The sequence below is a fragment of the Acinetobacter sp. YH12252 genome (assembly GCF_013417365.1).
GTDB classification, from domain to species: domain Bacteria; phylum Pseudomonadota; class Gammaproteobacteria; order Pseudomonadales; family Moraxellaceae; genus Acinetobacter; species Acinetobacter towneri.
Genome location: NZ_VPEA01000006.1, coordinates 115,344 through 173,014 on the forward strand (window position 1 = coordinate 115,344; position 57,671 = coordinate 173,014).

Annotated in this window: 43 protein-coding genes and 4 pseudogenes (2 of these 47 cut by a window edge); 12 read left to right on the forward strand and 35 right to left on the reverse strand. The window is 41.4% G+C overall.

The features are described from left to right. Positions 1 to 1,021, forward strand: the 3' portion of a protein-coding gene (gene secD / locus FTV28_RS07995) for a protein translocase subunit SecD (protein ID WP_104852524.1). 875 nt of this gene lie to the left of the window's left edge; only the last 1,021 of its 1,896 coding nucleotides appear in the window; the start codon falls outside the window, past its left edge; its stop codon occupies positions 1,019 to 1,021. A gap of 8 nt (positions 1,022 to 1,029) precedes the next feature. Further along, entirely contained in the window at positions 1,030 to 2,007 is a 978-nt protein-coding gene (gene secF, locus FTV28_RS08000; RefSeq protein ID WP_171062595.1) for a protein translocase subunit SecF, read from the forward strand. Positions 2,008 to 2,097: 90 nt separating this feature from the next. Here the strand turns inward: secF and FTV28_RS08010 are convergent, their stop codons facing one another. From FTV28_RS08010 to cysM, 5 genes are all read right to left on the reverse strand, one after another. Beyond that, positions 2,098 to 2,751, reverse strand: a complete 654-nt coding sequence (locus FTV28_RS08010; protein ID WP_096902676.1) for a 4'-phosphopantetheinyl transferase superfamily protein — start codon at positions 2,749 to 2,751, stop codon at positions 2,098 to 2,100. A 75-nt stretch (positions 2,752 to 2,826) separates the two neighbouring features. Continuing rightward, entirely contained in the window at positions 2,827 to 5,133 is a 2,307-nt protein-coding gene (locus tag FTV28_RS08015) for a bifunctional (p)ppGpp synthetase/guanosine-3',5'-bis(diphosphate) 3'-pyrophosphohydrolase (protein WP_179990028.1), read from the reverse strand. Between the two features lie 29 nt (positions 5,134 to 5,162). Beyond that, positions 5,163 to 6,554 carry a 23S rRNA (uracil(1939)-C(5))-methyltransferase RlmD gene (gene rlmD / locus FTV28_RS08020; RefSeq protein WP_179990030.1) on the reverse strand — a complete coding sequence of 464 codons (1,392 nt, stop codon included), beginning with the start codon at positions 6,552 to 6,554 and terminating at the stop codon, positions 5,163 to 5,165. 6 nt (positions 6,555 to 6,560) lie between these two features. Further along, positions 6,561 to 7,436 (reverse strand): 3'-5' exonuclease, encoded by an 876-nt coding sequence (locus tag FTV28_RS08025; RefSeq protein ID WP_004974933.1) that lies wholly within the window; start codon positions 7,434 to 7,436, stop codon positions 6,561 to 6,563. A gap of 35 nt (positions 7,437 to 7,471) precedes the next feature. Continuing rightward, positions 7,472 to 8,404, reverse strand: coding sequence for a cysteine synthase CysM (gene cysM, locus FTV28_RS08030; protein ID WP_179990032.1), 933 nt, complete (start codon positions 8,402 to 8,404; stop codon positions 7,472 to 7,474). Positions 8,405 to 8,706: 302 nt separating this feature from the next. Here cysM and FTV28_RS08035 point away from each other — a divergent pair, with 302 nt between their 5' ends. From FTV28_RS08035 to rsfS, 5 genes are all read left to right on the forward strand, one after another. Then, positions 8,707 to 11,523, forward strand: coding sequence for an ATP-binding protein (locus FTV28_RS08035; protein ID WP_179990034.1), 2,817 nt, complete (start codon positions 8,707 to 8,709; stop codon positions 11,521 to 11,523). A gap of 195 nt (positions 11,524 to 11,718) precedes the next feature. Next, on the forward strand, positions 11,719 to 12,504 hold the full coding sequence (locus tag FTV28_RS08040) for a crotonase/enoyl-CoA hydratase family protein (RefSeq protein ID WP_004974929.1): 786 nt from the start codon (positions 11,719 to 11,721) through the stop codon (positions 12,502 to 12,504). Positions 12,505 to 12,594: 90 nt separating this feature from the next. Continuing rightward, entirely contained in the window at positions 12,595 to 13,461 is an 867-nt protein-coding gene (locus FTV28_RS08045) for an NAD(P)-dependent oxidoreductase (protein WP_131260560.1), read from the forward strand. A 45-nt stretch (positions 13,462 to 13,506) separates the two neighbouring features. Further along, positions 13,507 to 14,301: a hydroxypyruvate isomerase family protein gene (locus FTV28_RS08050; protein ID WP_096901402.1), complete on the forward strand. Its 795-nt coding sequence runs from the start codon at positions 13,507 to 13,509 to the stop codon at positions 14,299 to 14,301. 75 nt (positions 14,302 to 14,376) lie between these two features. Continuing rightward, on the forward strand, positions 14,377 to 14,778 hold the full coding sequence (gene rsfS / locus FTV28_RS08055; RefSeq protein WP_004974926.1) for a ribosome silencing factor: 402 nt from the start codon (positions 14,377 to 14,379) through the stop codon (positions 14,776 to 14,778). Between the two features lie 281 nt (positions 14,779 to 15,059). Here rsfS and FTV28_RS08060 read toward each other — a convergent pair whose 3' ends face one another. The 4 genes from FTV28_RS08060 to FTV28_RS08075 all read right to left on the reverse strand — a co-directional run bounded on the left by FTV28_RS08060 (position 15,060) and on the right by FTV28_RS08075 (position 18,654). Then, positions 15,060 to 16,505, reverse strand: a complete 1,446-nt coding sequence (locus FTV28_RS08060) for an NAD(P)(+) transhydrogenase (Re/Si-specific) subunit beta (protein ID WP_004974925.1) — start codon at positions 16,503 to 16,505, stop codon at positions 15,060 to 15,062. Positions 16,506 to 16,508: 3 nt separating this feature from the next. Next, positions 16,509 to 16,832: a proton-translocating transhydrogenase family protein gene (locus FTV28_RS08065; RefSeq protein WP_168419150.1), complete on the reverse strand. Its 324-nt coding sequence runs from the start codon at positions 16,830 to 16,832 to the stop codon at positions 16,509 to 16,511. Positions 16,833 to 16,843: 11 nt separating this feature from the next. Beyond that, positions 16,844 to 17,971, reverse strand: coding sequence for a Re/Si-specific NAD(P)(+) transhydrogenase subunit alpha (locus tag FTV28_RS08070; protein WP_168419151.1), 1,128 nt, complete (start codon positions 17,969 to 17,971; stop codon positions 16,844 to 16,846). 455 nt (positions 17,972 to 18,426) lie between these two features. Continuing rightward, entirely contained in the window at positions 18,427 to 18,654 is a 228-nt protein-coding gene (locus FTV28_RS08075) for a hypothetical protein (protein WP_179990036.1), read from the reverse strand. A gap of 199 nt (positions 18,655 to 18,853) precedes the next feature. Here FTV28_RS08075 and FTV28_RS08080 point away from each other — a divergent pair, with 199 nt between their 5' ends. Then, a complete protein-coding gene (locus tag FTV28_RS08080; protein WP_104852536.1) occupies positions 18,854 to 19,777 on the forward strand; it encodes a DMT family transporter in 924 nt (307 codons plus the stop codon). A gap of 94 nt (positions 19,778 to 19,871) precedes the next feature. Then, positions 19,872 to 21,062, forward strand: coding sequence for an MFS transporter (locus tag FTV28_RS08085; protein WP_179990038.1), 1,191 nt, complete (start codon positions 19,872 to 19,874; stop codon positions 21,060 to 21,062). Between the two features lie 28 nt (positions 21,063 to 21,090). On the opposite strand, the gene FTV28_RS08090 is transcribed toward FTV28_RS08085, so the two are convergent. The 12 genes from FTV28_RS08090 to FTV28_RS08145 all read right to left on the reverse strand — a co-directional run bounded on the left by FTV28_RS08090 (position 21,091) and on the right by FTV28_RS08145 (position 38,698). Then, positions 21,091 to 21,735: a hypothetical protein gene (locus FTV28_RS08090; protein ID WP_179990041.1), complete on the reverse strand. Its 645-nt coding sequence runs from the start codon at positions 21,733 to 21,735 to the stop codon at positions 21,091 to 21,093. 488 nt (positions 21,736 to 22,223) lie between these two features. Next, positions 22,224 to 24,797, reverse strand: a complete 2,574-nt coding sequence (locus tag FTV28_RS08095) for an AAA family ATPase (protein ID WP_179990043.1) — start codon at positions 24,795 to 24,797, stop codon at positions 22,224 to 22,226. 294 nt (positions 24,798 to 25,091) lie between these two features. After that, positions 25,092 to 28,193 (reverse strand): type I restriction endonuclease subunit R, encoded by a 3,102-nt coding sequence (locus tag FTV28_RS08100; RefSeq protein ID WP_179990045.1) that lies wholly within the window; start codon positions 28,191 to 28,193, stop codon positions 25,092 to 25,094. 10 nt (positions 28,194 to 28,203) lie between these two features. Then, positions 28,204 to 29,277 (reverse strand): DUF4917 family protein, encoded by a 1,074-nt coding sequence (locus FTV28_RS08105; RefSeq protein ID WP_179990047.1) that lies wholly within the window; start codon positions 29,275 to 29,277, stop codon positions 28,204 to 28,206. Next, the gene (locus tag FTV28_RS08110; protein WP_368856240.1) at positions 29,264 to 30,643 is read right to left on the reverse strand and encodes a restriction endonuclease subunit S; all 1,380 of its coding nucleotides are present in this window, start codon (positions 30,641 to 30,643) and stop codon (positions 29,264 to 29,266) included. Before FTV28_RS08110 ends, FTV28_RS08105 begins: the two co-directional genes overlap by 14 nt. Continuing rightward, positions 30,640 to 32,043 carry a helix-turn-helix domain-containing protein gene (locus FTV28_RS08115; protein WP_179990049.1) on the reverse strand — a complete coding sequence of 468 codons (1,404 nt, stop codon included), beginning with the start codon at positions 32,041 to 32,043 and terminating at the stop codon, positions 30,640 to 30,642. The genes FTV28_RS08110 and FTV28_RS08115 overlap by 4 nt, the downstream gene beginning before the upstream one ends. Continuing rightward, a complete protein-coding gene (locus FTV28_RS08120) occupies positions 32,033 to 33,763 on the reverse strand; it encodes a class I SAM-dependent DNA methyltransferase (RefSeq protein WP_179990051.1) in 1,731 nt (576 codons plus the stop codon). The genes FTV28_RS08115 and FTV28_RS08120 overlap by 11 nt, the downstream gene beginning before the upstream one ends. Before the next feature lie 241 nt (positions 33,764 to 34,004). Then, entirely contained in the window at positions 34,005 to 34,904 is a 900-nt protein-coding gene (locus FTV28_RS08125) for a hydrolase or metal-binding protein (protein WP_179990053.1), read from the reverse strand. A 195-nt stretch (positions 34,905 to 35,099) separates the two neighbouring features. After that, positions 35,100 to 36,158: a YqaJ viral recombinase family protein gene (locus FTV28_RS08130; protein WP_179990055.1), complete on the reverse strand. Its 1,059-nt coding sequence runs from the start codon at positions 36,156 to 36,158 to the stop codon at positions 35,100 to 35,102. 195 nt (positions 36,159 to 36,353) lie between these two features. After that, positions 36,354 to 37,385, reverse strand: coding sequence for a DUF932 domain-containing protein (locus tag FTV28_RS08135; RefSeq protein WP_179990057.1), 1,032 nt, complete (start codon positions 37,383 to 37,385; stop codon positions 36,354 to 36,356). 20 nt (positions 37,386 to 37,405) lie between these two features. Beyond that, the gene (locus FTV28_RS08140) at positions 37,406 to 37,684 is read right to left on the reverse strand and encodes a hypothetical protein (RefSeq protein ID WP_045796794.1); all 279 of its coding nucleotides are present in this window, start codon (positions 37,682 to 37,684) and stop codon (positions 37,406 to 37,408) included. Positions 37,685 to 37,789: 105 nt separating this feature from the next. Then, a complete protein-coding gene (locus FTV28_RS08145) occupies positions 37,790 to 38,698 on the reverse strand; it encodes an inovirus-type Gp2 protein (protein WP_179990059.1) in 909 nt (302 codons plus the stop codon). Positions 38,699 to 39,161: 463 nt separating this feature from the next. On the opposite strand from FTV28_RS08145, the gene FTV28_RS08150 reads away from it, so the two are divergent. Further along, positions 39,162 to 40,058 carry a hypothetical protein gene (locus tag FTV28_RS08150; protein ID WP_179990061.1) on the forward strand — a complete coding sequence of 299 codons (897 nt, stop codon included), beginning with the start codon at positions 39,162 to 39,164 and terminating at the stop codon, positions 40,056 to 40,058. Between the two features lie 311 nt (positions 40,059 to 40,369). On the opposite strand, the pseudogene FTV28_RS13580 reads toward FTV28_RS08150, so the two are convergent. Then, positions 40,370 to 40,492, reverse strand: a pseudogene (locus FTV28_RS13580) (integrase); the annotation flags it as partial. Between the two features lie 50 nt (positions 40,493 to 40,542). Next, positions 40,543 to 41,712, reverse strand: a complete 1,170-nt coding sequence (locus tag FTV28_RS08155) for a hypothetical protein (protein WP_179990063.1) — start codon at positions 41,710 to 41,712, stop codon at positions 40,543 to 40,545. A gap of 149 nt (positions 41,713 to 41,861) precedes the next feature. Between FTV28_RS08155 and FTV28_RS08160 the strand changes: the two genes are divergently transcribed. Next, the gene (locus FTV28_RS08160; protein WP_029574588.1) at positions 41,862 to 42,158 is read left to right on the forward strand and encodes a pyocin activator PrtN family protein; all 297 of its coding nucleotides are present in this window, start codon (positions 41,862 to 41,864) and stop codon (positions 42,156 to 42,158) included. On the opposite strand, the gene xerC is transcribed toward FTV28_RS08160, so the two are convergent. Continuing rightward, entirely contained in the window at positions 42,124 to 43,260 is a 1,137-nt protein-coding gene (gene xerC, locus FTV28_RS08165; RefSeq protein WP_179990065.1) for a tyrosine recombinase XerC, read from the reverse strand. The genes FTV28_RS08160 and xerC overlap by 35 nt on opposite strands. 131 nt (positions 43,261 to 43,391) lie before the next feature. Here xerC and dusA point away from each other — a divergent pair, with 131 nt between their 5' ends. Continuing rightward, positions 43,392 to 44,423 (forward strand): tRNA dihydrouridine(20/20a) synthase DusA, encoded by a 1,032-nt coding sequence (dusA, locus tag FTV28_RS08170; RefSeq protein WP_179990067.1) that lies wholly within the window; start codon positions 43,392 to 43,394, stop codon positions 44,421 to 44,423. Positions 44,424 to 44,486: 63 nt separating this feature from the next. Here the strand turns inward: dusA and FTV28_RS08175 are convergent, their stop codons facing one another. The 11 genes and pseudogenes from FTV28_RS08175 to FTV28_RS08225 form a co-directional block, all read right to left on the reverse strand. Continuing rightward, complete coding sequence (locus FTV28_RS08175; protein ID WP_179990069.1) at positions 44,487 to 45,260, reverse strand: ThiF family adenylyltransferase; 774 nt, start codon at positions 45,258 to 45,260, stop codon at positions 44,487 to 44,489. A 68-nt stretch (positions 45,261 to 45,328) separates the two neighbouring features. After that, a complete protein-coding gene (locus tag FTV28_RS08180) occupies positions 45,329 to 46,153 on the reverse strand; it encodes a TatD family hydrolase (RefSeq protein ID WP_179990071.1) in 825 nt (274 codons plus the stop codon). Between the two features lies 1 nt (position 46,154). Continuing rightward, positions 46,155 to 47,159: an RsiV family protein gene (locus FTV28_RS08185; RefSeq protein WP_179990073.1), complete on the reverse strand. Its 1,005-nt coding sequence runs from the start codon at positions 47,157 to 47,159 to the stop codon at positions 46,155 to 46,157. A gap of 49 nt (positions 47,160 to 47,208) precedes the next feature. Continuing rightward, positions 47,209 to 48,024 (reverse strand): hypothetical protein, encoded by an 816-nt coding sequence (locus tag FTV28_RS08190; RefSeq protein ID WP_004974888.1) that lies wholly within the window; start codon positions 48,022 to 48,024, stop codon positions 47,209 to 47,211. Positions 48,025 to 48,191: 167 nt separating this feature from the next. Then, positions 48,192 to 49,781: a peptide chain release factor 3 gene (locus FTV28_RS08195; protein WP_167846306.1), complete on the reverse strand. Its 1,590-nt coding sequence runs from the start codon at positions 49,779 to 49,781 to the stop codon at positions 48,192 to 48,194. Positions 49,782 to 49,939: 158 nt separating this feature from the next. Then, positions 49,940 to 50,944: a Fic family protein gene (locus FTV28_RS08200; RefSeq protein WP_179990075.1), complete on the reverse strand. Its 1,005-nt coding sequence runs from the start codon at positions 50,942 to 50,944 to the stop codon at positions 49,940 to 49,942. Positions 50,945 to 50,951: 7 nt separating this feature from the next. Beyond that, positions 50,952 to 51,170, reverse strand: a pseudogene (locus FTV28_RS08205) (hypothetical protein); the annotation flags it as partial. Between the two features lie 54 nt (positions 51,171 to 51,224). After that, positions 51,225 to 52,157 (reverse strand): IS5 family transposase, encoded by a 933-nt coding sequence (locus FTV28_RS08210; RefSeq protein WP_179990077.1) that lies wholly within the window; start codon positions 52,155 to 52,157, stop codon positions 51,225 to 51,227. A gap of 53 nt (positions 52,158 to 52,210) precedes the next feature. Further along, positions 52,211 to 52,397 (reverse strand): annotated as a pseudogene (locus FTV28_RS08215) (transposase); the annotation flags it as partial. 33 nt (positions 52,398 to 52,430) lie between these two features. Beyond that, positions 52,431 to 53,426, reverse strand: a pseudogene (locus FTV28_RS13655) (OmpA family protein); the annotation flags it as partial. A 2-nt stretch (positions 53,427 to 53,428) separates the two neighbouring features. After that, positions 53,429 to 57,671, reverse strand: partial view of an SdrD B-like domain-containing protein gene (locus FTV28_RS08225; RefSeq protein WP_179990081.1) — the 3' portion only. It continues 1,853 nt past the right edge of the window; 4,243 of the gene's 6,096 nt are visible here — the last part of the coding sequence; its start codon lies off the right edge, out of view; its stop codon occupies positions 53,429 to 53,431.

Sequence of the window (57,671 nt, forward strand, 5' to 3'; positions counted from 1 at the left end):
TATTGATCCGTACACAGGTCAGACTACAGGTACAGTACCACCTGGCACAGAAGCGTTTGCCTTTGAATCTTTGGACAGTGGTCGTCAGTTATTATTGAACCGCAGCCGTATTTTAACGGGTGAACGCGTTCAAAATGCGTCAAGTGGCTTTAGCCAAGATACAGGCGGTGCAGAAGTTAACATTACCCTAGATGCTGCGGGTGGTAAGCTCATGGCAGATGCGACGCGTAATGCTGTGGGTAAACGTATGGCGGTATTGTTTATTGAAAACAAACAACGTATTAGCTATGTGACCGATGAAACTGGCACACAAACTGAAGTACGCACCCCATATACCGAATCGGTCGTCATTAATGCTGCAACCATTCAGGCGGTATTGGGTTCGCAGTTCCGTATTACAGGTCTAGATTCCCCACAAGAAGCCTCTGAATTGGCCTTAATGCTTCGTGCAGGTGCCTTGGCAGCGCCAATGTACTTTGTTGAAGAACGTGTGATTGGTCCAAGCTTGGGTCAAGAAAACATTGATAAAGGCGTATTGTCGACTCAGATTGGCTTCATTTTGGTTGCAATCTGGATGGTGGTGTTCTTCCGTCTGTTTGGTCTGATTGCCAACTTCGCTTTAGTGTTTAACTTAGCCATGATTTTAACCGTCATGTCTTGGATTGGTGCATCACTCACCTTGCCGGGTATTGCGGGTATTGTCATCACCATTGGTATGGCGGTAGATGCCAACGTCTTGATTTGTGAGCGAATACGAGAGGAAATTAAGTGGGGCGCCTCGCCCAAACAAGCCATTGTGGCGGGTTATGACCGAGCGTATAACACTATTTTCGACTCGAACTTAACCACATTCTTGGTGGCATTCATTCTGTTTGCGATTGGTACAGGTCCAATCAAAGGCTTTGCTGTGACGCTCATGATTGGTATTGTCTGCTCGATGTTTACTGCAATTACAGTGACCCGTGCAATTGTACAAATCATCTACGGCAAAAAACGTAACTTGAAAAAGTTGAGCATTTAAGGAGATCACTGATGACTGAGAATACTCAACTGCCTTCAAAAAAATATGGCCGCCCTGATGATGAGCGCGTGATTCCGTTTATGAAGATTGCTTTGCCTGCGGCATTGCTTTCTATTCTATTAACGGTTGCCAGTATCTTCTTCATTGCCACCAAAGGTTTAAACTTAGGTTTGGACTTTACTGGGGGTATTGCTGCAGAACTCAACTATAGCAATCCAGTAAAAGCCACCGATGTTTCTAACGCATTGGTCAAAGCAGGCTTTAACGACCCTGTGGTACAAACGCTTGGTTCAGACCGCGACCTAATGGTACGTATGCCTGTGCAAGAAGATGTTGAAGCAGAAGACTTAACCAAAGCAATTACTGCTGCGGTACAACTACCAAATAACACGGCAACTGTGCCAAAGGTAGATGTGGTTGGTGGTCAAGTCGGTAATGAGCTATATGTCCGTTCTGCGGGCGCTGTCGCTTTAGCGCTATTATTGATGCTGGTTTACGTCACCATTCGCTTTGAATTCAAACTGGCAATGGGTGCGGTACTGTCATTGTTCCACGATATTATTGTGACACTGGGTATTTTTGCCATGATGCAATGGCCATTTGACCTGACTGTATTGGCAGCGTTATTGGCGATTATTGGCTTCTCACTCAACGATAACATTGTTGTATCTGACCGTATTCGTGAAAACTTCCGTAAAATCCGTGGTGCAACACCACTTGAAGTGGTAAACATTGCGCTGACAGAAACTTTACGTCGTACCATTCACACCTCTATGACCCTATTATTGGTTGTAGTCGCGATGATGCTCATGGGTGGTGATGGTCTGAAATGGTTCTCGATTGCGATGTTTGTGGGTGTCTTTGTCGGAACATATTCATCTATTTACATTGGTACAGCCTTTGCCTTATGGCGCGGTTTGAACCGTCAGGACTTCATTGTTCAAGTCAAACCTGAATTTGAAGGTGAAGAGCAAGAAATTCCTTAATGCATTTCTGCTGACACCAACATTCAAGCCTATCTTCGGATAGGCTTTTTTGTGCCTTAGCATTGCGATATTTACGCTGACGTTGCGATGTTAATGCTGAATAATATGAATCTGTGGAAACTGAAAGCCTACGCAAGATGGCGCTGCTCGCCATGCTACGGTCAACATACAATCTGATAAACGAAAGTTTTGATAGGCAAAATGCCCAATCTGTGGATGATGACAAATGCCGCCCTGTGCATTGGGATGCATACGAGTATCCAACTCATTCAGGCTTAAACGAATCCCTAAACCTGATGCTTTCAGCACTGCTTCTTTAGTTGTCCAGACACGAAACCAATAATCAGCGTCGTGTTCCAAATCTTGCCAGTATTGGAGTTCATTGGGATGAAACGCATGTTGTGCCAAGGCATCGAAACGCACCTTACGGTCTAAGTCCTCGACATCTACGCCAACATCGAGCAATTCAAAACTGCTTACCAAAGCATAATGCTGACGGCTATGACTATGGTTAAACTGCAATTGAGGGAATGCTGTCAAAAATGGCTTGCCATGTGGGTTACGCTCAATATCGCTGTTTTGAATATCGTGTTCTAAGTATCCAGAAAGCAATTGATTCCGATGCCGATAAATCGCCTGTTTTTGCTGTTGAATCTGTTCACTGCGTACAGCACTTGGATCGGGACTAAAAATCTGCTGAATGCGGCTAACATTCACACAAATTTTTTTAGGTGTTTTATTCATCTGCCCTTCTCCATTTTGGCTGAAATACGATAGAAAAAAACCAGCAAACATGCTGGTTTTTTAAAGCGTGCTCGCTTAGCTGCCTTGCACCAAACGACGTGCGCTGATAATCCCTGGTTGCTGCTCTAAACGTGCCAACAAACGAGAAAGTTGCGCCAAGCCTTTAACCTCAATTAACAATTTCATATTGGCGATACCATCACTTTCAGAAATAGTATTCACCTGACGAATGTTAATTTGATCGGCAAAAATCACTTGGGTTAAGTCTTTGAGCAAACCACGGCGGTCATAGGCTTCCACCACAATTTGCACGCTTTGACCACGGGTTGGCTGCATTTCCCAATCGGCTTCTACCGCACGTTCAGGTTCGTTGCCAATCATACGCACATAGTCCGAACACGCCACTTTGTGAATACTCACACCACGGTTCAGGGTAATATACCCCGCAATCGCTTCACCATGCACAGGCTGACAGCATTGTGCGATATGCAGTTCAACGTTATCCAAACCATCAATCAAAATGCCATGTGCCGATAAGGTATGGCTGGCACGTGGGTTCAAGGTTGGCTTCAACACCAGTTCAGGTTCATCCTGATCTAAGTGCATGTGACGATTGACCTGATTAATTAAGGCATGCAGGCTAATATCACCATTCACCAAACCAATCAGAATGTCTTCACCTGTTTTGACGTTAAAGTGATTGCAATAATCATTTAAATCAATACTTTTTGGATGAATCGCCAAACGTGACAATTCTTTATTGAGCACTTCACGCCCAACTTCCAGATTTTTACTGCGGTCTTGCTGTCTAAACCAATGACGCAGCTTATCGCGCGCACGTGCTGTCTTAATATAACCTAAAGAATTCACCAACCAATCACGGTTCGGTTCACGGTCTTTTTTGGTCAAAATCTCGACCTGCTCGCCTGTTTTTAAAGTATAGGTGAGCGGCACATAGCGCTGATTGACCCGTGCGGCATAGCATTTATTGCCGACTTCGGTATGCACATGATAAGCAAAGTCCAGCACCGTTGAGCCACGTGGCAATTCTTTAATATCACCATCACGGCTGAACACATAAATTTTCTCAAAATCTTCAAACTCTTGGATTTGTTCAAAGTTTGCAGAATCATCATCTTCTTTATGTGCGCTGGCATCGTTACGTTCCTGATAATGCTCCAAAACAGAACGCAAAGAATGTAAACGATGATTAAACGAATGGTCTGTGGCTTTAGAACCTTCTTTATAATTAAAGTGTGAACATACCCCAAGCTCGGCTTCTTCGTGCATATCTAGGGTACGAATTTGCACTTCAAGCGACTTGTTTTCTGCAATTACGGCAGTATGCAATGAGCGATAACCATTGGCTTTTGGATTGGTAATGTAATCATCAAACTGGTGCGGAATATGCCGCCACAATTGATGTACGATGCCCAAAGAGTGGTAACACTCTGGAATGGTTTTCACCAAAACACGTACAGCACGAATGTCATAGAGCTGATCGAAGCTGAGGTTTTTACTCTTCATTTTTCGATAAATCGAATAAATGTGTTTCACCCGCCCGCTAATTTCGGCATGAATACCATTATTGCCCAGCTCTGTACGCAATTGCTCAATTACGTTTTGAATGTAGTTTTCACGCTCCAAACGCTTTTCATTCAGTAAAGTCGCAATTTCTTTATAACGGTCTGGCGCCAAATAACGGAAGGCTAAATCTTCGAGTTCCCATTTCAGTTGGGCAATCCCTAAACGGTGTGCCAATGGCGAGTAAATGGTTAAAATTTCTCGCGCCACACGCTCCTGACGTTCTTTGGAAGCGGTTGCCAACTCACGTAATGAATAGGTACGTTCTGCCAGTTTAATTAGCACCACGCGCACATCTTCCGTCATGGAAATCAGCATTTTATAAATGCCTGTTAAATGTTCACGCTGGTTATTATTAAAATGGTCTTCTAAACGCTTATTTTTCTCAATCAGTTCAGACAACTTACCCATCGACAAGGTGCCTTTGATCAAGCCATAAACTGCTTCACCAAATTCTTCACGCACTTCATCTAACTGCATGACATTTTCACGCACGCTACGATAGAGCATGGCTGCAGACAAAGTGTCTTCATCGACATGCAAGTGCGCTAAAATATTCGCCATCTCAATACCTGTATATAAGGTATGCGATGGATGACTGACGTCTGTTTCCAGCTCTTTTTTCAGGGTGTAATTGGCAACGCGTTCTAATTGTTCAAGTGCCGCCCCATCGTAAATCCCGCGTACTCGGTCTAGCCATTCTGCTAAATCCTGTCGGGCTTGCTCGGCATGTTCTACAGTCGTTTCCTCAGACAGTTCATTTAAACGTCCAGGAAGTTGTTCACGTACTGTGACCATACCCTTCTCCTACCTCTATGTACTTCATATTATAAATCGTTTATTTGCTTTTCTTTCTCAAACAAGGCAATGGATTCGACATGCCCCGTATGCGGAAACATATCCATCACGCCTGCTTTTTTCAATTGATAGCCCTGCTTGACCAATACACCTGCATCCCTTGCGAGTGTGGCTGGATTACAAGACACATAAACGATTCTATCTGCGCCAAATTTGGGCACATAATACATCACTTCCTCTGCGCCTGAACGCGGAGGGTCAATTAATAATGCCTCAAATCCTTGATTTGCCCAAGAATGATGCGAAAAATCTTTTGTTAAATCTTGTGAATAAAACTTAACATTGTCTAAATCATTACGTTGTGCATTCTCTGCACCACGCTGCACCATTTGCTCTGAACCCTCTACAGCAACCACCTTTCCTGTTGCACCTACACAACGTGCAAGCGGCAATGAAAAGTTGCCTAATCCACAAAACAGATCAAGCACCCGATCACCTGATTTTAAGTTAAGCAAATCACATGCCAGCTTAACCATTTGTGGATTAATTGTAGAATTGACTTGGGTAAAGTCTTGGGGATGAAAGCCAAAACTCACATCAAAATCATCTAAACGATAATGCAAACGCATTGCTGCATGCGGATCATCAACCCGATGCAAACTGTCTGGACCTTCAGGCTGCAAATACAATTGCCAGTGTTTCTGTAACGCAAACTGCTGTAACTGGTTGATATCGGCTGCAGATAGTTGTTCTGTATGCCGCACCACCAAAGCAATCTCTTGATCTCCCATCGCCAATTCTATATGACCAATATGGGCCTTGCCTGTTAGACTTTGGAGTAGCTGCTTGATTCGTGTTAACGAACCAAATGCCTGATCCAACACCATACAGCGGTCAATTGAGGTCAGTTTATTGCTATTGCGCTCACGAAAACCGACCACCAATTTGTCTTGACTGGCAATATAACGCACCCCAACACGGGCTTTGCGGCGATAATCTTCACGCTGTGAACGCAAAGGCGCTAACCATTCTTCAGGCTGAATTTGCGCAAAATGTTGCAGATGCGACTGCAACACCTGTTGTTTGAGATGAATCTGCTCATCCAACTGAATATGCTGCATGCTACAACCACCGCAACGCTGATAATGTGGACATTGTGGCGTAACCCGTAATGTCGAAGGCTCACCCAGCACTTCTAGACACTCGGCTTCTTCTAAGCGTTTGTTACTATGCGTAATTTTGGCGCGTACTGTTTCACCAGGCAATGCGCCCTCTATAAAAACTGTTTTCCCCTGCTTCTCGGCTGGATGACCCGACTGAGCTGTGTAGTGTGCAATCCCGCGCCCTTCATGTGACAACGATTCCACCTGAAAGCAATATTCAGCCTGCTGCGTGGTACGGTTTTTACTGCGATGTTTCATATCAGTCTAAATATCGGAAGATGGGGAAGATTGAAAAGGCATCACGGATTCATTTGAAGGCGTGGTGACACTTTGTTCAGGAAAATCTGTACGGGTAAATTCAGTTTGCTGCGAACTGTGCTGCCACACGCTTAAAAAGTCTGCATGCTGCGGCTGAGTATGCAAATATTGAATGGTATGCTGTACCCATAAAGTATGCTCTTCAAGCAGCAATTGCCCTTTGAGCAGCAGCCAACGCAAATAAATCAACCAAGTATTTAAGACATCGCCTTCACAATAACGCGTCAGCCTTGACCATTCGCCGCTTTGCATAAATGCAGGAACATGATAGCCCGCATCTACACGTTTACCCGGAAAACCTAGCAAATACGCAATGTCATCCAACTTTTGAAAATGACGACCATTAAACATTGCCATCACATCCATTAAATCGACATGACGCTGATGGTAACGGTTTTGATAATTGTTATAGCGCTTTTGCTGATCAATCTCGCCCTGATCAAATAAACTTGGTGCAGAGAGCCCGTGATACATGGCGCGGAATAAAATCACTGGCAAGTCAAACTGCGAACCGTTCCAACTGACCAAAGTCGGATGACGCTTATCAAAAATAGACAAAAACTTTTTCAGCATTGTCGCTTCGCTGTCGTGTTCACGGCTAAAGGAAAACAGCTTCATGCCGTGTTCATCAATCCACAAGCCTGAAATACACACAATTTCATGCAAAGGCAAACGCTGAAAATCGGTGCCCGCCTCTTGGCGACGCAACTTCATTAACGCTTGTTCAAGCTCTGCTTCGGGTAAATCAAGTTGATATAAATGCGCGCCTGACTTCAAATCGGTAACGGTTTCTATATCGAAAATCAGCACAGGTAAACGCATAAAATCTTACTCAATGGGTGATAGAAAAATGAATATCACGATTCAGCATCTTGAACAGAGAATAAACCTGTCGACAAATAACGATCACCACGGTCACAGATAATACAAACGACGACTGCTTCTGGGTTTTCTTCGGCAATTTTTAAAGCTGCCCATACCGCGCCGCCCGATGATGTGCCTGCGCTGATGCCTTCTTTTTGCGCCAATTTGCGCATGGTTTTTTCTGCTTCAATTTGCGGAATATCAATAATGCGGTCAACACGGCTGCGGTCAAAAATGGTTGGTAAATATGCTTCAGGCCAACGGCGAATCCCCGCAATGCTTGAACCATCTGATGGTTGTAAACCAATAATTTGAATCTCTGGGTTTTGTTCTTTTAAGTATTTAGACACACCCATAATGGTGCCTGTTGTGCCCATAGAGCTGACAAAGTGGGTAATTTTACCGCCCGTTTGCTGCCAAATTTCAGGCCCTGTTGTCAGGTAATGTGCTTCAACATTATCTGGATTCCCAAATTGGTTCAGCACCAAGCCTTTGCCTTCTCTCTGCATTTGCAAAGCCAAATCGCGTGCGCCTTCCATGCCTTGTGCTTTGGTCACTTCAATCAATTCTGCACCATAGGCACGCATGGCATCTTTACGTTCTTGGCTCATATTATCAGGCATGATCAGCTGCATTTTATAGCCACGCATAGCTGCAACCATCGCCAAAGCAATACCGGTATTGCCACTGGTTGCCTCAATTAAAGTATCGCCCGGTTGAATTTCACCGCGTTTTTCTGCCTGCATAATCATGTTGTAGGCAGGACGATCTTTAACAGAACCCGCAGGGTTATTGCCTTCCAGTTTTGCCAAAACCGTTGCCTGCGTATGACTTGCCAAACGCTGTAAACGCACCAATGGGGTTTTGCCCACATAATGATCTAACAAAAATTCATCACTTTGGAAATCTGATTGGGTATCAAGCATGGTCTGCACCAATATCAAGGTGGGCTTATTGTATGAAAATTTGCATCTTCCTGCACGTTTTTCACAGGCTTTTTATCAAAACAGCAATACTCTGCCGACAATTTATGCATCACTCACTGCCTACACAATTCTAGGCAAGATGAACACAATTTCAGATTGTCTTTTGCGGGATGGATGCAAAAAAATGCACACCGATTGATTGCGAGATGCAGCTGAACCACTCGCACCAAACAGATGAAAACACAGTCAGCAGAAATAAAGCATGCTAAACTGCCAAACATAGGGATTAAACTGCGTTAACCATGTCAAATATCAATAAAAAGTTATTTAAGCGCTTACATTTAAATCATGCTTATGGACAGCTGATTGCACTTATTTTTGTGCCAATTATGGTTTTGGCATGCGTCGGCACGATGCTAGTTTTATCTGAAACCTCGAATGCCGCAAAAGCACAGCAGCGACAAATGGCAATTGCGATTTTGACCCGTTTTGAGTTGCCATCTGAAGCAGCTTTGCATCAACTGGCTAGCTTTCCGTGGAAGTACGAAGAAGCACGTACTTTTATGCAAAACATGATGAACGAAAAGCACTTGATTCGTACTGCACTGATTGATGCTTCTGGTACACGCCGTTTAAGCATGGGCTTTCAAGACCAAGCCGAATGGCCCAAATTCCCTAAAAATGCCGATTTTTTTGGCCCAATTCTGTATAAAAATAATCATGTGTATGGCATGCAAATTCAGCAAGACATCAACCGTCCTGCATGGTTGCTGATTGAACTGGACAATCAGCCATTACAAATTGCCCGTTATCGGGTCATGATTGTATTAATTGCCACAGGCTTGCTGACCCTGTTGTTGTTATTGCTGTGTCTGAATTTCTATTCACGACGCTGGATTGCACCCATGTATGAAATTCGCATGCAGCTACAACGCCTGAATGCCGATACGCTCGATCAACACATGGTCATTAACAGTACTGGCGAATTACGCTTACTGCAGCGGGATATTGCCAATGTGGTAAAACGCCTGCATTTCAGCTTTTTAGAACTCAAAGAACATACCGAACAAACCGAAGATGACTTGCGCCGCACCCTCGATACTTTGGAAGTGCAAAACATCACTTATCGTCAGGCACGTGACCAAGCGATTTCTGCCAACCAGTCTAAATCGGTATTTTTAGCCAACATCAGTCACGAACTCAGAACACCATTGAACAGTATTGATGGCTTTATTCACCTGTTATTGCGTCAGGAAAATCTTAGCAATGAACAGAATTTATATTTACAGACCATTCGTAAATCATCGGCGCATCTTTTAGCACTCATTAATGACGTATTGGATTTTTCTAAAATTGATGCAGGCAAACTGGAACTGGATACCGCACCCTTTGATTTAGAAGAAGCCATTTTTGATGTAATGGATATGCTCTCGCCTTTGGCTGCGCAAAAACACATCAACATGGCCTTTTATTTTGCCGATAACGTGCCGCAATATGTGCTGGGCGATGCTTTACGTTTCAAGCAAATTTTAACCAATTTAATTTCCAATGCGATTAAATTCACCCCCGATGGTGAAATTATTGTACGGGCGCGGGTAGAACATGACGATATTGGACAATGCTTAATTCACTTTAGCGTCCAAGACAGTGGCATTGGTTTAAGCGGCACAGACCGTAAAAAATTGTTTGAGTCTTTCTCTCAAGGTGATACTTCGGTCACGCGTCAATTTGGTGGTACAGGTTTAGGTTTGGCCATTTCCAAACAGTTGGTGCATTTGATGCAAGGTCAAATTGGCTTTGAAGACAATCAGGAACGTGCCCCAACCGAAAAAGGCTCGACCTTCTGGTTTACTGCCATGTTTGCGGTAGATGAAGCGCATGCACAGCAGCATCCAAACTTTAAAGAGATTCAGGTGGTGTCGTATTTGGCGCACCCTGCCACAGCGAATGTCTTGCGTCATTATCTTGAAAATTATGCGGTGCGACATATTGAAGCCGCTTCAATTTTAGATTTATTTAGCCGCTTAAAAGATGTATCCGACCTGCAAGACAATACTTGGTTGATTGTTGATCATAGCGGCGACACCGAAGCTTTATTAAAAGAAATCCGTACCCGTTATCAAGGTAACTTGGCGGTGTATGGCTATCAAATGGCGCTAGACCCAAGTCTGTTAAATGAATATCGTGCGCGGGCTTTGTATCAACCACTCAGTCGTTCCGCCTTAATTGACTTACTTAACAATGAAAACAGTTTTGATGAACAGGATTCTGCATCATTTGATGGTAAAGGCCTGCACATTTTAGCGGTGGATGACCATCTACCAAACCTGATTGTACTCGAAGCCTTGTTAGGCGAACTGAATGTGACCACCACCAAAGCGCAAAGCGGTCAGGAAGCGCTGGGAATTTTGCAGCAACGTATCGAACAGGGACAGCAACCATTTGACCTGATCTTTATGGATATTCAAATGCCTGTGATGTCGGGGGTAGATACCACCCGTGCGATTCGTTCTTTAGAGTCAACTTTGGAAAATCACAAACGCTTGCCTATTATTGCCCTCACAGCGCATGCACTTGCCGATGAAAAGCAGAAATTGCTCAAAGTCGGTATGGATGACTATGTCACCAAACCAATTCAGATTGAACAAATCATCCAGATTTTAACCCATTGGACGACGCAAAGTTTTAATAAACTACCTGCTGTTGATAAAGCCATTGTGATAGAAGCGCTAGATCCACAGGTGTTGGATTGGCAACAAAGCCTGATGCTGGCAGCCAACAAAGAAGACCTTGCAGTGGATTTACTGAAAATGCTGGTGGATAGCTTTGCCACAGAATTACATGAAATTGAACAGCTGATTGAACTGGAAGATTTCCCGCAACTCGAGCATGTGTTGCATCGTCTGTATGGTGCAACCCGCTATGTTGGTACACCAAACCTACAAGAAGTAACAGGTTCATTTGAACAGTTTGTTTCGACCTTGCGTAAAGAACGTCGCAAAGCCGATGATCTATTTGTGCAAGAGGTCTTAAACCGTTATCAGGAATTACAAACCTGTATACAGCAAGTTGAACATGCGGCAGAACACATTTTTACCAAACACAATGCGGTAAGTTAGCCAACATCTAAGTGACATTCACCGCGAACGCCTCAACGAGAAGATACAGTTTGTAAGCACGACTCACCCAGCACTATTCACAAAAAAAGTCACGTAATCAAAGGCAAGGTCGCAAGGCTTTGCCGTGACTCTGCTGTCATTTATCGCACTGCTGCCCATGTTATGCTTTGCCCAGTAAAAACAAGAGCTCACATCATGACCTTACTTCGTATCGAAAAAAATAATGGCATCGCCACAGTTTCCCTGAACCGCCCAGACAAACGCAATGCCATGAGTTTTGCCCTACTCAAAGAATTGGTGCGGACTGCCGAAAAACTTAAAAAAGACCGCAGCTTACGTTGTGTAATTTTAACAGGCGAAGCAAAGGTATTTAGTGCAGGCATTGACTTGGCCGACCTCAACAATCCACAAAACCGTGCATTTGCGGCTTGGGAATTAATTAAGCCAGGGCAAAGCCTGTTTCAAAAAGCATTTCTCGTTTGGCAACAATTGCCTGTACCTGTAATTGCTGCAATTGAAGGGTATTGTTTTGGCGCAGGGATGCAATTGGCTTTGGCTGCAGATATTCGTATCGCGCATCCTGACACGCAAATGTCGATTATGGAAAGCCGTTGGGGCTTAGTGCCTGATATGGGGCTAAGCCGTTCATTAAAAGGTTTAATTGGTTTAGACCTTGCCAAAGAACTGACCTTAACTGCACGTATTTTTGATGCCAACTATGCCAAAGAAATTGGTTTGGTCACGCATTTAGATGCAACCCCCTTACAAAAAGCACAAGCCCTTGCTGAAGAAATTGCACAACGCTCCCCAGATGCATTGGCTGCAGCCAAACAAGTGCTGGATGCTATGGAACATGCGCCAAATAAATCTTTACGTTTAGAAAAAATTTGGCAATTAAAATTATTGCTGGGTAAAAATAGCCAACTGGCACGTAAAAAGGACAAGAACCCTGAAGTGACCTTTGCACCGCGTCAGTTTTGATTCAGTTCAAACACAACAGACTTTGACCAAAGGCTAAATTGACATTTCAAGCCAGACTTGTACTGTAGGCAAAAATGGAGAATCAGCGCTATGCATTTTGATCGTGACACAAAAATCGCTTTTTTAGGTATGGGACTTATGGGGACGCGCATGGCAACCCGCTTAGTTCAGGCAGGTTTTGAGGTCGCGGTGTGGAATCGTAGCCCTGCGGCTTGCGAATCTGTGCTCAGTCTGGGGGCAAAACCGCTGCAATTGAGCGAGATCGGACAATATCCAGTGATCTTGAGTTGCCTTGCCGATGATAATGCCGTCCAAGCTGTATTAGATCAAATTGAGCCTTTTTTGACTGCTCAACAAGTCATTGTCGATTTTTCCAGTTTGTCTGTAGATCAAACCCAAAAGCTAGCGCAGCAAGCCAACCTCAAACAGGTCACATGGATTGACTCACCTGTATCGGGAGGCACTGCGGGAGCCGAACAAGGTAGTTTGGTGATTTTTGCAGGGGGTGATGCAAACACCATCGAAAAATTAAGCCCGATTTATGATGTGCTGTCACAACGTGTGACCCGTATGGGCGAAACAGGCACAGGACAAGCCACTAAAATCTGCAACCAACTGATTGTTGCTGCCAACAGCACCCTAATTGCCGAAGCTGTTGCCTTAGCAGGACAGGCAGGCGTAGACACCCGTTTACTTGCACCTGCTTTGGCGGGTGGTTTTGCCGACTCGAAACCGTTTCAGATTTTAACTCCACGTATGGCAACTCACAGTTTTGAGCCTGTGCAATGGAAAGTCCAAACCCTGTCTAAAGATTTAAACAATGCCTTACAACTGGCAGCGCAATTTCAGTTACAGATTCCTGTGGCAGAAAAAGCCCTTTCACAACTGCAAGCCCATCAAGCCAAGGGTTTTGCAGAAGCAGATTTAGCCACCATTATTCATCAGGTCGAAGCTTAATCGGCTTGATTCCTGATCCAACCTTTGCCTGCAAGGAGCACCTGCATGTCTAAACTGGCGGTTAATCTGTCGATGATTTTTACCGAAGTGCCTTTAATTGAACGCTTTGCCCTTGCACGCGAACATGGTTTTCAGCATGTTGAAATTCAATTTCCCTATGAGCTGAGTATTGAGCAGATTCAAACCCAACTCACACTCCACCAACTCAGCCTGTGTTTAATCAATGTCCCTGCGGGTGACCTCATGCAAGGCGGCAATGGTTTGGCGGGCGTACCCGGAAAAGAGATTGAATTTCATCATGCCTTAGAGTTAGCCATCCGCTATGCCACGGCATTAAATGTCCCTAGCGTCAATATTTTGGCAGGCAAACAACCTGTCGATGCCGATTTACTGCCTTGCTTAAACACACTGGCAGAAAACCTAAAACTGGCCTGCTCGATGCTCACTCAACATCATATTCAGCCTGTCTTTGAAATGATTAATGGCACCGACATGCCACGCTTTTTAGTACAAAATATTGCGCAAGCTCAAGAGATGCTAGAAGCAGTCAAACATCCTGCTCTTAAAATGCAATACGACTGTTATCACATGGCGATGATGGGTGAAGATGTGCTGAGCGCATTGCAAGAAAACATTCAGGATATTGGTCATATCCAGTTTGCCGACAATCCAGGACGCCATGAACCCGATTCAGGCGAGCTAGACTATACTACTATTTTCAAATGGTTACAGCACAGTGCTTATTCAGGCTATATCGCTGCAGAATACCGCCCAAGTCTGGCGTCAAATCAATCATTTGCATGGAAAGACAAATACTTTCCCTCAAATCAAAGTGGTTAAAATTAAACCGATTTGAAATTTCAGGCTAAAACAGCTATATTAGACGATGAATAATTTTAGGAAATTATACACCCCATGAATTTAGAACCATCGCCCGGCGCTTCTAATTCTCACGATCTTGCAATGAATACCCAAAAGCATGACGTACAAACTTGTCTTAAAGTTGTACATGAAGCTCTCCTTGATGTAAAAGCCAAAGAAATTGTTGAACTTGATGTCAGCAGCATCAGCAATGTTTCAGATGCCATTGTGATTGCTAGCGGTACATCAACTCGCCACGTAAAATCTCTTGCCGACAATGTTGCCGAAGAAGCGCGCAAAGCAGGCTTCCGCCCAATTGGTATTGAAGGTGAACGTGATGCAGAATGGATCTTGGTCGATCTTGGTATGGTAGTGGTTCACATAATGCTACCAACAGCACGTAAATTCTACGACCTAGAAAGCTTATGGCGCACTACGCCTGAGTCTGTTGCTTAATACAACAGCTCACTTGAGCAGCCTTAAAGATACACAATAAGCGACTTTCAAATAAGTCGCTTTTTTAATGCAGATCTTTTGAAGCTCATATCCCTAATCATTTTTATATCGCATTAATCTACCCACCAAATATTGGTTTATATCATCCCCTACCCAATACATTGCTTCAAACCAATCCTATAAAACTCGCCCAAACTCAATCTGCCTGATCTCAATTAACCACTTTACATCAGCCATAAAAAAAACCGCCCGAAGGCGGTTTCATATCTGGAAACAGTGTCTTAGTGACCTGTACCGTTGATTGATTTAGTCATATCTTCCACAACTTTCTTGGCATCACCAAAGATCATCATGGTCTTGTCGTTATAGAACAAGTCGTTGTCTAGACCCGCATAACCTGTTGCCATTGAGCGCTTGATGACCATAATGGTACGTGCTTTATGCGCTTCAAGAATTGGCATGCCGTAAATTGGCGAGTTTGGATCGTCTTTTGCCGCAGGGTTAACTACGTCATTTGCACCAATCACCAACACCACATCTGTTGCAGGGAAATCTGAGTTGATTTCGTCCATTTCTAAGATGTCTTCATACGGTACGTCTGCTTCTGCAAGTAATACGTTCATGTGACCCGGCATACGACCTGCCACTGGGTGAATCGCAAAACGAACAGTTACACCTTGCTCTTTTAACAAGTTGGCCAATTCTTTGACCGCATTCTGTGCACGACCTTGCGCCATACCATAGCCCGGTACAATTACTACGCTGTCTGCATTTGACATCAAGAAGCCAGCATCATCAGCAGAACCTGAACGGTAGTTACGTTGCACTTGCGCACCCGCTGCTGCCGTTGGTGCTGCTGCACCGCCCATCGCACCACCAAACAATACGTTGATGATTGAACGGTTCATGGCTTTACACATGATGTAAGAGAGAATCGCACCTGAAGAACCGACCAATGAGCCTGCAACAATCAGCATGTTGTTTTCAAGTGTGAAACCAATACCTGCTGCCGCCCAACCTGAGAACGAGTTCAACAATGACACCACAACTGGCATGTCACCACCACCCACTGGTGCAATCCATACCCACCCGAATGCCAATGCTAAACCTGTCATTGCCCAGAATGAAGTCATGTTGCCGCTCAGGAAGAAGTGAATCCCAAAACCGAGCATGGCAAGGAAAATTAACGCCTGAACAGGTTTTACCCATGCACCCGAAATAGTTTTTGCCCATTTCTTCGCCGCCAATTTACCGTATGCAAAAACAGATGCAGTAAAGGTAATCGCCCCCACGAAACAGCCCACAAACAATTCAAATAAATGAACTTTGCTCATTTCATGGAAAGTAATGCCATTTGCAGCCAACAAGTCTGGACCAAGTTCGATTAACTTGTTGTTATGAATAATCGCAGCAATCGCAATTAAAACTGCAGCCAAACCGACTAAAGAGTGCATTAACGCTACAGTTTCAGGCATTTGAGTCATTGGCACCGTACGTGCGCGGGCAATACCCACCACCGCACCTGCTGCCATAGCTGCCAGAATCATCCACACAACTGGATTGTCTGCCACAAAGAATGTAGTCAAGACTGCAATCGCCATTGCGATCATGCCGTAACGGTTGCCCGCAATCGCAGTTTTAGGCCCAGACAAACCACGTAAAGTTAAGATAAAGAGCACAGCCCCGATTAAATAGAACCAGTCTGCATATTCACGAATAAATTCCATGCATTAGCCCTCTTTTTTCTTTGCTTTTGGTTTGAACATTTCCAGCATACGTGCCGTTACTGCGAAACCACCAAAAATATTGATACTTGCCAAGAACACAGCAATAGCACCCAGTACACTCACCACGTTAATGGTTTGAAAATCGACACTACCTTCTACACCCACCATTGGTAAGCCAACAGTTTGAATCATCGCACCCACGATAATGATCGAAGACAGCGCATTGGTTACCGCCATAAGTGGCGTATGCAATGCAGGCGTTACGCCCCAAACCACGTAGTAACCTACGAAAATGGCAAGGACAAAAATCGTTATTGTTTCAACCATGAGAGTTCTCCTTAACCACGCTTTAACAGTACTTGACCGTTATGGGTCACCAGCAATGCTTTCTGAATTTCTTCTTCAGGATTCAGTGCAAAGTTCTTGTCGTTATCAAATAATGTTTCAACAAAATTCAATACATTACGTGCATAAAGTGCAGAGGCTTCAGTCGACACTGTAGATGGAATGTTTGGGATACCCAAAATTTTCACACCATTGGCAGTCACAACCGTTTCACCACATTGTGAACCTTCAACGTTACCACCTGTTTCTACCGCCATATCTAAAATGACTGAACCCGGTTTCATCTTTGCAACAGTTTCAGCTTTGATTAAACGTGGTGCATCACGACCAGGCAATAATGCCGTGGTAATCACAATATCAGCATTAGAAACAGCTTTATCTACAATAACAGCCTGATCTTTAATGTATTGTTCACCTGGCATCCAGCCGTAGCCATTTTTGGCAGCATCTGCAGCTTTTTGCTGTTCTTCTTCAGACATTGGCACGTCTAGCCATTTACCGCCTAAAGACTCTACCTGATCTTTCGCAGTTGGACGCAAGTCAGTTGCTTCAACTACCGCACCCAGACGTTTTGCCGTTGCAATGGCTTGCAGACCCGCAACGCCCACACCCATGATCACAACACGTGCAGGTTTTACAGTACCCGCAGCCGTCATTAACATTGGGAACATGCGTTGGTATTCTGCTGCAGCCAACAGCACTGACTTATAGCCTGCCAAGTTGGCTTGTGATGACAACACATCCATATTTTGTGCACGTGACAAAGTACGCGGCAAAAGCTCTAACGCAAATGCAGACACCTGAGCCGCAGCAAACTGATCTAATTCAGTATTGCGGTAAGGATCAAACATCGCCACGACAGTGCTATTCGGTGCCAATTTCTGAATTTCATCACCCTTCGGGGCACGAACTTTCAAAATCATTTGACTGCCACGATAAGCATCATCTGTCAGGCTTGCACCCACTTGTTCATAAGCACTGTCGATATAAGCGGCTTTAACACCCGCACCACGTTCAATGACCACGCTATGACCCGCGCTAATCAACTTCTTTACTGTTTCTGGCGTCGCAGCGACACGATTTTCACCGACAACAGTTTCGGTTGGAATTCCGATCTGCATGAGCGTCCCTCAAGCTAGTTTTTCTTAAGTCAACATCGTGGATAACGATGCTTTCCCCTCAGGATAAGTTTTGTTGAATTTTTGGATTCTAATGCAACATTTTTAAATTACCACCCAATATTTATTTAATAAATACCCATATTTTGAACTGATGATTCATAAAAATATTGTTGCGAGATATAATTGATAGGTTTTGCTTCTTTAATATAAGTCTAATTATTCAGCAACAACCATATTTGGCAGGATCAAAACGACAGCACAGCAGTTTTGAGTTAGCAGTTCATCACATTTAAATGAATTTTGCATTGATCATTCTGACATGCATTTGGCTAAATTGGGAAAATCCGACTTAGACCCAAAAGATCATATATCTATACATTTGACCGCTAAAACTTAAAACTTCAATGCCAAATTGACTTTTCTGACAAATTTTATCGCTCGCTATACGTACTAATTTAGAGCCTATACCTCCCCATTAAAACCTTACAAATACCAACCTTTGCCTTATCAATAAAATCTAAAAGTGGCAGCAGCAAAACTTTTAAACCCTCTGTAAATTTATTCAGTGTATGTCTAAGTTGACCGCTATTATTATTTTGAATTTTTTTAAACATCATTTTGTCTGATGATGGATTTTGTGTGTTTTGTAATATTTTAAAAGTTTTTGCACTATTATCGTGCAAATCCCATTTACTCTACTTTTCACAAAATTTATGCCATCTCAAGCAGACCATCTGCATAAAATCGGCTATGCTTGCTCAAATACAGCACACACAGCTTGATCCATGCAGTCGCATCTGCCTTTATCTATCATGCAACTTGCATTTGTGTGCGCGGCATGTGTCACTTCTCTTGCATCCACCTTGCTCGACAGCATTTTTCATGATCAGACTTAACGCCACACAATGGGGCTCCATCTTTGCCTTATTTGCAGCCTTTTTGTTTAGTACCAAAGCCATTTTTATTAAACAGGCTTATGCGCTTTCACCGTTGGTCGACGCAACCGTACTCATGGCTTTGCGCATGGCAAGTGCCCTGCCTTTCTTCTTGCTGATTTGTTGGCTCAATCGCCATCACAGTCGCAACATCTCTACACGCAATTGGCTGTTGCTGATTTTTGCAGGTTTGATGGGCTATTATTTTTCCAGCTGGTTGGATTTTTTAGGGCTGATGTTCATTAGTGCCTCATTAGAACGCATTATTCTGTTTTTATACCCAACGCTCACCGTTCTGGCTTCGAGTGTGATGTATCGGCAGAAACTTAGCTGGTTGAGTCTGTTTGCAATTGCCCTGAGTTATGGCGGAACAGTGATTGTGATGTTACAGGAACAGAGCAATACTCCGCATGACACGTATTTTTGGTTAGGCAGTAGTTTAGTGTTCGCCAGTGCAGTGTGTTTTGCAGGCTATTTATTGCTGACCAAAAGCCTGATTCAGCATTTTGGCTCTTGGAATTTTACAGGTCTGGCTTTAAGTATTGCCTGCATCGGTACGCTTACGCATTACAGTTTGGTCACACCGAATCCACTGGGACTGGTGCAACAACTGCCTGTAGAAGTGCTAGGCTATGGTATTGCTTTAGGGATATTTGTCACAGTCTTGCCCACCTTACTCATGGCGCACAGTATCGCCCGTTTAGGTGCGGCACAATCGGCCATGATTGCTTCAATTGGCCCCATCTTGACGATTCTATTGGCCACAGCATTTTTAGGTGAACATCTAAATGGCATACAATGGTTCGGCTGCATGCTCAATATTGTAGGCGTGATGATGATCACCTTGTCCAAAAACAAGTTCTCTCATTAAGTTAAAGGCGACATCCTGCCACTAATGAAGTTGAATATTGGATTCAATCTTTGAGCTACTGCAACCCCGTTTTACCATTGACCTTAGGATAATTATGAACACTGCACCCGACATCAGCCAAGATAAAACCCTGCTCTGGTTGATGGCGATTGCCTGTGGCCTATGCGCGGGGGCCAATTATTATTGCCAACCGCTGATTTACTCGATTCATCAATCTTTCCAGATTCCGCAATCCCAAGTGGCATTGACGGTGACTTTTGCACAAGTATCTTATGCACTGGGTTTATTGTTTATTGTACCGATGGGCGATATTGTCAATAAAACCAAGTTCATCCCCTTGCTCATGTTCTTGGCATCGGTAGGTTTGTTTTTGTGTGCCTTTTCTAGCAATTTAAGCATGCTTTGGATTGGTACCATCATCACAGGGCTATTCTCTGTGGCGGCACAAGTATTAATTCCTTTTGCGACCATGACCGTAAAACCTGAAAAAATGGGAGAAGTTGTTGGTTTGCTGATGAGTGGTTTATTGGTCGGTATTTTACTTTCGACCAGTTTAGCAGGCTTGCTATCTAATTTATTTCACTGGAAAGTGATTTATCTGCTCAGCGGGATATTCATGTTGTGTATTGCTGCGGTACTTAAAGCACGTTTGCCTTTTATTTCTACCAGCAAACTCAGCTATTTGGCCGTGTTTCAGTCTATGGGCAAACTCATTTTAGAAGAACGTCGTTTGGTCTATCGTGCCTTGCTCGGTGCGTTTGCTTTTGCAGCGATGAGCGTGTTGTTTTCCACCATTGCAGTATTACTCAAATCCAGTTTTGGCTTAGCTGACTTTATGGTGGGCATTGTGGCAATGGTGGGTGTATTCGGTGCTCTTTCGACCAAACACGTGGGGAAAATTGCAGATCGTGGCTATGTTACAGCGCTGACGTGGGGTGGTTTGGCGCTATTGGCAATCAGTTGGGTCTTTCTATACAACGGACAATTTAGCTTATGGAGCTATATTCTTGGTTTTGGCTTAATTAACCTTGGGCTTGCCACCGTACACAGCAGCAACCAAAATGTAATTTTTCGCTTACGCCCCGATGCCAAATCGCGGATTAACTCAATTTATATGACCAGTTATTTTACTGGCGGTGCTTGTGGTTCTGCCTTGGGAATCTATGCATGGCAACACGGTGGATGGTTATGGAGTTGCCTAGTTGGTTTGTGTTTTGTTACCGCCGCAATGAGCTTTGCCCTACTCGACTGGCAGCATCAACGTCAACACACCGCCATGCCTTAAACGCTGCGATTACAATCAAGCAAGTCGCTTAAGACATTTGCATCACAGGGTAAAATGGCTGACTCAATTCCACATTTTCTAAATTTTCCAATAAGATTTGGATAAAACACGGCATCAACGCACACAGTAAAGTATTGGCATGGCTGAGTTGTTTGCGGTTGATTGCACTGTTATAAGTTGCACCACCTTGTAAAAGTTGCTGCTGTAACGTCAATAAGCGCTTAAACAAACATGCCAAAATTGTAGCTGAATCATGGATGTGCAATGCCTGCATAATCTGCTGTTTCTCTGCTTCATAATCTGCACGCCATTCAGCTTCAGTCATTTTTTGATTACGCCAATCCCAAAAACTTTGATACAAATAAGGGTTGCTCAGCAACACCTCTAAACTTTGTGGATATTTTTCCCAAATAATTCTCGCCATGCGCTGATCGACATCTTTTTGATACATACGCTGCACAAATTGCTGCAAGGTCTGTTGTGTATGCTCTGCCGTTTGACCTTGCGCATACAAGGCACTCAACGCCACCCATGCTGTCATAAATTGCATATCGACATCATCATGAAACTCAATGGCTTTTTTCCACCAACTTAAACTGCGCTGCATGCGTAAATTAAATGCCGTTGAAAATTCATTTTTCTTAGTTCGATAAATTTCTTCTAATACCAACATTTTATTTTCCCTCTTATGCTGCGTTATCCTATCTTTTCAACATACTAAAAAACGGCTACGCATACAAATACTGAGCAGTTCCGCTTTAGCATCTACGGTTGCGCTGCTTTGTTCATAGCGAACAAAGCAAAGTTAATGCCAATGGATGTGGGTTGGGGATACTGTCGATTTTCACTTAAACCCCGTATAATGCGCGGTCTTGTGCTTTTGTTTTTCAATTCAGGTGGGTTATGACACGTGCCATCCAAACTTTACAACCTCGCATTTCGGTTGCCCCTATGATGGATTGGACATACAAATAAAATTAAATATTTATTATCAATAATTTAGTTTAATGTAAAAATATTGTGGCGTAAAATTGGTGTAAATCATAAACCTTTCAAGAAAACATCAAATAACTTAGTGGGTCACAAAATACATATCCGTTATAATAAAAAATGGATAGTGAGTATCACCATCCATAATTTTTTTAAAAACAACAATTACTGCTAGCTAGCACTTTTTCGCTTATCTGAAAGCTCTTTTCTCCATCTTATTAGACTCTCAATATCTGAACGTAGCTCATTTTCTTCAGGAATACGTATTGGGATTTCTGTTGACTGACTATGTTCAAAGCATGAATACTTAGTCATCAATTGTTCTATAAATATACAATCATCTTTTTCAATCAATGCTAAAGAATGTATTTTATTATCTGTTGTGATAGATCGACGATGTCTTCTTACAATTGAATTCAATAAGTCATCTTCAACACTTTTCTCTAATAATTTCCTAAAATCGCTACAAATGGCTTGAGCTAATTGTCGATAAACTTCTACTCCAGATTGTTGGCCTATCTTAGAAGCATCCCTTAATCTATCTAGAAGAATATTATTAGCTGTTTTTGTATTAGAATTCCAAGTTTGCTGATGTGCAGGATGTCCCACACTCCCATTAAAACTCTCAATACATAATGCCGAGAAATGGACCTTATGCCATTGTTCACCATTTTTCTTAGATACATCTTCCATTGTGCCAAAAAGTGATAGACGATGTGTAAATATAATAACTTGGCGTTGTTTGGCTAAATCTGCTAAACGGGAGGCCACATGCCATTCATAATCATGATCTAAGGAGGAAATTGGGTCATCAAATATAAATGGAGCCAAATAAGGCTTATTGACTACATCTGCTAAGAAAGCTGCTAAAGAAATTATTCTACGCTCCCCTTCACTTAAAACTGATTCTGGTAGTAAGTTTTGATTAGTTGCCCCCTTTAATTGAATTTTATGAAAAACTTCCCCTCTCGCTGTTCTCGCTTTTATTAACTCAACCTTTAAATGATGTGCCCCCAATAATCGTAATTCGTCATTGAAACGCCGAATATATGCTTCAGTAATAGCTCTTTCAGAAATTGATGCGGCTTTAGTGGAAATATGTCTAGGATTTGTTAGTGACTTCCACAACTCGTACTGCTTATGATTTCTTAATCTAAGTACTTCTTGCTTTATTGATTCAACTTGCTGACTGGCCCACATCTTAGCTTCTAATTCTAACTTTTGCTTATTAGCCAGAACTCTATCAAACTCTGTAGCATCCTGATCAAATTGATTTGCCTCTCGATTTAATCGATCTGTATATTCATTAAGATCAACTATTACTTTTTGTACTTCGGAAATATCGCTAAGTACCCCCTGCTCTTCATGAGCATTAAGAACCAAACTATTATTCTTAATTTTTAACCAGATACCCCCCAAACAATTTAACCAATCGTCAGTACCGATTCCCGCAGCCTCACATTGAGTTCTTATTTGTTGATCCGTTAAAGCTAAAGGAAGTTGGGCAAGGCTAGCTTTATAGGTTTTTTCTGCATTTGCAGCATCTTGTTCAAGAGTACTACATACAAATTTTTCAAAATTTTGTAGTCGTTCTTTTGCCTCAAGATTAAGCTCTTGATGGCAAAGTAAACATTTTGCATCATCCGTAACTGGAAATTTTTGTTCTGAATATACCACTTGAGAATACTTTCTAGCAGCGCTCCACATTGCTCGCCAAGTATCACCACCTACCCCAGTTAATTCACCAGCTATATTCTTTGCTGCATCTAAGGCAACTTGGCGCTTTTGCACTACATCTTGTTTAAGAAATCTAAGCAATTCGATATTTGAAGAGCTTAGCGAGTGTTGTGCCCCTTCAAGTGCTTTAATAATTTCCTTCACTTGTAAGGCTGTTTTTCTTCTTTGCTTCGCAAGTTCAGTTGGATTATCTGTACTCAACCTTAAATTCAAATTATTGAGTTGCTGTTGATCATTTTCAGACCATAAAGTAAAGCTCTCTAGGAATTTATCATTCGTTTGGTCATTTAATGCATTCAACTTAGTAGCTATTTCTGTTGAATAGAATTGACTAGGAAGCTTTGGTAATTTACTGAAAAGAGTATCCTGCTCGGTTTGTAGTATATCCTTTACTTTTGAGCAAACTTTTGCCAATTCTGCAAACAAGGTAACTGCTGGAGGCGTATATGTAGCAGTACTCTCTTTGGTTAAATAATAATTTGCTTCTTCACTATCAAAAATATCAATTGAAACGAGGTCATCTAAACATGACTCATGAGCACCCCACTTAATTTCTTGCTCACTCCCATCTATATCAATTACAAATGTACAATGACTAAGATCCGGTGGCGGCAAAAAAACATTTGATTTTAAATTCTGTGCTCTTGGGACTCCTGATACTTTTTTTAATATACGTGTATAGCTCGACTTACCTGAACCATTATGTCCATAAATTACACTTAAATTCCCTTTTCCAAATGTTAAGGGGCTTTTAGGAGCTAAGTTTTCTATACCAACAACTTCATTGATAGCTTTTAGACGCAATTCATTTTTGATTTGGTTTCCAGTCAAGTCATCATAAGTTCGGTGAGTTGTTACCGCTTTGCCTTCGGGAGTTTTTATTAGTATGCATAAATCCTGATAGTCATTATCATCAAGCTGACCTTTCTGAAGTATTCGTATCGCCGCTTCTTGTAACCAATCGGCTTGTGTTAATAGCCATTTTTTAATCTCAAGTTCAATTATCATAATTCACCCCACTTAATATTTATGCTTTAAACTGTTTAAATATAGCTAAATTCTAAAAAAATCAGCACATAAAAATATCTGTAAAACACCATTTCCTATGGTTTTAGGTATGATGATAAATTAATTATTCAGCTATAAATTCTTTTAAATTTAGAAATATCAAACTAAATCTTAAATTCCAGATACTTAAATATATTCTTTTATCACATGTAAAACCAATTAACTTCCAGATTCTGATTTTCCAATGTTAAAATAAAGTTAGCGTACTAACACAGCAGAGTTAATACACTTCCTTTATTTTGTCCAAGCATTCGACAATTGCTCAGCCTGCTTCATCACCAACTCAATCGCTTCAGCTGCTTTATCAGGTGGATACTTCCAACGCTGTAAAGTACGACGTACTAATATTTTCAGCTGAGCACGGACACTGTCCCTAACCTGCCAATCGACGGTCGTTGACTTCCTGAGCTTTTCGGTAATCTCTCGTGCGATCTGTTTCAACGTATCGTCTCCAAGCTCTCTGACAGCACTTTCATTGTTTGCCAAAGCATCATAGAAAGCGATTTCATCAGGATTCAAACCAAGTGAAGCTTCACGCTGCATCTCTGCCTGAAATTCTTTTGCCATTTGAATGAGTTCTTCAATGACCTGAGAAGTTTCAATCGCTCGGTTATTGTATTTCCTCAAGGTTTCCTGCAAACGGTCAGAGAAGCGTTTTTCCTGTACCACATTGTTTCGTGTCTTTGCCTTAATGCCATCATTGAGTAACTTTTCCAACAGTTCAACTGCCAAGTTACGGTATGGCATCTGCCGTACATCTTCTAAGAACTCATCTGAAAGCAAGCCAATGTTGGGTTTATCCAAACCACACATTGCAAAGACATCTGTTACGCCATCAGCAATGACAGCATTATCCAGAATCTGTTTTAGCGTACTGTCCTTTTCAGCTTGCGACAGTTTACGATCTACAGAGGTATGCTTGCTAATGACCGCTTTAATGGCTGAGTAAAAGGCAATTTCTTTGTGCAGGTTCTTCGCTTCATCCAAGGTGCTGCATAAAGAGAAGGCTTTATTGATTGCCAGAACTAAATCAAGAAAACGCTTTTTACCATCCTTCAAGCTCAGCACATAGTTAGCTGCGGGGATAATCAGTCGGTGTGCCTGAGTTTCGTAAGCACTTAAATCCATGCCTACCTGTTCATTGGTTTTGGCAAACATTCCTCGTATGGCATCCATCTTTTCAGCAAGAACTGCATAGGCTTCTTCTGCACGTAAAGTCGGCTCACCTTTACCTTTGGCATCGGTATAGGTTTTTAAGGCTTGCTTCAATTCATTAGCAATGCCGATATAGTCAACAACTAGTCCACCCTGCTTATCTTTAAAGACACGGTTCACACGTGCAATAGCCTGCATGAGGTTGTGTCCCTTCATCGGTTTGTCGATATACATGGTATGCGTGCATGGTGCATCAAAACCTGTAAGCCACATATCGCGCACGATCACTAACTGCAAAGGATCATTCACATCTTTAAAGCGTTTCTCAAGACGTTTTTTGACTTGCTTGTTATAAATGTGTGGCTGTAACAATGGTTTATCTGAAGCTGAACCCGTCATCACAATTTTGATTTTGCCTTTTTCGGGATCAGGGTCATGCCAATCTGGACGTAGAGCAATAATTTCATTATACAAATGTACACAGATTTCGCGGCTCATGGTCACAATCATGCCTTTACCCGCCGTGGCTTCGGTACGGGCTTCAAAGTGTGCGACTAAATCCGCAGCAATCTGTTTCAGCCGTGGTGTGGCACCCACCAGCTTTTCTAGTCGGCTCCATTCGCTCTTAGTCTTTTCTCGGTTACCAACATCTTCTTCATCTTCTACAACCTCATCGACTTGATCAGATAACTCTTCAATCTCAGTCTGATTAATATCTAGCTTTGCCAAGCGTGACTCGTAGTAGATTGGGACGGTTGCACCATCATCGACGGCATCCTGAATATCATAAATGGAAACATAATCTCCAAAGACAGCTCGAGTGTCTTTATCTTCACTTGAGATCGGAGTTCCAGTAAAGCCAATAAAAGCAGCGTTTTTCAAGGCATCGCGCATGTGCTTGGCATAGCCAAACTTGTATGTGCCATCGTTACCTAGTTTTGCTTTCAGACCATATTGGCTACGATGTGCTTCATCTGACATCACAACAATATTGTGGCGTCCATTCAATAATGGATGTTCACTCTCACCATCTAGCAATGCGAACTTTTGTACTGTGGTAAAGATGATGCCACCAGACTCACGTTCAGCTAAAAGCTGTCTCAGCTCATCGCGGTTATTGGCTTGTACTGGGGTTTGTTTTAATAAATCTTGAGCATTGCTAAAGGTTTCAAAAAGCTGTCCATCTAAGTCATTACGGTCAGTGACGATTAACAAGGTTGGGTTGCGCATAGCAGGCTGCTGTAAAAGTTTACCTGCATAGCAACACATGGAGATACTTTTACCCGAGCCTTGGGTATGCCAAACAACGCCTGCTTTTTTGTCCCCTGTCGGATTGGCTGCCGCAATGGTCGCTTGTACGGCTTCTCTAACCGCATGGAATTGATGATAGCCTGCAATTTTCTTAATGGTCTTTTCGCCATCTGTTTCAAACAACACAAAGAATCGAATGTAATCGAGAAACAATTCTCGATCAAAGAAACCTCGAACAACTGTCTCTAACTCCCATTCTAAAGCGGGTTTATCATCTTCATTCTTGATTGTACGCCACGGTAAAAAGCGTTCCTGATTTGCTGTCAGTGAACCGACACGTGCTGTTACGCCATCACTTACAACTAAAGCTTCATTAAAGATAAATAGATCTGAAATTTCTTCTTTATAGGTTTGCAACTGGTTAAAGGCATCCCAAATATCCGCGTTTTCATCAGTTGGGCTTTTTAGTTCCAACACCGCAAAGGGAATACCATTGATAAAGCAGATGATGTCGGGACGTCGAGGTTGTTTAGTACCTAGAATAGTAAATTGATTAATCGCCACAAATCGGTTTTTATGCACATGGTTGAAATCCACCAAGAAGGCATGGTCATGTACCCAATCGTCCTGTTTCTTATAGGTGACAGGTACACCTTCCAATAACATACGGTGGAAAGCACGGTTATTAATGACTAAATCCAAACTTTCAGGCTTGCTCAGTTTTTGCCAAACCTGCTCAAAACAGCTCTTAGGCAAGTGTGGATTCAAGCGTTCAAAGGCAGCCTGTATATCACTTTCAAGTAAAACTTGTTTAAAGTCCTTGCGTAAAGGATTGCTACTATCAGGTGCAATATCTATACCATGAACGACTTCCCAGCCATTCTCTAAGAACCAATCGAGGCAGAGATTTTCTAATTGTGTTTCATTCATGATTTAACTCTTAATTATTCCAACAACCCACACTTTGGGCATTAAAAAACTTAATATTTTCTTCATCAATATGCTTAGCAGTAGACATTATTCTCTCTACAATTTCTTTTATTTCTCGATCTATTTGTTCATCCTCTTTATTGCCTTTATACACAGATACAGCGATCTGTTGATAAGTTCCTCTAGCAATCTGCTCTAGAATGTGTGTGTCTTGCTTACCTATACCCCAACCATAAATAACCAAAGAGTCCCCCCCATTAGGAAGTTCCTCATGGATAACATAAGAAAGGTAATTAGATGAGCTAATTACTTCTAACTTTTCCTGATAAGTACCTTCACTAACAAACAGTGGAATTGAATTATTTTCTTGCCAAAAATCTGCAATGTTTTCTAAAATCGAGTTATAAATTGCTTTGTGACCTTGGATTTTCCCCTCTTGACTTTTGGTTCTATGCAGAATTAAATTTCCGTGTGGATAAAAGACTAATGTAGCTGAATTATTACCATTGTAAGGTTTTTTCAATATTTCAATTCTGCTTTTCGCAAATACTTTAGAATTAGAAATTAATGAATCAGATGTAATAAATCCATCTTTTAAGACATTTTTATATTGATCATTATATTCCAACATTGACCAATAAATAATTAAATCATAATTAAGACTAAATACAGTCTTAAAATGAGAAAGATATTTACCTACCAAAAAAAGCTGACCCTTTAATTCTCTATGATTAGGATGAATATCTTTAACTGCTTTAAGTAAGGCTTTTTGTATTAAGTTATAACCATCTTTTATTTTTTGTTTTTCTTCATCAGAAACACTAAATAAATGATTAATATAATTAGCTTGCCACAATCGATATAAGACTCTCTCAAAGTCATGACTATCTTTATAAAATTTAGAGAAAACCTGTTGGGTCGCCTGATCTAAATTTTCTTTTTCTCTGGCTTTTTCATAAAGTGACTCGTAAACAAAATTATTGCTTAGAGCCATACTCCCACCGTTACCTACCAGCAAAGAGTCCGTAAATTCGTCTTTTATCTCAGACCATTCATATATTCTCGGCATATCAAAGGTTTTCAACTTCAACCTCACCCGACAATAATTTTGGTAAAAGAGTATCTCTACTTTGATTTAAAAAATTATTTATTGAGCCGTTTTTTAGCCAATATTGAAATATAGAATCTGTATTCTTAATAAATAAATTGATTAATTCAAAATTTGGAACAATTATGCTTGTTGACTCAATACCACTAGAGCTGATATTAGGTTGAGCACTTCCCTGGGCTGTACCAACTATCTGCTCAAAATATTCTTTTCTATTAAACAGACAGAATAAGAAGTAACTAATTTTACCTCCAAATTTTTCTGACTCAAACTTTGCGACCCGTTGATTTAAATAAATAGATTTACCGTGTGTATTTACTAACCCAATTTTTCCAACGGTTGCCCCCGTCATTGCCATAACTAAATCACAATCATGCAACATGAATTTTGCAGCATTCCGAGCAGTTTTTTCGTCAATGCATTGTGTACCTTGAATATCAACTTTACCATCACCTGTAATATTCTTAATTTTAATTACAGGATAACCTTTCTCCACAAACTGTGAACCTTTAAAAGCATACCCGCCTTTTGCAGTCGCAATATCTTCAACGCAACCAACCTCCCACCCCTTCGGCACTTCTCCTAACTCACTCTCTACCAACTCATCAGGAAACAACGCAGCAGTTGCTTGTAACTCAGCAAAATCATCTTCAGCCATTTGCTGAAGCTCTTCTTCACTTTTACCACTAATAGCACACATGGCAGCAAGTTCAGTGTCTTTGCCTTCCTGCTTAGCTGCAATTTTGGCGCGTACAGGCTCAAAGTCGATAAACCAACTTTTAAAAATGGCTTGAGCCATAGATTCTAAATTTTGGTTAATTTGGTTATTTAATTCAATTTTACAATCTAGTGAATCTAATACTTGAACAATATTATCTTGATCAACTTTATCAGGTAATTCAATTACAACTTTACTAAAGTGCCCCTTATTTAAGATAGGAGTTGCTGAGCCACCTGCAATACTCTTCAATTCCTCCTGTTTTAGACTTAAAACATAATAAATGTATTTAGGATTATGTTTACTAGCATCAACAATAATAGTATTTATTTGTTGATTAGTTACAGAATCCTTTTTTAAAAGTATAGCTTTTCCCATATCTGAACCAATACACGAAACAGCTACACTATCTTTAGGAACAAGATAGTTTTTTAATGATTGCCTTCCTGCTTCAGATAGATAACGCTCAGTGGTTTCTATCCACCTTCTACCATCCATGTCTTTAGGTGTTACAAATGGAATTCCAGATGAACTAAATGCTCCGATAACATTAGAAGATGGCGTTTTACCTGTCACTATTTGACCAATTTCTTCCAACATGATTTTTTGGAAAATTATACTCACACATCCCCCCCAAATTCTTTCTTAATCATCCAATAGCCACGAGTTCCACCCATACGCTCAAGCCAACCTGCATCTTTTAAATGATTCAGATGCTTTTTCACTGCTGACTCATTAATACTGAGCTGCTCCGCCATAGCACGATAGGAAATTTTCGGGTTCTGTTGAATTAAAACTAAAATCTCTTTTTGACGATCTGTCAATATACTTTCTTGGATTGAGCCACCTATTGAGCCACCTATTGAGCCACCTAATTCCTCAATCGAAGGACGATAAAAATCCCAATCGACAAAATCACCTTGTGCTTTCAGTTGAGGTTCTGCATTGCCTGCCTGTAAACAAAGATCTTTAATACGGGCAATACCACTGCCCCACTGCTCGATATAACCCAGCTCTTTAAACACACGCGCCAAAACACGGTTACGAATCTCTGAACGACCTTGTGCCAAATCTTCTTCAGTCAGTCCATTTGGCAAACCACCCGGCGATACAATATTCAGGATGTCATCATAAATGCCGACCTTAATATCACGCCCTGCATTGCTATAGTCACGATGCAACACTGCATTCACCAAGGCTTCACGAATGGCTGGGATTGGAATTTCAAAACTTTCTGTACGCTGCAAACCTAAAATTTCTGCCCGTAGATGCAGATGATTCTTGATGAATTGCTCTGTTTGCTTCAACTGACTAAATAAGTCTCCACGGTATTCTTTTTTATCCAAAAACACTGTCATGGTCGTGCCTTTAAAGCGGCTGCATTTGATTTCAACCTGCTCATAAAGCCCCAACAAAATGAGTAACCCATGACTAGGATAATCCTGTCCATTCTGCTGAATGATCAATTTAAGATTCCGCATCTTTTGCAAAGACAGCTCTTTACCCACCTCAGCAAAGGCTTGCTTTAAAGGTTGTAAATCTATGTCATCTAAACTGTATTGCGGATTCGGCTGTTCATCAAAGGTCTGGTTCAGACGTTGCAATTCAAGTTGCTGAATATATTCAGGCGATGCCACACGATTGCTTGCACCTAAACGGATATACGTCCCCTGTGCCTTGCCTTGCGGCTTGAGATAATAAGGCAATAATGAACCACGGCTGACTTCAATCACCAGCAACTCTATGCCTTGGATATTCTCGATATAAATATACGGCAGAATGTTTGGCATACACAATTCATTGATCATTGAGGTGATCTGATCTTGCAACTCAAAAATATCATCTTGAATACCTACGAGTTGGCGATCATCACTTACACCCACTACCAATTTACCACCACTGGTATTGGCAAAAGCAATCAGGGTCTTTGCGACCTGTTGCCCTTTCGGTAACTGCTCTTTAAATTCAAGGGTTTGACTTTCACCCTTCTGAATTTCCAGCAATAAAGAATGATCAGAACTCATAGCCCAAGCCCTTTAGGTTCTTTTTAATCTCACTTTCCAAGACCGCACTTTCAGCAAATTGTTCTTTGAGCTGAGCGGTCAAACGCAGCATTTTCTCAGCGAATGGCTCGCCATCATCTTCCTGCTCGACTGCACCCACATAACGTCCTGGAGTCAATACATAGTCGTGCTTTTGTATATCTTTTAACTCAGCAGAGAAGCAGAAACCTTTCTCATCTTGATAGGCTTCGCCTTCAAAATTTTCGCCTTGTTGCCAAGCATGTAAAGTATTGGTGATTTTAGCAATATCCGCATCGGTAAAGTCACGCAGTACGCGATCTTTCATATAGCCCAAATTACGGGCATCGATGAACAGAGTCTTGCCTTCACGGTTGGCTTTCTTTTTATCTAAAGACAAGCCATTCTTTTTGTCCTTGGTTAGAAACCAGATACAGGCTGGAATTTGCGTGTTGGTGAACAGTTGTCCTGGTAATGCAACAATACATTCCACTAGATCGGCTTCGATCAGGTTTTTACGGATTTCACCTTCATTGTTGGTATTGGAACTCATTGAACCATTGGCAAGTAACAATGCCATACTGCCTGTAGGTGACAGATGGTGCAGCATGTGCTGCATCCAAGCAAAGTTGGCATTGCCTTGTGGCGGTGTACCATACTTCCAACGCACATCATTTTCTAGAGAAGCATGCCACCAATCCTTGATATTAAAAGGCGGATTGGCCATAACAAAGTCAGCACGCAAGTCTGGATGCTGATCCTCTAAAAAGCTGTCTGCATTCTTTTTACCGAAATTAAAATCAATCCCACGAATCGCCATGTTCATAGCAGCCAATTTCCATGTAGTCGGATTGCTTTCCTGCCCATAAATAGAAATATGCTTTTTCTGTTCGGAGGCTTTGTAATGCTTTTCCTGAGCATGTTGTTCAATAAATTTTTCACTGGATACAAAGAATCCACCTGAACCCATTGCAGGGTCATACACACGACCTTTATAAGGCTGCAACATTTCAACGATTAAGGTGACGATACTTTTAGGCGTGTAGTACTGCCCACCTTGCTTCCCTTCAGCCAAGGCAAACTGTCCCAAAAAGTATTCGTAGACATGCCCGAGGATATCTTTGCTGTGCAGACTGAGTTGCTCACCGTTATATTCTGGATTAGTAAAACTGGTGTCAGAAAAAGTATTGATCAGATCAAGTAGCTTGTCATTGTCCAGCTGATACTGTCCAATACGATTCAGAATACCTTTTAGTTTTGGATTGGCTTTTTCAATTTCATCAAAAGCATTATCAATCAACCAAGATACAGAGCGTAACTTCACGTCCTGTCCTTGCTCATCCTGCCAAATGATTGCGCCAATTGGTAAAGCTGCTGCATTGCGGATACTTAACCAACGTGCTGCTTTGGGCACCCAAAATACGTTTTTTTCTTGGTAGTAATCCAGTATTTCTAGTTCGTCAGCAATAGCCTGTAGGTATTCTTCATCGCTATCATAGTGATCACGTGCCATGTAGTAGATATTGTTGTCATCTTGATGAGCGAATAAAGTCTTGAGCTCAGACTGTCGTTCATCAAAAGCATCTGAAACGTACTTTAAGAAAATCAGCCCGAGAACAATATGCTTATAGTTGGCGGCATCTAGACTGCTGCGTAATTTATCGGCGGCTTTCCAAAGCTTGTCATCTAAGTCATTTAGAAATTTTTGTTCCAATGAATGCATTTTATTTCCTCAATCCACGATCAACCGCTTTGGTTTTATACTTAATGTTAAACAATGTTGCTAAGTTAGCATATCTATGACTTATTAAAAGTCATGCACTTAACAAAAAAATTAGGAATTAATTCAGGCTTGTCATTTTAACGAGATAACCATAGCGAATATAGTCCTTTAACAACTGCTACGTCTTATAATGTCGTAAAAAAAGAGCAACCTAGAAAGTTGCTCTTTTCCAACCAATCGATTAATTGACGGGTCTGACTGATCGCTGCAACCCTTGCTGAATATCCTGCACAAACCCTTCAGGCGAAGCTTGTTGCTCCACCGAACGGTTTTGTTCTTGTTCAGGGTAGTATTCCTCCAGCACATCTAACCCTTCCTCTATATCCGTTTCAAACCGTGCATTGGCAAAACCCTTCCTTGCGGTAAAGTCTAAAGCCTCCTGATAAAACCCCGCCTGCTTACTCTGCTCATCAATTTGCTTCGCCTGAATAATCGCCTCATTCAAGCTAATCCCTTCTCTTAAAGTCAGATCCACGTAATACACAGGCTGACGATAACTTTGTGTCGTACTCTTGCCCCGCAATATCAACTGCAAGGGTAGACATGACAACAAGCCATTTGATGCTGCATGGTAATAACTCAGCCGTGCAGCCAAAGTCCGAATACTATTAAAGCCTGTAGTTCTAAAGATGAAGGTGCCAAACTCATCCGATTCATCTAAGTTCACATGTAAACGTCCATAAGGTTTGCAGTTGCCACCTTGAGCCAATGGACATAAATCAGGGGATGGGCAGGGATGTTGCTCGACCCCTTGATTGGTTAAACGCTGGCAGGTTTCTCCATTACCGACACAGATAGGTCTTCCAGTCTGTCGGTCAAACAGGCTGTATTCTGCACGCAGGTTTAAATCAGGATCATTAAAGATCATTCTGACAGGGATTGAACGTAGCTTCTGATTCGGAGCATTCGCTCGCAGCTGATCATCCAGTGGATGTTTAACCCAGCCTTCTTTGCTTTGAATCTGGGAAGTAATGGTGAACTGGTCATCCTTTTCCGGTAGGCGTTTGCCATTCTTTTCAACCATCCGACCAATACTGATCCGTCCGAGTATTGGAGGAGTAATTGCTAAACCTTTAATCATGTTGATATTCCTTAATGTATTACCTTACAAATTTGGGTCTATGTATGTAGGTCGGAACAAGGACCAAATAAGTTACCCAAAGAATGTAGAGCCAGATAAAGTGCTACAGAGATCGCGACCGATTTGCTCTCTACCGAAGGGTAGAGAGCGGGGAGCGATTTTTGTGAATTTTTGATTTGGTGCTGTAGATAGGGCTTAGTCGGTATAGATGTTAAATCGACGACTGCCTTGCTTTTGAAGTGGATAAAGCTCAATGAGTTCAGGTTGGTGCTGAAGCAATGCTTTGGTATTGAGGCTGATAGAATCCTTGGCTTTCTTCCAAACTACCGAGCCATTTGCAAAGACCGCCCTTTCCTTGTCTTGCATCATCATCTGGATTTCATGTTTAAGCTGGTCAAAGCGTTCCTGCTGATGCTGAATCTCTTCTTTCATTTTGATGAGCTGGTCGAACATCAAATTGGCATTTTCATTTTGCGAGAGATCCTCTACGGTTAAAGGCACATGCGCTGGATAGAGTTGTTGAATCGCTTTAGCTGCGGATTCACTGGCATCCACGGATGGCGGCATATCCTTTTCTACACACTCCCAGAAATATCGTTCTGCTTTGACAATATGGTCAATCACTGATTCAGACCGTGTCACTTTGAAGATCTTGGTTTCATGCCCACAGATCAAGACACAAACATGTGCTGCCTGCTTTCCTGTCACCGCCAGTTGATGTTGTACCTGACAAAGCACATATAAAGGCACACCATCACGCCACAATTTTGCTCCATGCTCACCTGCTGTTTTGCATTCCAAAATTTGGACTTCATCACTGCCGACCACGCTGTAATCCAGATTGGCTAACATAAAGTGTTTATCGGGATCAGGGTGCTGTAATACAGCATTGACTCGACGAACTTTGTTATTGGTGTGCATGCTGTAATACTCAGCCACTAAAGGTTCGAGCTGTTTGCCCCAGTACAGTGGGGCAACACCTGTACTTTCATCTTCAATGGACTGAGCTTGTCGACCTGTTTTGATTAGCCACAGTTCTAGCATCGACATGTATGGGTTTAAGCCACATGCTGTTGCTGCATCACTGCTGCCAATGCCTTGCTTACGAACTTCGAGCCAATCCTGATATTCCATCCCTTTGGTGTTGACCAGTCGCTTGGCTGCTGTTGAGCGTTTGGTGGTGATGGTTGGATTGACTACAATCTTTGATCCTACCGTCGTAGGCTGATGGGAAATAGATACAATTTGATTCATGGAATTATCCTTATAAATTCTGATCTCTGTAAAAGAAATGCATAAAAAAGCCATACCCGACACAAGGTCGGGTATGGCGATATGCATGCTGATTCAGATTGTTGATTGTGAGTAGTAAGTAGAGAGAGTTACGTGTGTGCTGTACTCAGCGATTGTTGAGACTTGCGGGCTTAAGGTTGGATGGATTACATGAGCTTAGGCTATCAAAGATAAAGCCTGTTCCAGTCCACGTTGCTTAAGACCTGCACCTGCACCAAACCAAGCTGAATCAAGACGGTGATCTGTACTCATGGCACGTCGTTCATGATCCACAAATTCTGTGATCGAACACAGTAAGCCATAAGCAGTGTCTTTGGCGGATGACAATTCAGCACCGCGTCCTTGCCCATTAAACATCTCTAAAGCTTTATTCATGGCGCGACCATTGGGTTCAGGCTTTTTCTCCTGAACTTGCTGCGCGACATTACGATAGAACTGAATGATGTTTTCTTCAGGATCGGAAATTGACATGGTGCTATTATTAAACACGGCATCAAAGTAAGCTTTGGCTTCCTGTTGACTCACCTTACGCTGCGTGAGCTGTTTCATTTCATACATGTGCTCATCCCATGCACGCACTGAAATACCTAATTGCTGTTTCACTTTCTCTGCATCAAACTTGGTGCTATGTGGAACCTTCACTACACCAGCACTACTGCTCTGCCCACGTAGCGCAATGGCTAACGTGTTGTTACAGACCACTCGGATACTGGTGAACTGTGCTGTCGTTGCCAAGGTGCCATCACACGCAGTAGCTAGCAGGATATAACCATTACTGACATCCTTAGACTTTAACGCGGTACTTTGACCTGTACGCGCCAATGCCCAGAACTTCTTCCCGCCTTTCAAAACCCCTGCGGTTTCTAACTCAAAGCCAGATTGCTCAGTCAGATCCCGGTAGAACTCCAGAATCTCTTTAGGTTGAACTTCCTGATAACGCTGACTGACTACAGATAAAGGTGCATGGGTATCTGAACGATACAACACTCGCTGCTCTTCAAATGGCATGATAATGCTCTGACCACGTTCATTCTGTGCCATATAGCTGACGTTCGAGGATTCTATCCGCCAGTCCATCCCAGCTTGCTGTGCCCAAACTTCGAGTGGTTGGTTCGGACTTAGCTGATTACCGAGACCATGCCAAGGGGTTTCGCCAACGTAGGCGATTTGTTCGATTTGATGTGCCATCGTTTTTATCTCCTAGGTTGTTAGCGGAAGTTCTGCTGACATTGATTACAGTGATAGTAGGTCATAGTGATTGGCTTTTTCGGCTCATCAAACATGCTGCTAAATAGACCACCAATGACCGCACCTGCAAGCCCGCCAAGCAGTGGTGATACAGGCAAAGGTAAACCCTTTGAAATGGATGCACCGATGGTTGCGAACGAAGCTGATGCTGCTAGACCTGTAGAATCAGAACCACTCACCTGCTGATTAACAACCTGAATGATCTGATCCGAAAAACAATAAGGACAATTTAAACTCATAATATATACCTCTAGAAATGACAAAGGCTCACCGATTGGCAAGCCTTGTAAAGTATTTAAAACCTTGTTTTCATCTAGATAATATATATCTGAGATTATTTTCATTTAGCGCCTATCATACTGCGCTCTTAACTGACCTTTACCAAATACTCTTCGCCCTCTTGGCTTAACGCGTAAGTATTGAGGAGTACGTTTATGATGATCAGCAATATATTCCATTGCTCTAATAAAATTTGCCACTTGAGTTGAATCGCGACGATGAATCACACCGATCCCTAGCTCATCTTTACTTCGAAGTTCCGCTACACGTTTACGGTTCCAACAATTATAGCCTTGACCAAAATCTCTAGTAATATCCTTCCATAACTCAATAATTTCATTCCCCCAATATTCCGCGCTTCCAGCACGGTAGGCATTATCATAGATGATTGCTAAGTGACAGTGAAAACCTTTACTTTTACCGCCTTGTTCCACTCCCCATATATACCCGACTACATGTTTAAATATGCCATCTTTATTTTGAATACGATTAAGCAGTATATCCAAATCATTATAAATATCTTCAACTCTGATGCGACTAGAATGTTCTTGTAAATAACCCAAGTCCACCCGAGCAACTAATATTCGGCTATATTTACCAATTATTGACTCACAATATTCCTGCACTTCAATTTTATTTTCATCTTTCTGTTTTTCAATAGTTTCATAATCTTTCTTGAAAAGCTCAAATAAATCTAAAAACCATTTTCTTATCTCTCTGTACCTAATTATCTTTAACTCATCCATAAGTTCCAAATAACCAGAGTCTATTCTCTGTAAGTCATATCTCAGAATTACAAAGAATTTAAGATAACCTGTGTATTCATCATCGGGATCATAAATATCATTAAAGCCTAATAACAGATTAGTAAGCTGCGAATAGAATCCATACCATTTTGTACGTTCTCTTTTTAAACGCTTTAAAAATTTCTCAATCTCAAGTGTAAGTTTTTCCTGATTAATTAAAACTCTCATGTTTAAACCTATGTGTGTGACAGTTACATAAGAGATAGGGAATTCAGTATATATATACGTTTACTTTACAATAAAGTGTTACATAATAAACGATTAGATTAATAACCAAAGCTTTAGGGAGTCCAAATTCCTCCTGTAGTACAGTACCTATTCTCCACATGAAAAACTTTTCCTCCCTGCTCTACGCTTAAATTCATGCAGGCTCTAGTCTCAAAAAAGCTAGAATTAAGGAATAAAATTAATTTTAGACTATATCGTTTTAGTACCTAATTTCAGTTATAAAAAAATTAAATTAAAAACTTATATTGCCTAAACATTTTTTATTTATAACACCCTTATTCCCTAGTAGAAAGCTTTTAAAAATATAGTGTAAAACAAGGGGAAATAGAGCGAAAAACTTAGTAGAAGGTATTGTTTTTATTGCCTAAAGTATGACGTAAGCTTTTTAGAAACAGGATACAAAATGCGCAATTCTGAACTAGACAATCTTAAATCATTCCTGACACAACTTCGAGATGAAGATCTTATCTGGGTACTGTATGTCTATCATCGCCCAAATATTGATAACAATCGCAGAATACGGGAGAGCAACGATGCTATAGAAAAAGACATCGCAAAACTGAACAGCCTAGATAAACTCAGGAACATAAGTAAATTTATAATTGATGAAATGAATAATAGTAGTGATGATGATATCTATTATTTTTTACGTGATTTAAAGGATTTTCAATCTAGAATCACAATACATTCTTTTGACTTTAATAAAATTAAAGATAATCAAAGATTCTTACAATTTGCATGCAAAGTCTTGAATGAAAAAGAAGGAGATCGCTTAATTTTAGATATAAAAAATCTATACTTCCAGCTCCTTTATCTGGCTTATACAATCCCTTTTTATTATGAAAATTCTAGATCAATTGAAAATATATATTATCGATTTGACAAAATATACACAAAATTCAACAGTCATTTTAAATCACCATGCTCTGATTTTTTTGTATGGGCTAAAAAGTATATTAATGAAAACTCAGAATTTAGGAGATACAGAAGAGATGCATCACATGTATCTGAATATGAGACTTTAATTAACTCAATATTTGATATTATCTATTATGAAGATGAAAATATTCACTATGCTTTAAGAAAAAAATTATCTAACGCGTGGTATCAAAAAAAGCACCGTGAGGAGAAAAAGGTGAAAAAACCTCACTATTACGCATTAACTAAAAGAGCTAGAGAAGCGTTGCTTACATTAGCTTTCAAGAATGGTCTGACCGAAGAGCAAATGATCGAAAGACTCATCAATGAAACCTATGCCAAAGAATGCTGTTCAGTCGATGGAGAAAACCTATATTTGTAAAAATAATCTTTCCACCAGTCACACCCAATCTAGTCCATTATATAACTAAGATTGGGTTTGTGCGTGCAGACCTAATGAAAATAGGTATCTTAATAAAATTTTATTGATTTAAGCTCATATTCACTTTGCTTAAAGCACTTTTAAACGGCTTTGTTGCACAAAGATTTCATAACTATATGATTTAAAAAGTTTTGATTATTTTTTGATCCAAAGTTAAATTTATTTAAATCAGATACTTACATATTTATACAACAAAGCCTCGGTAGTGTAAAAATGACCCCCTAACGGCATTTAAAAACTGACCCCCTTGGTTAATATTGCGCTCGGTTATATGCCGAGCGAATTCTGTTCTGTGACACATGAGCAAGCTGCCGTTCAATGGGATCGGGATTAAACAAATTTAATTCGTTTACAACTGTACTGAATAGCGCTCTCAAATAGTGTTTGTTTATTCAACCTGTATAAATAAGCATGCTCTAATATTTTAAAGTTTAGCCTTAGCTGCTTGTAACTGCTTCTTAAAGAATGCATTAGAATTTGGATTATAGTAAAAATCATGAATGAACACTCTTTCATTCATTCCATACATTTTTTCTTCAACCAAGCACTCTACAGTTATACGTATAAGCGTGTAAATGTCATAGACACGATCGTAGCAGTCAAATATAGTTTTTTCAGACACAGAGAAACCAAAGTCAGCTAATTTTTTTCTTGCGAGCTTGGCACATGAGATATCCGAGTCCACAATATATTGAGGGGACTCTTTGAACAATGGTTTATCGAGATTATTACCTTTCTTAAGTATCAAATGCCATGCACCGATTAAGGCAATCCAATTAGCCGAACTATCTGAGAAAATGGGATTATGTCCTAATCGCTCTTCAATATTTATTAGAAACTTCTTCAGATCATTCTTAGTCTTTAGCTTATAAAATCCATCATATTCAATCCCCTTTAATGACTTGGCCTTCCCCCTAGCCTTAATGGCAGCTGCTACTTTTTCATAATCTTCCAAATCATTTAAGTTAACAATCTGATCTTCGGAATAATACTCTGCAATTAAGTTATTTTTAAAAATGTCAAACTCTAGAAATAACATCGCCCTATAGAAAAGTTTATTTAAAAAACTCTCATTGATGACTTTATTCTTTTTTTGATATTTAGCTAATGTTAAAAAATTAAAATCTAGAAATTTACTAAGTACCCCTATAGTTATATTATCGTACTCAAAATATAGAACTTGACTTACAATTTTAAAAGCAGCAGCACTAGTAATTGACTGGATTGGAATTTGGATTAATACTTCATCTAAATCTTGCTTATAATATTCTATTTGAAAACCCAATAACTCTATTTGTTGAATTAGGTAGGCACGATATTTTTCTTGCATTTTAAAATAGATATCATCTTTAATTAATTCACCCTTTCCAAAAGTTAACTCAAAATCTACTCCTATTAATAACAAATGTTTGTAATGCTCCCCTATCAACATGCCCTCAGACCTACGATAAGCCAATGAATCAATAGTAGCTAATAACTTACTATATATACTTAACTTCTCTGTTGAGAAGCTCTGCATGGCTGCAACATCATGAAAATATAAATAATCTAATAGTCTGACTGTGCTGTTTTGAAAATCGTTAAGTTTTGGCATAAATGTGTATTCTTAAAAAAGTTCCCCTTATTTCAGAATTATTACCCATTTCATCTTATTTACAATTATTTCAGTTGATTTAGTTACCTAGACCTTAGTTCTATGTACTAAGAATTCGAAAAATTAACATTCTTTTAAAAGGTTCCCAAATGAGTACAGTAAAAATGAATTTATCAGACTATTTATTCATGCAATTTAAAACCATGACTCCCACTCTTGAACAAGTGGCAGCCATGTATTACCCCCATCTAAGTAAAGCAAAAATATTAGAAAAAGCGAGAAAAAAGGAATTTCCATTTATTTGCTACAAGATAGATGAAAGTCAAAAATCACCATACTTAGTTGATATTTTTGACTTAGCTTTTGTTTTAGACAAACGTTACAACGAACAAGCTAAAGAGTATGAAATTTTTACGAAGTCAGCTCTAACGAATTCTCAAAATTAAGGGTCTGTTTTCTTCGTTTAACCGATACATACCTTTCCAAACTCCCCCATGAATCGTGCAAACTAATTTGCTGTATCTGGGGGATAGTGAAACCTTGCTCAGCTAAACGGGTACACCCTTCATGTCTCAAATCATGGAATTTTAAATCATCTATTCCAAGCAACTTACAAGCTTTTCTAAATTCACCACCTATTGTTTTTGGACTCAGAGGTATCAGATATTCATCACCATAGCCTCTTTTCAACATTCTAGCTCTAACTTTCGTCTCTAATAAAAGCTCAATAATTTTTTTACAGTCAGGTAACACATTAAATTCTTTATGATTACCTTTAGAGCCCGTTGGGTTTTTCAAATCACGTATTTTCCATGAGTTGTTATGCTTGTCAAAATCTATTAATTTCATTCGAGTGATTTCCGCTTCACGTCTACATGAGTAGATCGCAAACCAGATAATTAAATGCATTGGATAGCTATAGTTCGGATTACACCATTTTTGTACAAAATATTTTGTAAGTGCCATCAGCTCATCATTGGTCGGGAGCCTATCTCTTTTCTGACTTGAAGAAATTTGGCGTGTTTTTCGTAATTGCGCTGTCGCTTTGTCAAAGGCATTTAGATCAATATCTATATCCCACATCACCGCTGCATGAGATAGCACCCCTCTAATATGTAACAACTCATGCTGGAGTGTACTAGATGCAACAGGAACGAGTCCTAGATCTTCAATGCCTTTTTTGCGTAGAGCTACATGTTCCGCAATATGAGTCGATTTAATTTTTGTGATAACATGCCGCGCGATTGGAAACTTCTGAATAAGTTTGAGTGAATATGTTTTAGTTCGTCCATACTCAGCTCCAACTTCCGCCAAATATTTCGAAATAGCGTTAGAAAGAGTTAGATCTATTACATCTTCTTGACCAAACAAAATTTCAGGATTTTCTTCTATTTCAGCTTCCCTTTTTGCTAACCAAATAGCTGCAACTTTCTTCGATCCAAATGTTTTACTTTCTTTATATATTGGTAAATCTTTTCGATTGATTCGAATTTCAGCACGATAGCGTATTGATCCATTGACTAACTTACGCTGCGTGATTGTACCCATTTTTACGCCTTATGATATTTTTACTTATTATGGCGTATTTATGGCGTAAATCAAATTTTAAAAAGAGCAAAAAAAGATGAAATAGATGCAAATAAATTCAACACAACACTGATTCAATAGGTTGATTTTCAATGAGTATTTTATCAAAACCAAGCAACACACAGAATCCTCGAATCAGTGTAGCCCCGATGATGGATTGGACTACCCGCGATTACCGTTTTTTTGCACGTTTATTTAACCCCAATATCATTCTGTATACTGAAATGGTAACCACTGGCGCAATTTTATTTGGTGATACCAAGCGCCATTTAGATTACAGCAAAGAAGAACATCCTATTGTCTTGCAGTTGGGCGGTTCAAATCCGAAAGACCTTGCGACCTGCAGTAAAATGGCACAAGACTGGGGTTATGATGAAATCAACCTGAATGTTGGCTGCCCAAGTGATCGAGTACAAAACAATAAAATTGGTGCGTGTTTAATGGCAGAACCAGACTTGGTTGCAGAGTGTATTGCCGCCATGCGTCAATCGGTTGATATTCCTGTGACCGTAAAACATCGCATCGGGATTGATGACATGCACTCTTATGCAGAGATGCTGCATTTTGTGGATACTGTGGCTCAAACAGGTTGCAATAACTTTATCGTGCATGCCCGAATTGCCTTATTACAAGGTTTATCGCCTAAAGAAAACCGCGAAGTTCCGCCTCTGCGTTATGAGGATGTGTATCGCCTAAAACAAGACCGCCCCGAATTGTTAATTGAAATTAATGGTGGAATTAAAACGTTTGCCGAAACCCAACAACACCTCAAGCATGTCGATGGGGTGATGATTGGTCGTGAAGCCTATCACAACCCTTATTTACTGGCAGAGCTTGGGCAATTATGGGGGCTAGAATTACCTGACCGTTTTGAAATTATGCAGCGCATGTTGCCGTATATTGAACAACGTCTACAACAAGGTGCACCACTTTCTGTCATTACCCGCCATATTTTAGGTTTATTCCAAAACCTGCCAGGTGCACGTAAATGGCGTCAGGCACTAAGTGGCGGCAATGCCAAAACATTTGCAGATGTAGAGCAAGCATTGGTCAATATTCAAGCAGCAATGCAGCGTACGGAAGACTATTTAAAAGAGCAGCAGCTACAACGACCTACTGAATAAAGTCATTGGCGATGTGCAAAATCAAAGAACTTTTTTATAAGCCATGCCTCGCATGGCTTTGATTTATGTATTTTTAGCCTGTAAGGCATCTAACTTTTTCAACACTTCTGCCACAGCTACCATCGCAAAACTGGACGTGACCACCACCGCCGAACCATAGCCGCCACAGCGCAAGCCTGCGCTTGGGCATACATCGGCACTAGAAAATGGATTGTCGATGGAATACACACAGGTAATCCCAAACTTTTCTTTTGGCTTTTTACAAATACCTTTGCTGCGTAATTGGGCGCGCAATTTGGCCAACATTGGGTCTTGTTCGGTTTTAGATAAATCTGCCACTCGAATTTTCAACGGATCAAGTTTGCCACCTGCACCACCCGAAACAATCAGTGGAATCTTGTTAAAACGACAATGCAGCATCAACGCTAGTTTAGCTTTTACGTCATCAATGCAATCTAAAATCAAATCAGGTACAGTCGCCAATAACGCTTTGACGTTATCTGGACTGAGGTAATCATCGACCAAATTAATTTTGATACGTGGATTAATGGCGCGACAACGCTCTGCCATGACATTAATTTTTTCATGCCCCAAGGTTGAGCTCATGGCAGGCAATTGACGGTTAATGTTAGATGCTGCGACCACATCCATATCCACCAATGTCAGCTCGCCGATACCCGTACGTGCCAACGCCTCAACCGCCCAAGAGCCGACACCGCCAATTCCTATCACCATGACATGACTTTGGGCATAATGCTGAAAAGCACTGTCGCCATAAATTTTGGCCACACCTGCAAAACGGCGTTCATATTCATCATCTTGAAGAAGATCTGTCATGCTGCAATCAAATTTAATTTCAAAGTGTGGGCATTTTACTGCGTTTCGCAGACTTCGTGTTGTTTCATCTAAAGTTTAGGCAGGTCTAATACTTGAACACTATTCTGCCAAAGCTGTGCGGCTAAAGTCTGCGGCGCAATTTCTAAACAATCTGCTAAACCTTCAAGCACATAAATCAGGTTCGCAGGGGTATTTCGGGTTCGTGATTGAGTATTTGCCTGACAACATAAAGGCGTCATATCGGGGCAGTCGGTTTCCAAAACCAAATGTTCAGCACCAATTTCCTGCACAACACGGCGCAGTTTTTTTGCATTGGGATTGGTAATCTGACCTGTCACGCCAATTTTAAAACCCAATTTGATCAGTGCTTTGGCTTCTTCTACCCCACCGCTAAAAGCATGTGCAATGCCACCAAACTGAAATTGTTGTTGTTTGAGTATTTTTAAGGTTTCGGCATGGGCCTTACGAATATGTAGCAGTACAGGTTTTTGTCGATGGCGTGCGATTTCCAATTGCGCGGCAAAAAAATCTTGCTGCTTTTGAAACGCTTCAGGCTGTTTATGTTCAGCTAAAAAAGTATCTAAGCCAATTTCGCCCACAGCGACACAATGCTGTTGTTGCAAAAACTGTTCTAAATCTTGTAGATGCTGGCTTTGATGCTGTTCAATATAAAAAGGATGCAAGCCTGGTGCAAGATGAGTTTGTGGCACCTGCTCAAGTTGATTTAAAAACTGTTGTGTGGCGATTAAATCTTGAAAACGTGATTGTACAAAGCCAATCAACACCAAATGTTCTACGCCCGCCGCCTTTGCCGCATACGCCAATTGATCCCGATCTGAGTCAAAATCAGGTACATCAAAATGGGTATGCGTATCAAACAGCGCAATGCTCATATTAAGATTTCGCTTTAGTTGATGTTGTGTTTGCTGCACTGGCTTCGGCAGGTTGTGGTGATGCTTCAGAGGCTGCTTCTGTTTCAGGCAAATATGCAGCTTTTAAAATTCCCTGTAGTTCTGCATAAGGAATGGTTAAACGCGGTAAACCAACGACATAAGGACCGATTTCATATTCCGCATATTGCAAAATTAATCCTTGTTGACCCAAATAGTAATTTTCCGATAGCTTAAATTTCCACGCTTGCTCATATTCTTCCACATTGGTGGAAAGTTCAGATGCAATGACCCATTGTTTAAACGCTTCGTAAGCTTTACGTTCCAATTGTGGACGCTGCTTATCTAATAAAATGTCATTTAACAACACTAATTTTTTCTTTTCTAAATCAAAATTATAGTATTGCTGTGCCGATGCACCATGTGCTCCGCCCAAATAACTGCTGCTATTCAATACCACGGTTGCCAAAGGCTGATCTGCATTTAAAATTTTAGGCTTAATCATCAAACTGATTTTATGATTTGAACTTAAAGCTTTCAGTTCCTGATCAAGCGCCAAAAAGGTTTGCACATAAGGCAAGGTTTGTTTTTCTAATTTTTGCGCCAAAGTTTCCACTTGAGCAATGGCTGCTGCAGTGGGGTTGCTGGCAGGTGCATCTGCAGCAGTGGCTGCATTCTCAATTGCAGCAGCTTCAGAAACCGCCTGCTGTGGCGCAATTTCTAAAATTTGTGCCAATTCTTGAATAATTTTCTGATCAATAAATTGGTCGATAAAGGCCTGATTGCTATTCAAACGCTCAATTGAGATTTCAGGGCAGTTTTTCCCTTCACATTTAGGCAACGACAAATTCAGTTTTTCAGTATCCCCGACCAGTTTTAAGCTTTGTTGTTCCGCCTGCGTCTGCTCTGGCTCGACTGTTTCTGGTTCGGTTTTCTTTGGCTGACATGCAGTAATCCCTAGCGTTGTAATTAAAATACTGATCGCCAAAATACTTTTATTTTTCAACATGGATCCAACCTTGATTTCATCTATTTTTGCTTGTCACCGTACTCACCTACTAAAACATAGATGGATAGATGTCTGCTTTTAAAACTTGTTGTGTTTGTGCTTTGCTTAGGTAAATATCTAACTGCGTGCCATCTTTGACAATTTCATGGGTGCGATAATGCAATCCTAAGCCCTGATCATCAAAAAACCAATCTGCCTGCCCCCAGTATAATTTGGCAGGTGCTGCTTTTTGCACGTCACTGCTTTGTGTTTTGAGCCAATCCTGATAGGCCTGCTGTACAAAAGTATTCATACGGGTTTGTTGTTTGGCATCAATCACATCTAAAACAGACAAGGCTTTTTGCTGCTTCCGATCTGCCACAAAGAAATAATAGCGTTCTTTGACCTGCGTGCCTTCCTGTTTGCTATCTACCCCGACTTGCAACAAAACATATTGATTGCGTTGATATGCCATACGGGTGTACATCGCCAATTCATAAGCTTTATTTTGATCTAATTGTGCCTGCCAAGCATCGGATTTTTTCACATAGGCATCTACGGCTTGCTGCAAATTCATGTTTTGTTTTAAGCCAATTTGGTCTTGAATCACCATGGCCTGATTTTTTGCAATCCAACTGTTGAGCCATGTATCTTGGGTATTTAAAGTTTGTACTTCTAATTCAATGCAGTTTTTATTTTCACAAAATGGCAAGGCAATTTCTGCCGCCTGTTGCTTGATATTCAAATACGGTAAAACATCCGCTTGATCTTTCTGAAAAATAGACGTTTGCTCATCTGAGTTTTGATCTTGTTTAGATGAGTCACAGGCGCTAAGCAAAACCATCCCGCTCAAAATTGCACCCAGATAAACCGATTTTTGCTGCATGATTTCCCCAATTCATTTATCAAAAATAATCTTTAATCTTTTACCGCCCCCATAATAAAACAGCTTCCTAAAGAAGCTGTTTTAATTTTGAAACTTTTAGGCATGCCGAACATTCATCTGCGCTACGCTGATTGCATCTGCCAGATTAAGCATCATCAACCTGAGGCTTAGTGCTCGCGTGTATTTCTAAACTCAATGTCAGGGTAACGCTCTTGCATTAACTGTAAATTCACACGGCTTGGCGCGAGATAAGTTAAGTGACCACCACCATCGACAGACAACTGATCGTGGGCTTTTTTCTTAAATTCGTTAAACTTTTTCTCATCGGCACAAGACACCCAGCGTACCGTGTTGATGCTGACAGGCTCGTAAATACAATCGACTTTGTATTCTTCTTTCAGGCGATAGGCGACGACTTCAAACTGTAGCACACCAACAGCACCTACGATTAAATCATTGCTGTTTTGTGGCATAAAGACTTGCGTTGCACCTTCTTCTGAAAGCTCTTTAAGGCCTTTTTGCAGCTGTTTGGACTTCAATGGGTCTTTCAAGCGTACACGACGGAACATTTCAGGTGCGAAGTGCGGAATCCCTGTAAATTGCAACTTTTCACCCGAAGTGAAGGTATCGCCAATTTGAATCGTCCCGTGGTTATGTAGACCAATAATGTCGCCCGGCCACGCTTCTTCGAGGTGCTGACGATCACCTGCCAAGAAGGTTAAGGCATCGCTGATACGTACATCTTTATCAATACGCACATGCTTCATTTTCAAGCCTTTCTCATACTTGCCTGAACAGATTCGCATGAAAGCAATACGGTCACGGTGCTTCGGATCCATATTGGCCTGAATTTTAAAAACAAAACCACTAAAGCCTTCTTCATTGGCTTCTACAATACGGTCTTGCGTTGGATGTGCTTTTGGCGGCGGCGCATATTCACTGAATGCATTCAATACATGATCTACACCGAAGTTACCCAAAGCAGTACCAAATAGCACTGGTGTTTGACGACCCGCTAAAAACTCTTCACGGTCTAAAGGCTCATTCGCCATTTGTACCAACTCAAGTGATTCTTCAAATGCCGCCCATGCCAATTCACCTACTTTTTCACGTAGGTCTGCATGGTTATAGCCATCACGTACTTCAATTTCAGGAATGGTTGAACCAAAACCTGATTTGTACACATAAAACTTTTCTTCGATGAGGTTAAACACCCCTGCGAAATCACGCCCTGTACCCATTGGCCAAGTGATTGGCACACACTTAATTTTGAGGACATTTTCAATTTCATCCAACAACTCTAATGGTTCACGAATTTCGCGGTCCATTTTGTTGACGAATGAAATGATGGGTGTGTCACGCATACGACACACATCCATTAATTTAATGGTACGGTCTTCGACACCTTTCGCACCATCAATCACCATCAGTGCAGAGTCCACCGCAGTTAGAGTGCGGTAAGTATCTTCAGAGAAATCTTCGTGCCCTGGGGTATCGAGCAGGTTAATCATTTTGTCTTTATACGGGAATTGCATCACCGAAGTTGTAATGGAAATACCACGTTCTTTTTCCATTTCCATCCAGTCAGATGTTGCGCCACGATCTGACTTACGGCTTTTTACCATCCCTGCAACTTGAATGGCTTGTCCCCATAACAGCAGTTTTTCTGTCATGGTGGTTTTACCAGCATCGGGGTGGGAAATAATAGCAAAGGTTCTACGAGCCTTTACCTCTCTAGCTAATTGATCTTTAAACATGAGAAAAATCTACAATATGTACACAGTTATGTACACATTTCTAAATATGTACTAAAACTGAAAAAGTGGGAATTCAAAATTGGCGTAATTGTAGCAGATTTGAATAGGATTTTACTGATTGCGGATATGTCTTGATTTATCCACAATTGAAAGTATTGTTATCTTTTTAATCTATATCTTTGCTTCGGACTTTTCGGCTTATCAGGAATGGTGCGTTTAATCAGACCAGCTTCTATTGCAGGATTTAAGTAATTCCTTTGGAATGTTGCTCGATGAGTTAATCCAACCAATTGCATCAATTCAGCTAAAGTATAATCTTCTTGCTTCATTGCAGAAAGTAAACGCTGAACTTGGTCGCTCACTTGTACGTTAACTTGAGCGGTAACATGATCGCTATCTTGAGCGGTATCAGTTGAACTAAGAATGGCATCTAAAATCATGTGTAAGATGAATTCTATAAACGGGGCTGAATCAGTACGATCTGTACTTGCTTGCAACGCTTCGTAATAAGCTTTTTGATTTTGGTAAATCAAGCTTTCAACAGGAATATTGGCAAAGATTGGATTCCATCTACTTAAAATCAATGTCTGCCACAACCTCCCCATTCGACCATTACCATCTGCGAATGGATGAATAAACTCAAACTCATAATGGAATACTGAACTTTGAATCAGTGGATGTATATCGCTGTCATTCAACCAATTAAGTAAATCAGCCATCAAACGGTTAATCTGATTCGCAGGTGGAGCCATATGCACTACTCGATCACCTGACATTACACCGACACCACCATGACGATACTGACCGACTTCATCAATTAAGCCTGTCATTAAAATTTGGTGCGCTTGTAATAGGTCTTTTCCTTGGCTTGGTTGCCACTGCTGAAATGCTTCATAGGCTTTAATGGCATTACGTACTTCCTGAACTTCTTTCGGAGGTGCAATCACAGTCTTACCATTTAGAATCGCCGTGATTTGTTCTGTACTTAACGTATTCCCTTCTATTGCAAGAGAACCTTGAATAGTACGGATACGATTGGCTTTTCTGAGTTTTAAGCTGTCCTGAATTTCCTCTAAAACAGTCAAACGCCCTATATTTTCACTGATCTGAGCAATCAGATGAATGATTTTTGAGGTGATGGTATAAGGCGGTTGGTATTTCATAATAGACCTACTTTGGTAAATTTATTTTTGAATGAAGTTCACAGCTTTCACCCCAAGCAATTAAGCGTCCTTCAAACTCAGGAACTAAAAATTCAATAAATTGATTTAAATCATGTTTATAAATTTTAAACTCTTCTGGCTGTTGAACATATTTTTTATAACGCTCTTTCCATTTACCCGAACTATCTCTCTCGTTTAATAAATCGGGTTTGCCTGTTACTTTTAAAGGGCTTTGTTGCACAAAGATTTGAAATGCAAAGCGCCCCTAATTGAGCTAAATTTAAGGCGTAACTCGGGTAAGTGGTCGACCTAATTCCGTAAATCTGTTAAGGACTGCTACACGTGCATGGATTTCATTCACTTGGCTATCAAAACTCCTTGCACTGAGTTTATCTCCTAATAATTTGATGCAATGCATCTTAGTTTCAACCAAACTGCGGCGATGATAGCCTGACCATTTTTTCCATATTGTCCTGCCTAAACATTTAATTGTTCGAAGTAAGTCATTTCGCTCTAGCGAGCTACTCTTTGTATCTTTCCATGGTTTCGCATTTTTTCTAGGTGGAATCACTGCATGCCCTTGCCGATCTGCAATGACCTGACGGCATTGCTTGGTGTCATAAGCTCCATCGGTATAAACAGAGTCAATCTGCTCATCTTGTGGAATCTGATTAAGTAAATCAGTAAGCACCTGTGAATCACTGACATTATTGGTTGTAAGCTGAACTGCTCGTATTTGTAGGGTTTTAGCATCTATACCAATATGAAGTTTACGCCATTGGCGACGATATTCAGGTCCATGTTTCTTGCGTTTCCATTCGCCCTCACCTAGAAACTTCATGCCTGTAGAGTCCATGAGTAGATGCAGCCCATCGCTACTTTTTTGGTAGCTGATTACAATATCAATATGCTTTTGTCTTCTACAAAGCGTGGTGTAATCTGGAGCTATCCAATTTAATCCGCAAAGTTTAATCAGACTTTGCACAAAGCCAGTAACCATACGTAAAGACAGACGAAATAAGGATTTAATCATTAAGCAGCATTGGATGGCTGCGTCGGAGTAGGTTTGATTTCGCCCTTGTTTGCCTTTTGATGGCGCATACCATTGCGTAGCAGGATCAAACCAAATGGCAATATTTCCGCGACTCATGAGTGCTCGGTTATATGCGGGCCAATTGGTTGTGCGGTAGATTTTGTGTGTAGGCTTCTTCATTTGAAAATTATATCGCTGAAAAAGCCTTTACAGATAGGTTTGTGCAACAAAGCCCATTCTATTACTTGTTCTTTAACTGCATCCGTCACTTTGGAAATAAGCGTTGGGGAGACGTCCGCATCGTACATTTCCTTGAATGTGGCAACAATATCTCGTGTCGTCATGCCTTTAGCGTATAGGGATAGGATTTGGCTATCCATTTGTGTGATACGGGTTTTCATTTTTAATCAGCTGGGTCTTACCTTTTGCCTCTGTCGCAATACGATTTAGGGCAACACCTTGCTGAGTTAGATATTGAGATACTGCCTGCGCACGACGCAAGGACAATTTTAAATTATATTGTTCATTTGCCTGCTGATTGGTAAATCCATACAGTGTCAAGGTGTAAGCTGGATGTGCTGTTAGGAAGTTCACGATCTGATTGAGCACATTGATGGAATCTTGCGATAAAACTGCCTGATCCAAAGCAAAATGTACAACATTCGGCACAGGTTGATCAGCAACCTGGCTATTTTCAGAGATGACTGTTTTTTGTTGTGGCGACCAAATCGGCCATGTTCCGACCACACCATGACATCCCTGCTCACTGCCATTCAGTTCCTGTAAAGATGGATAACTAATTTTCGGAAGCTGTTGAGGAACATCTGCACTGCAACTAAACGCCCGACTATTTGCCTGATCAATTAAGCGCTGTGCTGATAAAAACAGCTCCCGTGAATGTCGCCAGCCCAACTCACAATGTTCAGCGGCTGCCCAGGCCAGCATCACCTCTGCCTGTGCAATCTGAGACTGGGCACAGGAAAAACCTGCATGCTGTTTCAATAATTCAGTATTTGCCCATAAATCCCGACGCATTACACTTGAGGTAGACAGAATCGGTGTGGTTAAACTTAACTGCTTAGCCTGACCTTGCTCTAATGCCACTATAATCATTTCCGCCTGGGCAAGGGCCTCCTTTCGCGCAACCGTTGCACTTTTTTCACTTCCCTCATGGGCTGCATAAGTCAACCATGCGGCTGCTTTGACAGCATGATAACGTTCAATTCCCTGTTCATTCAAAAAAGGAACGAGACGTGTTTGCAAGGCAGCAACCTGTTGATCTTTTGGATTATAAATACCTGACTGGGCTGTAGTATCTGGAGAATCTTGCGCCATAACAGGTGCAGCCAAATGATCAGGATTTTTTGCCCAAACCATCACGCTCCAGCAAACCACAACAGTTGCAGCACCACGATAAAATTGACGCAAGGCAGGTGTGACATATTTCATCTTTATGGTTCTCTTGAAGCGTTCACGGTAGAATTGTTGCGAGAAAACAGGTTCTCATCAAACTTGAATCTAAAGCGTACATATGCGCCCTGAAGAGTTGTGTCACTATCCACCAGATCATCATCTTTATAGCCAGAGAAGTTATAACCACCTGATAACCAGAGGTTTGCAGCCAGCAAATAGCCCACTTCCCCCCCAACCAAAACACGGCGGCCCGAACTCATGTTCGACCATAACACGCCTGTATGAATACCCGCATCCCAACGTTCATTGATGTCATACATTGCCCGACCACTGAGCATATGTGTCATACCACTTGACTCCAAACCAGAGAACGTTGTGTCCACATTTTTAACTGCATATTGGCCTGAAAGGGTAATATCGCGACTTGGATGATAATTCAAGTGATTTGAAAAAATATAGACATGCTTTAAGTATGGATTATTTAAATCTGACTTGTTACTGTCATAGCGGTATTCCACCTTGGTCAGCGCATCAAAACGATTGTGCTCAGTGTCACGGTAGGCAGCCCCCACCTGGAAACGATCAACCAGGCGATCACCACTGTTTTCATTCTTACTATCAGTCAGGCTAACTACATTTTTCGCCAATAAAGTCACGTCATCCGAATATTTGTAGGCAATCCCCAGATTATTCAGGATGGTGTCAGACTGGTCAGCCCAACGTGCTTCAATTCTCGCAACAGCTTTCCAGTTTGGATTGGCCAGATATTCCACACCTAAAGATGCAGCAGTGTTATCGGAATTTTGGTTATCGGTATCTGCTTTTGACAATGACTTTACCTGTTCAAAACTGGTGGTTGCATAGAAGCCTTTTTCCAGTTCCCAACGGTTACGTAAACCGATTGCAGCTTCAGCTTCGCGCGCACTGATGCCATCGCGAACACGATATTCACTAAATGCCGTACCGTTATTGTTATATTTACTGTCCAGACCAAACACTGTGACATTACGACGCTGATTGTTATTTAGGTCATACAGTCCCTGAATACTGGACACCAACTCATGGCGACCATAGGCACGTAGTTTTGAATTAATCTGGTAATTCGCACCCAAGGCAAAATTACGACGCTCAGCTTCGGAAACATCCTGCTCATATTCAGCAAAAACATTTGAACCCTGCCAAGGAAGCTGTGTGGTGATTTTTGTACGTGCGGTTAAACCATGATACGGCGCTGTTTGTGAAGCCCCCAACAATGCTGGATTCTTAGACTCATCGTAATACTTGAGACCCAGCTCAACCGCGACAATACGGCTGATCGCACGTTCGATACTGGCAGAAACACCCTGATTGACACCACTTTGCAAATCTTCAGTACGGATGGCCTCCAGTTTTGCCAAACCGATCTTACCCAGTTGCGTACGCCCTTTTATACCACTTTCCTTACGTCCAGCGGTGATTGGTGCCGCAGTGTTATAGAACCCTGTATCTGCCTGATTATGGTAGGTTTTCAGCTCCATATTCTTATAGGCATAGTTCAGTTCAACGCGAGCCGCATTCCCCGACAATTTACCTGTTGCATCTGGTGTGGTGTTAATCTGTGTTAAAGAGTTTAAACCGTCATTGATATTTTCAGAACGGGCAAACTCAGCAATGAATTTACCTTTATCATTGGCAAATTTAACGACAGTATTCACACTTGCTAACTGATCTTGAGTTAGTGGATTATTACTCTTCACATAAGAACCACCTACTTTGGCTTTATCTGTGACTTTTACAGAACCAGACACACCACCAACCGTGTATTCATCCCCACCCTGCTCAGATTCCACTGTAATACGCAGATAGACTGGATTCAGGTCAGCATCGACACTTGGTACAGGATCTTTTAAGTAAATGCTGTTGCTAAAGGTATCCACTTCATAATCGGTAAAACGTGCCAAAGTGCTACGCGAAATGATCAGGCCTGGATTATCGCGGTCACGGGTCACCACCTCAACTTTTTCACTATTGGCAAGCACATCATCGGTATTGACATTGCCCATGCTATACGGACCTGAAATCCCCATAGCACGTTGTTCATTGGTCACCTGTTGCGTATTGGTCTGCGCAGCAAAGGCCGTGACTTTATAGCGGTCTGTTTCGACAGCCCCACGAACACCTGTTAATGAACGGCTATATTGACCTAAAGCCAGGCCCTCATCATTTTCAGTACGTGTTACGTAGTCACCATACATGGCATAAGAACGGCCTTTATCCACACGCACGTAGAGCTTACTGGTTGTTTGTGCATCAAAACCTTTCGCTGCCGAGTCACCATAAACTGGATAATATTCATCTGGACGAATATCACGGAACAAGCGCTGGTTTTTATCCTTGTCAGAATCATAGGCAAGGGTCAGTAAATATTCACCCTTGACTTTCCCTTTCAGGAACATGGCTGCACGCCCTGTCACATTGCTTTTGCCATTGTCCGATGATGAAATCTCTTGCAGTTCTTCCTCAAATCCATCTTGCGAACGGATATTGCTTAACTGTTTCGGGTCAAATTTCTTAAAGTTAATTGATCCTTCTACCAAACCAACGGCGATGATCGGACGTAGATCAGGTAAGAAACGTACTGGGGTACTGCTATGAAAAATACCACTTTCAACCGACAGCGTTCCTTCCCCAGCCTCGATTGGCGCCTTTATTGGCACAACAAGTGTACCGCCCTCAACAAACACCTGAATACCAGGTTGTTTCGGGTCCAGGTCAGTCAACTCAATTTTACCAATCGAGCTGTCGAGCGTAACTGGAGTTCTGGTAGAAACCAATGTGCCATTACGGTCAACAATTTTCATGGTCACGTTAAAATAATCACGGCCGTTGGCTTGCGGCTGTACTTTGGCTGACTCAAGTAACAGCTTATCCATTTGGTCAGGGACAATCACATTGACCTGTTTGCTATCCCGAACATTACCCATCATGTCGACTTGACGAACTTCAATACTGTTTTTACCCACAGCGAGATCGACACCGATAAAATCCAGACCTGCAACCTGTAAGTCAGGCAATATTGCACGTTTACCAATGCGTTTCTCAGAAACCTGTGTGCCATTTACCCACAGTTGTAGTTGTGTGCCAGCAGCACCCTTAACCTGAACCGCTGTTTGGGCATAACCAAGAAGCTGCCCATCTTTTAAGTTGATAATTTCTAGCTGATTATTGGCAGCATTTTCCAGCACTGTTTCCAGACTAAGCATTTTCGCAGCTTGAGTGGATTCGGCTGGCACACTCTCAGTTGCTGCCAATGTTTCAGTCAGTGGCAAGGCAACTGAAGAAGCAACGCCAGATTTTTCTGGTTCAAAAGTAACCTCTTTCAGTTCCTTAGCCTGTTCCTTGGAAAAATCAAGGTTACAATTGGCCCTGATTCCCTGTGCCGAGATACAACCACTTGCTGGCTGACCTTTAACATCGGTAATCTTGGAAAAAACTGGATCAATGGTAAGGTCTGAACGTAACACCTGTTCTAAATTGGTGTTGTCCTGTTCAATGCGTTTTTTACGTTCTGCGATTTGTTGCAATAAGGCTTGCGAACATTGTCCTGTACCATTGGCAATTGCAAAATCGGCACGATGTAGTTCACCACGTTTTAAATCCACAAAACGGCTATTTGGATCACCTGCCTGACGATTGCCAATTAACACCAACTCAGAATCAACTGGCAAACTGGTACGGTCAACCTTTAGAACGTGGGTTTTGGCACTGATCCCATAAAAATCATATTTACCTTCACTGTCAGTCACCACATAGCTACCATCTTCAAGGTAAATACGCACACCTGGCACACCGACTTCACCTGCATCCTGTACCCCATTACGGTTACAGTCAGTAAAAATCTTACCAACAATAAAGCCATCAGAGATCATTGCGCCAGGAGTTACTTCTACTTTTGCAGATGCTTCGTTTGATTCGATTCCCTGACCATCTTTTGCCCGAACACGGTTAATGCCATCACCATTCAAGGCATTTGGACCAATATAGACGCGATACTGAACCTTAACTTCCTTACTTGGAGTCAGTGTACCTAAACCAAGTTTCAAATAAGGACCTTTTCCACCTAATGGGTCAGCAACCTTGGTGCCATCGATACGCATAGAACCCTGAACATAGATAAAGCCTCTAGGCAAGGTATCAGTAATCGAAACATCTTTGGAATCCACCGTGCCACGATTGGCAACCGTCACGGTATATTCTTCAAACTCACCGATTTCCGAGTTTTTATTGGTCGCAACCTTTTGT

Excerpts from the sequence above, each read along its gene's own strand:
- FTV28_RS08085 (WP_179990038.1), top strand. The coding sequence starts at position 19,872 with ATGAACACTGCACCCGACATCAGCCAAGATAAAACCCTGCTCTGGTTG.
- FTV28_RS08190 (WP_004974888.1), bottom strand. The coding sequence starts at position 48,024 with ATGCAGCAAAAATCGGTTTATCTGGGTGCAATTTTGAGCGGGATGGTT.
- FTV28_RS08045 (WP_131260560.1), top strand. The coding sequence starts at position 12,595 with ATGCATTTTGATCGTGACACAAAAATCGCTTTTTTAGGTATGGGACTT.
- FTV28_RS08060 (WP_004974925.1), bottom strand. The coding sequence starts at position 16,505 with ATGGAATTTATTCGTGAATATGCAGACTGGTTCTATTTAATCGGGGCT.
- FTV28_RS08040 (WP_004974929.1), top strand. The coding sequence starts at position 11,719 with ATGACCTTACTTCGTATCGAAAAAAATAATGGCATCGCCACAGTTTCC.
- FTV28_RS08080 (WP_104852536.1), top strand. The coding sequence starts at position 18,854 with ATGATCAGACTTAACGCCACACAATGGGGCTCCATCTTTGCCTTATTT.
- FTV28_RS08015 (WP_179990028.1), bottom strand. The coding sequence starts at position 5,133 with ATGGTCACAGTACGTGAACAACTTCCTGGACGTTTAAATGAACTGTCT.
- FTV28_RS08095 (WP_179990043.1), bottom strand. The coding sequence starts at position 24,797 with ATGATAATTGAACTTGAGATTAAAAAATGGCTATTAACACAAGCCGAT.
- FTV28_RS08160 (WP_029574588.1), top strand. The coding sequence starts at position 41,862 with ATGAGTACAGTAAAAATGAATTTATCAGACTATTTATTCATGCAATTT.
- FTV28_RS08035 (WP_179990034.1), top strand. The coding sequence starts at position 8,707 with ATGTCAAATATCAATAAAAAGTTATTTAAGCGCTTACATTTAAATCAT.
- FTV28_RS08130 (WP_179990055.1), bottom strand. The coding sequence starts at position 36,158 with ATGAATCAAATTGTATCTATTTCCCATCAGCCTACGACGGTAGGATCA.
- xerC (WP_179990065.1), bottom strand. The coding sequence starts at position 43,260 with ATGGGTACAATCACGCAGCGTAAGTTAGTCAATGGATCAATACGCTAT.
- rlmD (WP_179990030.1), bottom strand. The coding sequence starts at position 6,554 with ATGAAACATCGCAGTAAAAACCGTACCACGCAGCAGGCTGAATATTGC.
- FTV28_RS08050 (WP_096901402.1), top strand. The coding sequence starts at position 13,507 with ATGTCTAAACTGGCGGTTAATCTGTCGATGATTTTTACCGAAGTGCCT.
- cysM (WP_179990032.1), bottom strand. The coding sequence starts at position 8,404 with ATGCTTGATACCCAATCAGATTTCCAAAGTGATGAATTTTTGTTAGAT.
- FTV28_RS08195 (WP_167846306.1), bottom strand. The coding sequence starts at position 49,781 with ATGTTTAAAGATCAATTAGCTAGAGAGGTAAAGGCTCGTAGAACCTTT.
- FTV28_RS08150 (WP_179990061.1), top strand. The coding sequence starts at position 39,162 with ATGCGCAATTCTGAACTAGACAATCTTAAATCATTCCTGACACAACTT.
- FTV28_RS08145 (WP_179990059.1), bottom strand. The coding sequence starts at position 38,698 with ATGAGAGTTTTAATTAATCAGGAAAAACTTACACTTGAGATTGAGAAA.
- FTV28_RS08070 (WP_168419151.1), bottom strand. The coding sequence starts at position 17,971 with ATGCAGATCGGAATTCCAACCGAAACTGTTGTCGGTGAAAATCGTGTC.
- FTV28_RS08180 (WP_179990071.1), bottom strand. The coding sequence starts at position 46,153 with ATGAGCATTGCGCTGTTTGATACGCATACCCATTTTGATGTACCTGAT.
- FTV28_RS08065 (WP_168419150.1), bottom strand. The coding sequence starts at position 16,832 with ATGGTTGAAACAATAACGATTTTTGTCCTTGCCATTTTCGTAGGTTAC.
- FTV28_RS08175 (WP_179990069.1), bottom strand. The coding sequence starts at position 45,260 with ATGACAGATCTTCTTCAAGATGATGAATATGAACGCCGTTTTGCAGGT.
- FTV28_RS08010 (WP_096902676.1), bottom strand. The coding sequence starts at position 2,751 with ATGAATAAAACACCTAAAAAAATTTGTGTGAATGTTAGCCGCATTCAG.
- FTV28_RS08090 (WP_179990041.1), bottom strand. The coding sequence starts at position 21,735 with ATGTTGGTATTAGAAGAAATTTATCGAACTAAGAAAAATGAATTTTCA.
- FTV28_RS08140 (WP_045796794.1), bottom strand. The coding sequence starts at position 37,684 with ATGAGTTTAAATTGTCCTTATTGTTTTTCGGATCAGATCATTCAGGTT.
- FTV28_RS08120 (WP_179990051.1), bottom strand. The coding sequence starts at position 33,763 with ATGCATTCATTGGAACAAAAATTTCTAAATGACTTAGATGACAAGCTT.
- FTV28_RS08115 (WP_179990049.1), bottom strand. The coding sequence starts at position 32,043 with ATGAGTTCTGATCATTCTTTATTGCTGGAAATTCAGAAGGGTGAAAGT.
- FTV28_RS08125 (WP_179990053.1), bottom strand. The coding sequence starts at position 34,904 with ATGATTAAAGGTTTAGCAATTACTCCTCCAATACTCGGACGGATCAGT.
- FTV28_RS08155 (WP_179990063.1), bottom strand. The coding sequence starts at position 41,712 with ATGCCAAAACTTAACGATTTTCAAAACAGCACAGTCAGACTATTAGAT.
- FTV28_RS08200 (WP_179990075.1), bottom strand. The coding sequence starts at position 50,944 with ATGAAATACCAACCGCCTTATACCATCACCTCAAAAATCATTCATCTG.
- rsfS (WP_004974926.1), top strand. The coding sequence starts at position 14,377 with ATGAATTTAGAACCATCGCCCGGCGCTTCTAATTCTCACGATCTTGCA.
- FTV28_RS08100 (WP_179990045.1), bottom strand. The coding sequence starts at position 28,193 with ATGAATGAAACACAATTAGAAAATCTCTGCCTCGATTGGTTCTTAGAG.
- dusA (WP_179990067.1), top strand. The coding sequence starts at position 43,392 with ATGAGTATTTTATCAAAACCAAGCAACACACAGAATCCTCGAATCAGT.
- FTV28_RS08210 (WP_179990077.1), bottom strand. The coding sequence starts at position 52,157 with ATGAAGAAGCCTACACACAAAATCTACCGCACAACCAATTGGCCCGCA.
- FTV28_RS08185 (WP_179990073.1), bottom strand. The coding sequence starts at position 47,159 with ATGTTGAAAAATAAAAGTATTTTGGCGATCAGTATTTTAATTACAACG.
- FTV28_RS08135 (WP_179990057.1), bottom strand. The coding sequence starts at position 37,385 with ATGGCACATCAAATCGAACAAATCGCCTACGTTGGCGAAACCCCTTGG.
- FTV28_RS08025 (WP_004974933.1), bottom strand. The coding sequence starts at position 7,436 with ATGCGTTTACCTGTGCTGATTTTCGATATAGAAACCGTTACCGATTTG.